General features: G+C 50.8%; 40 protein-coding genes (2 of these 40 running past the window's edge). 22 read left to right on the forward strand and 18 right to left on the reverse strand.

Translation table 11 applies throughout. The features are described 5' to 3' along the window. The 5 genes in view from tatC to ATL17_RS01120 are tightly spaced (at most 53 nt apart) and all read left to right on the forward strand, a layout consistent with a single transcriptional unit that may run on beyond the window. Nucleotides 1-202, forward strand: the 3' end of a protein-coding gene (gene tatC / locus ATL17_RS01100; protein ID WP_133570939.1) for a twin-arginine translocase subunit TatC. The gene continues 626 nt to the left of window position 1, outside the view; only the last 202 of its 828 coding nucleotides appear in the window; its start codon lies off the left edge, out of view; the stop codon is at nucleotides 200-202. A 38-nt stretch (nucleotides 203-240) separates the two neighbouring features. Then, a complete protein-coding gene (serS, locus tag ATL17_RS01105; RefSeq protein WP_133572156.1) occupies nucleotides 241-1,518 on the forward strand; it encodes a serine--tRNA ligase in 1,278 nt (425 codons plus the stop codon). After that, entirely contained in the window at nucleotides 1,519-2,313 is a 795-nt protein-coding gene (gene surE / locus ATL17_RS01110) for a 5'/3'-nucleotidase SurE (protein WP_133570940.1), read from the forward strand. It begins immediately after the preceding gene. Then, nucleotides 2,303-2,965, forward strand: a complete 663-nt coding sequence (locus ATL17_RS01115; protein WP_133570941.1) for a protein-L-isoaspartate(D-aspartate) O-methyltransferase — start codon at nucleotides 2,303-2,305, stop codon at nucleotides 2,963-2,965. The genes surE and ATL17_RS01115 overlap by 11 nt, the downstream gene beginning before the upstream one ends. A gap of 53 nt (nucleotides 2,966-3,018) precedes the next feature. Continuing rightward, a complete protein-coding gene (locus ATL17_RS01120) occupies nucleotides 3,019-4,407 on the forward strand; it encodes a M23 family metallopeptidase (protein ID WP_133570942.1) in 1,389 nt (462 codons plus the stop codon). 43 nt (nucleotides 4,408-4,450) lie between these two features. Here ATL17_RS01120 and ATL17_RS01125 read toward each other — a convergent pair whose 3' ends face one another. After that, entirely contained in the window at nucleotides 4,451-5,317 is an 867-nt protein-coding gene (locus ATL17_RS01125) for an ATP-binding protein (RefSeq protein ID WP_133570943.1), read from the reverse strand. A gap of 157 nt (nucleotides 5,318-5,474) precedes the next feature. Between ATL17_RS01125 and yajC the strand changes: the two genes are divergently transcribed. The 5 genes from yajC to ATL17_RS01150 are packed head-to-tail and all read left to right on the forward strand — an operon-like array spanning nucleotide 5,475 to nucleotide 11,396. Further along, nucleotides 5,475-5,813 (forward strand): preprotein translocase subunit YajC, encoded by a 339-nt coding sequence (gene yajC / locus ATL17_RS01130; protein WP_133570944.1) that lies wholly within the window; start codon nucleotides 5,475-5,477, stop codon nucleotides 5,811-5,813. Nucleotides 5,814-5,845: 32 nt separating this feature from the next. Continuing rightward, entirely contained in the window at nucleotides 5,846-8,389 is a 2,544-nt protein-coding gene (gene secD / locus ATL17_RS01135; RefSeq protein WP_133570945.1) for a protein translocase subunit SecD, read from the forward strand. Nucleotides 8,390-8,391: 2 nt separating this feature from the next. Beyond that, nucleotides 8,392-8,784, forward strand: a complete 393-nt coding sequence (locus tag ATL17_RS01140) for an Mth938-like domain-containing protein (protein ID WP_246028608.1) — start codon at nucleotides 8,392-8,394, stop codon at nucleotides 8,782-8,784. After that, a complete protein-coding gene (locus ATL17_RS01145) occupies nucleotides 8,781-9,641 on the forward strand; it encodes a phytoene/squalene synthase family protein (RefSeq protein ID WP_133570946.1) in 861 nt (286 codons plus the stop codon). Before ATL17_RS01140 ends, ATL17_RS01145 begins: the two co-directional genes overlap by 4 nt. Nucleotides 9,642-9,650: 9 nt before the next feature. Beyond that, complete coding sequence (locus ATL17_RS01150) at nucleotides 9,651-11,396, forward strand: DUF4153 domain-containing protein (RefSeq protein WP_133570947.1); 1,746 nt, start codon at nucleotides 9,651-9,653, stop codon at nucleotides 11,394-11,396. On the opposite strand, the gene trmFO is transcribed toward ATL17_RS01150, so the two are convergent. From trmFO to uvrA, 4 genes are all read right to left on the reverse strand, one after another. Next, nucleotides 11,393-12,778 (reverse strand): methylenetetrahydrofolate--tRNA-(uracil(54)-C(5))-methyltransferase (FADH(2)-oxidizing) TrmFO, encoded by a 1,386-nt coding sequence (gene trmFO, locus ATL17_RS01155; protein WP_133570948.1) that lies wholly within the window; start codon nucleotides 12,776-12,778, stop codon nucleotides 11,393-11,395. The two genes, ATL17_RS01150 and trmFO, sit on opposite strands and share 4 nt — an antisense overlap. A gap of 115 nt (nucleotides 12,779-12,893) precedes the next feature. Continuing rightward, nucleotides 12,894-13,043 carry a DUF1127 domain-containing protein gene (locus ATL17_RS01160; RefSeq protein ID WP_133570949.1) on the reverse strand — a complete coding sequence of 50 codons (150 nt, stop codon included), beginning with the start codon at nucleotides 13,041-13,043 and terminating at the stop codon, nucleotides 12,894-12,896. Between the two features lie 119 nt (nucleotides 13,044-13,162). Next, on the reverse strand, nucleotides 13,163-13,324 hold the full coding sequence (locus tag ATL17_RS16850) for a hypothetical protein (protein WP_166638849.1): 162 nt from the start codon (nucleotides 13,322-13,324) through the stop codon (nucleotides 13,163-13,165). Nucleotides 13,325-13,473: 149 nt separating this feature from the next. Continuing rightward, nucleotides 13,474-16,356: an excinuclease ABC subunit UvrA gene (gene uvrA / locus ATL17_RS01165; protein ID WP_133570950.1), complete on the reverse strand. Its 2,883-nt coding sequence runs from the start codon at nucleotides 16,354-16,356 to the stop codon at nucleotides 13,474-13,476. 296 nt (nucleotides 16,357-16,652) lie between these two features. Here uvrA and ATL17_RS01170 point away from each other — a divergent pair, with 296 nt between their 5' ends. After that, a complete protein-coding gene (locus ATL17_RS01170) occupies nucleotides 16,653-17,147 on the forward strand; it encodes a single-stranded DNA-binding protein (protein ID WP_133570951.1) in 495 nt (164 codons plus the stop codon). Between the two features lie 74 nt (nucleotides 17,148-17,221). Here ATL17_RS01170 and ATL17_RS01175 read toward each other — a convergent pair whose 3' ends face one another. Beyond that, nucleotides 17,222-17,758 (reverse strand): hypothetical protein, encoded by a 537-nt coding sequence (locus ATL17_RS01175; protein ID WP_133570952.1) that lies wholly within the window; start codon nucleotides 17,756-17,758, stop codon nucleotides 17,222-17,224. Beyond that, nucleotides 17,755-20,004: an efflux RND transporter permease subunit gene (locus tag ATL17_RS01180; protein WP_133570953.1), complete on the reverse strand. Its 2,250-nt coding sequence runs from the start codon at nucleotides 20,002-20,004 to the stop codon at nucleotides 17,755-17,757. Before ATL17_RS01180 ends, ATL17_RS01175 begins: the two co-directional genes overlap by 4 nt. A gap of 252 nt (nucleotides 20,005-20,256) precedes the next feature. On the opposite strand from ATL17_RS01180, the gene gyrA reads away from it, so the two are divergent. The 10 genes from gyrA (at nucleotide 20,257) to ATL17_RS01230 (ending at nucleotide 31,182) form a co-directional block, all read left to right on the forward strand. Next, on the forward strand, nucleotides 20,257-23,034 hold the full coding sequence (gyrA, locus tag ATL17_RS01185; RefSeq protein ID WP_281275844.1) for a DNA gyrase subunit A: 2,778 nt from the start codon (nucleotides 20,257-20,259) through the stop codon (nucleotides 23,032-23,034). A 47-nt stretch (nucleotides 23,035-23,081) separates the two neighbouring features. After that, entirely contained in the window at nucleotides 23,082-23,705 is a 624-nt protein-coding gene (locus ATL17_RS01190) for a LysE family translocator (RefSeq protein ID WP_133570954.1), read from the forward strand. Nucleotides 23,706-23,712: 7 nt separating this feature from the next. Next, the gene (coaD, locus tag ATL17_RS01195) at nucleotides 23,713-24,207 is read left to right on the forward strand and encodes a pantetheine-phosphate adenylyltransferase (RefSeq protein WP_133570955.1); all 495 of its coding nucleotides are present in this window, start codon (nucleotides 23,713-23,715) and stop codon (nucleotides 24,205-24,207) included. After that, nucleotides 24,204-24,845: a peptidylprolyl isomerase gene (locus ATL17_RS01200; protein ID WP_166638850.1), complete on the forward strand. Its 642-nt coding sequence runs from the start codon at nucleotides 24,204-24,206 to the stop codon at nucleotides 24,843-24,845. The genes coaD and ATL17_RS01200 overlap by 4 nt, the downstream gene beginning before the upstream one ends. 85 nt (nucleotides 24,846-24,930) lie before the next feature. Then, nucleotides 24,931-25,404, forward strand: a complete 474-nt coding sequence (locus ATL17_RS01205) for a peptidylprolyl isomerase (protein WP_133570956.1) — start codon at nucleotides 24,931-24,933, stop codon at nucleotides 25,402-25,404. A gap of 6 nt (nucleotides 25,405-25,410) precedes the next feature. Continuing rightward, nucleotides 25,411-26,484, forward strand: coding sequence for a tRNA preQ1(34) S-adenosylmethionine ribosyltransferase-isomerase QueA (gene queA, locus ATL17_RS01210; RefSeq protein ID WP_133570957.1), 1,074 nt, complete (start codon nucleotides 25,411-25,413; stop codon nucleotides 26,482-26,484). A gap of 2 nt (nucleotides 26,485-26,486) precedes the next feature. Next, entirely contained in the window at nucleotides 26,487-27,617 is a 1,131-nt protein-coding gene (tgt, locus tag ATL17_RS01215) for a tRNA guanosine(34) transglycosylase Tgt (RefSeq protein ID WP_133570958.1), read from the forward strand. A 14-nt stretch (nucleotides 27,618-27,631) separates the two neighbouring features. Beyond that, a complete protein-coding gene (pgi, locus tag ATL17_RS01220) occupies nucleotides 27,632-29,266 on the forward strand; it encodes a glucose-6-phosphate isomerase (RefSeq protein ID WP_133570959.1) in 1,635 nt (544 codons plus the stop codon). Between the two features lie 75 nt (nucleotides 29,267-29,341). Next, on the forward strand, nucleotides 29,342-30,232 hold the full coding sequence (locus ATL17_RS01225) for a DMT family transporter (protein ID WP_133570960.1): 891 nt from the start codon (nucleotides 29,342-29,344) through the stop codon (nucleotides 30,230-30,232). A gap of 68 nt (nucleotides 30,233-30,300) precedes the next feature. Beyond that, entirely contained in the window at nucleotides 30,301-31,182 is an 882-nt protein-coding gene (locus ATL17_RS01230) for a hypothetical protein (protein ID WP_133570961.1), read from the forward strand. On the opposite strand, the gene ATL17_RS01235 is transcribed toward ATL17_RS01230, so the two are convergent. After that, entirely contained in the window at nucleotides 31,179-32,429 is a 1,251-nt protein-coding gene (locus ATL17_RS01235) for an MFS transporter (RefSeq protein WP_133570962.1), read from the reverse strand. The genes ATL17_RS01230 and ATL17_RS01235 overlap by 4 nt on opposite strands. 143 nt (nucleotides 32,430-32,572) lie before the next feature. Here ATL17_RS01235 and ATL17_RS01240 point away from each other — a divergent pair, with 143 nt between their 5' ends. After that, a complete protein-coding gene (locus tag ATL17_RS01240) occupies nucleotides 32,573-33,190 on the forward strand; it encodes a 5'-methylthioadenosine/S-adenosylhomocysteine nucleosidase (protein WP_133570963.1) in 618 nt (205 codons plus the stop codon). Here ATL17_RS01240 and ATL17_RS01245 read toward each other — a convergent pair. The 10 genes from ATL17_RS01245 to ATL17_RS01290 all read right to left on the reverse strand — a co-directional run. Next, on the reverse strand, nucleotides 33,187-34,335 hold the full coding sequence (locus tag ATL17_RS01245; protein WP_133570964.1) for a patatin-like phospholipase family protein: 1,149 nt from the start codon (nucleotides 34,333-34,335) through the stop codon (nucleotides 33,187-33,189). The two genes, ATL17_RS01240 and ATL17_RS01245, sit on opposite strands and share 4 nt — an antisense overlap. 120 nt (nucleotides 34,336-34,455) lie before the next feature. Further along, nucleotides 34,456-35,364 (reverse strand): LysR family transcriptional regulator, encoded by a 909-nt coding sequence (locus ATL17_RS01250; RefSeq protein ID WP_133570965.1) that lies wholly within the window; start codon nucleotides 35,362-35,364, stop codon nucleotides 34,456-34,458. A gap of 32 nt (nucleotides 35,365-35,396) precedes the next feature. Next, nucleotides 35,397-36,413: an ABC transporter ATP-binding protein gene (locus ATL17_RS01255; protein WP_133570966.1), complete on the reverse strand. Its 1,017-nt coding sequence runs from the start codon at nucleotides 36,411-36,413 to the stop codon at nucleotides 35,397-35,399. A gap of 4 nt (nucleotides 36,414-36,417) precedes the next feature. Beyond that, nucleotides 36,418-37,401: an ABC transporter ATP-binding protein gene (locus ATL17_RS01260; RefSeq protein ID WP_133570967.1), complete on the reverse strand. Its 984-nt coding sequence runs from the start codon at nucleotides 37,399-37,401 to the stop codon at nucleotides 36,418-36,420. Then, entirely contained in the window at nucleotides 37,401-38,339 is a 939-nt protein-coding gene (locus ATL17_RS01265) for an ABC transporter permease (protein ID WP_133570968.1), read from the reverse strand. The genes ATL17_RS01260 and ATL17_RS01265 overlap by 1 nt, the downstream gene beginning before the upstream one ends. Beyond that, on the reverse strand, nucleotides 38,336-39,292 hold the full coding sequence (locus ATL17_RS01270) for an ABC transporter permease (RefSeq protein ID WP_133570969.1): 957 nt from the start codon (nucleotides 39,290-39,292) through the stop codon (nucleotides 38,336-38,338). Before ATL17_RS01270 ends, ATL17_RS01265 begins: the two co-directional genes overlap by 4 nt. A 57-nt stretch (nucleotides 39,293-39,349) precedes the next feature. Then, a complete protein-coding gene (locus tag ATL17_RS01275; RefSeq protein ID WP_133570970.1) occupies nucleotides 39,350-40,906 on the reverse strand; it encodes an ABC transporter substrate-binding protein in 1,557 nt (518 codons plus the stop codon). Nucleotides 40,907-40,980: 74 nt separating this feature from the next. Continuing rightward, the gene (locus tag ATL17_RS01280) at nucleotides 40,981-50,133 is read right to left on the reverse strand and encodes a non-ribosomal peptide synthetase (RefSeq protein ID WP_133570971.1); all 9,153 of its coding nucleotides are present in this window, start codon (nucleotides 50,131-50,133) and stop codon (nucleotides 40,981-40,983) included. Continuing rightward, complete coding sequence (locus ATL17_RS01285) at nucleotides 50,126-54,136, reverse strand: non-ribosomal peptide synthetase (RefSeq protein ID WP_133570972.1); 4,011 nt, start codon at nucleotides 54,134-54,136, stop codon at nucleotides 50,126-50,128. The genes ATL17_RS01280 and ATL17_RS01285 overlap by 8 nt, the downstream gene beginning before the upstream one ends. Further along, on the reverse strand, nucleotides 54,133-57,671 hold the end of the coding sequence (locus tag ATL17_RS01290; RefSeq protein WP_133570973.1) for a non-ribosomal peptide synthetase. The gene runs 6,688 nt beyond the window's last position; 3,539 of the gene's 10,227 nt are visible here — the last part of the coding sequence; its start codon lies beyond the right edge, outside the window — the gene reads right to left on this strand; the stop codon is at nucleotides 54,133-54,135. Before ATL17_RS01290 ends, ATL17_RS01285 begins: the two co-directional genes overlap by 4 nt.

Consider the following 57,671-nt stretch of genomic DNA (forward strand, 5'->3'; position numbering starts at 1 on the left):
CTCCGACAATCTGAAAGCATGGCGGAAATACGCGATTGTGGCGATTTTGACCGTGGCTGCGTTCTTAACCCCGCCAGAACCCATGACCCAGATTGGCCTCGCGGTTCCAGTGTTTTTGCTCTATGAATTGTCAATCTTGGCCGTTCGGATGGTAGAGCGATCGCGCAAGCCTGTTGAAGCCGACACCGACTCAAGCAAATAATCAAAAATACCTAAACGGCAAAATGCCGGAGAAAAATGATGTTCGATATTAAATGGATTCGCTCTAATCCAGACCTGTTTGACAATTCTTTGGCGCGTCGTGGCGTTGAGCCAATGGCAAATGCGCTGCTCGCATTGGATGATGAACGCAAGAAAACCGTTCAACAACTCAATGAATGGCAAGAAAAGCGCAACGCATCCTCCAAGCAAATCGGCCAGGCCAAAGCGCAAGGCGATGAAGAGAAGGCGCAAGCGCTTCTCGCTGAAGTCGCTGATTTGAAAGCAAAGGTTCAGGCAGGCGAAGAGCAAGAGCGGGAACAAACCGCAGAATTGAATCAAATTCTGGCTGGCGTGCCAAACCTGTTGCTCGATGATGTGCCTGATGGTGAAGATGAAGACGCCAATGTGGAGCGCCATAAAGTCGGCGAACCAAAGCGCTTTAACTTCGAACCGAAAGAACATTATGAGCTGGGCGAGGCCCTCGGCCATATGGACTTTGAAACAGCTGCCAAAATTGCCGGTTCGCGTTTTGTGGTGCTGAAAAGCGATATTGCACGGCTGGAGCGAGCATTGGGTCAATATATGCTCGATCTGCACACGCGTGAGCATGGCTTTACTGAAGTTGTTGCGCCACTTTTGGTGCGACCAGAAGCATTGTTCGGCACAGGCCAATTGCCGAAATTTGCCGAAGATGCCTTTCAAACCACAGATGATCGCTGGTTGATTCCAACCTCTGAAGTCTCGTTGACCAATTTGGTGCGTGAAAGCATGTTGAGCAAAGAAGAGTTGCCGCTGCGCTTCACCTCTTTGACCCCATGTTTCCGGTCAGAAGCCGGTTCTGCGGGGCGCGACACGCGCGGTATGCTGCGTCAGCACCAATTCTATAAAGTGGAAATGGTGGCAGTAACCACACCTGACACATCGCTTGACGAGCATGAGCGCATGCTGGGCTGTGCCGAAGCCGTGATGAAAGGCCTCGAAATTCCATATCGTGTGATGCGCCTTTGCGCAGGCGATATGGGCGCCACCATGCAGCGCACCTACGATATTGAAGCTTGGTTGCCTGGCCAGAACACTTATCGCGAAATCTCTTCTGTATCTGTTGCAGGGGATTATCAGGCGCGGCGTATGCAAGCGCGTTATCGCGATGAAGATGGCAAGCCTCAATATGTGCACACGCTGAACGGTTCAGGCGTGGCCACTGGCCGTGCCTTGATCGCGGTTATGGAAAACTATCAGCAAGAAGATGGTTCAATCGCCGTGCCAACAGTGTTGCAGCCTTATATGGGCGGCCAAACGGTGATTTCGGCGGACTAAATGAAACCTAACCCGCGCATTTTGATCACAAATGATGACGGTGTGGACGCACCGGGCATCAAAGTGCTGGAACAAATTGCGCGGGAAATCTCGGACGATGTGTGGGTTGTAGCTCCACAAACAAATCAATCCGGTGTCGGTCACAAATTCACGCTCGGCCAAGAGTTGGAAATCGAGCAACGCGATCAGCACATTTTCGCGGTCAATGGTTCCCCAGCTGATTGCATTGTCACTGGCATGACCCATTTGTTGAAAGACAATCCGGCAGAGATTGTTTTGTCTGGCGTCAATCGCGGTCAAAATATTGCTGATTTGGTCAATTGTTCCGGCACAGCTGCTGGCGCGCGAGAAGGGGCCTTGCAAGGGGCTTTGGGAATCGCTTTGAGCCAAAGCATGGATTTTTCCAACGAGCATTTGATCGAATGGGAATGTTCTGAGGCCTATGGCGCGCAAGTTGTGCAGCAGATCATCGAAACGGCCGAAGGCACCGAAACTTATTACAATGTCAATTTCCCTCGCTGCACTGCAGATGAGGTGAGTGGCATTGAGGTCGTGCCTCATCAGCGATTCTCAACATCGCCATTTGAATATTATCCATCCGACAATGCGGGCAAACATTTTGTGGCCATCTTGGAAACGCCAAAGCCACTCACACCAGAAGCAGATTGTGTTCGGTTGCTAGACCATAATGCGATCACGGTCACACCGCTCTTGCTTCAACAAACGGATATGACAGAATTGAAACGCATCTCAGGCGCTTTTCAATTTTCAAAGGTCAATCCAAATGCAGGATGATGAACCGCTAAATTTAGAATGGGCCAAAGCCTCGCTGGTGCTCAGCCTGCGCCAAAAGGGCATTACCCAGCGTGCCGTGGTGAACGCCCTTGAAAGCACACCGCATGAACTGTTCCTGCCTGCAGATTATGCCGAATATGCCTATAAGGATTGTGCATTGCCCATAGAGTGCGGGCAGTCGATGACATCGCCTGTCAAAGTCGCGCACATGCTCTCTAAATTGCAATTCGACGAGACTTTGCCAAAAATTTTGGAGGTGGGCACCGGTTCTGGCTATGCCACCGCTTTGCTTTCTCGATTCGCCAAACGTGTATTTACCATTGAAAAATATGGCACCTTGTTGCGCTTGGCGCAGGAGAGGTGGGAGCATTTAAAGCTTTCAAACATTGTCAGCCAACATGGCGATGGCCTAACGGGGTGGGAATTGCAAAGCCCGTTTGACCGGATCATCCTCACAGGCTCAGTGCAGCAAGTGCCGCGGCAATTGCTTGACCAGCTGGTGGATGGCGGGCTTTTGCTGGCGCCAGTCGGTGCGCCAAACGAATTGCAGCAGCTCACGCGATATGAGCGATTGGGCGATCAATTTGTTGAAGATGTGGTCGGCACAATCAGATTAGCACCATTGTTGAGCGGAAAATCTCAAACTCTTTAAACTCCCCTTTACCTTAATGAATTTATATTGGGTTGAGTAAAGTTGTATTGAGTATGAGTAAAACCATGATTGTGCGCCAAAAATCACGGCTGTTGAAAAACAGCGTTGCCCTTGTCACCACATTGGGCGTCGCCGGAATTCTGGCAGGTTGCACCACAGCCCGATCACCCTTCGTGGCACAAGGGCCGTTGGTTACCAATTCCGTGAATACGGCTCAAAATGCAGATTTAAATCAAGCCATGCCTTCCGCTATCGGTGCGTTGCCCAACAGCAACCCAACATCGCCAGCGCCAGTGCGTGTTGCGCAAAACACCAATGCGCCATTCACGCCTCCGGCTGATGTGGGCGGTTCTTATGGCAGCACATATCCAACAAATTCAGGGTCACAAGATCCACTTTTAGCGGGCAATTATCCGCAGACACAGGCGTCTAACTCTAATTTCGGCAATGTGGCCGCAGCACCGTCTCAGGTTTCGCAGCAACCTTTGCCTAGTTTGTCACCACTTCCAGTAAAGAGTACCACCACCATGACAGCGTCTACTTCGCCTGCCGAAATTCAGACACAGCCGCAAACTTTGCAGCCTCCCGCAACGCAAACCGCAGCCACACCGCGCTTGGTGCCGGAAAATGCGTTTATGCACAAAATCGAAGCTGGCGAATCGCTTTACGTGATTGCGCGCCGCTATGATGTGACACCGCAGGCGATTGTTACCGCCAACGGTTTGGCGTCAGCAGATCGTATCTTTGTTGGTCAGGAATTGATCATTCCAGGTCGCCCGGATCTGATTGCGCAAAAAGCGCCAGCACCACAAAAAGTGGCCGAAGCTGCGCCGCAAACCCAAGTGAGCCAAGTGCAAAGCGATGCACCGCAATCCAGCCCAACGCCAATCGCGCGTCCACAAGGGCTGAAAGTTGCTGCAGCACCAACACAAACTCAAGTGCAACAGCCAAAGCCGCAAGCCGCAGCGCCAAAGCAAGTTGAAACAAAGCCAGCGCCACAGCCTCAGCAAGAAGAGATTAAAACAGCGTCCGTGCCGCAAGCTCAAATTACAGCGACACCCCAAGCGCAGCCGCAATCTCAAGGCTTTCGCTGGCCTGTTTCTGGTCGCATGATCCAAGATTTTAAAGCGTCCAAAAACACTGGCATCAATATTGAAGCACCAGAAGGCACTTCAGTAAAAGCTGCTGATGCGGGCACTGTGATTTACACTGGCAACGCCGTTGAGGGATACGGCAACCTTGTGTTGATCAAACACCCGAATGGTTATGTGTCAGCTTATGCGCACCTGAAAGACATCAGCGTGAGCAAGGGCACAAATGTTGGCCGTGGCGATCAAATCGGCTCTGTGGGCCTAACCGGCTCCGTTGCCCGCCCACAATTGCACTTTGAATTGCGCAAAGGTGCAACGCCAGTTGATCCGGCACCACTGTTGGTCAGCTAACATCAGCAAAGTCTGATTGATCTAAAAGAAATTTGAGGGCGCGTCAGTTAATGGCGCGCCCTTTTTTACCTGCTAAATGCCGCACAAACTGAATGGCCACGCGGCCAGAGCGAGAACCACGTGTTTGCGCCCACTCTATGGCTTGCGCCCGAATGTTTTCCGGCGTTTCTTCAATGCCATAGTAAGCACAATAGCCATTGATCATTTCAAGGAATGTGTCTTGGTCGCAATTGTGGAATCCGATCCAAAGACCAAACCGATCAGATAGAGAAATCTTTTCATCATTGGCTTCATTTGAATGGATCGCCGCGCGCGCCTCATTGTCGATCATATCTCGTGCAATCAAGTGGCGACGGTTTGAAGTGGCATAAAACAACACATTCTTGGGTCGGCCTTCCAACCCGCCATCCAGCACCGTTTTCAGTGCCTTATAGTCAGTTTCTTCCCGGTCGAACGACAAATCGTCGCAATACACCAAAAATTGAGCGTCATGCACCGCCAGTTTGCGCATCAATTCGGGCAGGGTAGAGATGTCTTCCCGATGAATTTCCACCAGAATAAGACGCTTAATCTCAGCATCATTTTTGCCGCGTGCATTGATCTCGCCGTGGATGGCCTTGACGATGGAGCTTTTGCCCATGCCTTTGGCGCCCCAAAGCAATGCATTGTTGGCGCCCAAGCCCTTGGCGAACTGTAAGCTATTGTCCAGCAATGTCTTTTTCTGCGGCTCAATACCTTGCAACAAGTCCAGTTCAACGCGATTTACATTCACCACTGGCAGCAATTGACCGGCGCCGCCTTCCCATTGATAAGCATTGGCGTCTGTAATCTTCACTTTTTCGCTGCTGGGGCGGCTGGCCAACACGCGCAAGGACTGCGCAATATCTGCCAAGAACTCTTTTAATTTCATTTTTGCTCCAAACTGGTGAAAAAGGTGGGGTTTTCACTTTGCATTTCAAAAATCCCCCCTATATATTCCGGCAAAACCAAACCAACCCGTGGCTTGGGTTTTGGCGCAGATTATGTGAAATCTGTCTTCAACAAAAGCCACATCAAGGAGTATCCGTATGTTTGTTTCACCCGCATTTGCTCAGGCTGCAGGCGCACCAGGTGCCGCTGACTATTTGACCAGCTTGATGCCAATCTTGTTGATCATTCCAATTTTCTATTTTCTGATCATTCGCCCGCAGCAAAAGCGCGTGAAAGAACAGCAATCAATGTTGGAAGCCATTCGCCGTAACGATGTGATCGTGACCAATGGTGGCCTTGTGGGCAAAGTGACCCGCGTTAAAGACGACAATGAGCTTGAAGTTGAATTGGCTGAAAATGTACGGGTTAAAGTTGTCCGTTCAATGGTGGCAGACGTGCGCACCAAAGCTGAGCCTGTTAACGACAACAAAAAATAATTCTTGAAACGCGAACGCTAGGTTTTCTTGCGATGCTAAATTCATCTCCACTACGCGCTACCCTGATTGTTTTGGTGGCGCTTGCCGGCATTTTGTTCACATTGCCCAACTTTGTTGCGCCTTCAACGCTGAATAATCTGCCAGACTGGATGCCGAAAAAACAAATCGTGCTGGGGCTGGATTTGCAGGGCGGGTCTCACTTGCTGTTGGAAGTGAACCGCGAGGAAATTGTTAGCGAGCGCGTGAAAGAATTGCGGCGCGAGTCGCGTTCAATCTTGGCGAATGACAACGGTATTGGCCACTTGATCCGCACTGAGGGCGCTAAGCTCACCATCGAATTGACCGATGCTGAAAACATGCAGACTGCTCTCAATGCGTTGCAAGAGCTTGATGTGCCTTTGTCTCAGGCCCTTGGCGGCGTTGGTGGTGTTGATGAAATGATCATCGGCCAAGCTGGCGACAAGCAAATCACCATTGAGTTGACCGAAGAGGGCATCTCAGAGCGTTTGTCATCAGTTGTCGCGCAGTCAATTGAAGTTGTGCGTCGTCGGGTAGACGAACTGGGCACAACCGAACCGACCATTCAGCGCCAGGGCAATGACCGTATTTTGGTTCAAGTGCCAGGCTTTGACGATTCTGAGCGCCTGAAAGACGTTATATCAAAAACAGCGCGTTTGACCTTCCACATGGTGCACCCAAGCATGAGTGCAGCGCAGGCCAAAATCCAAGGCTTGCCAGATGGCACTATGATCTTGCCAAGCCAAGATGGTGGCGAAGAATTGCTGTTTGAAGAAGTGGCCATTGGCGGCGAGTCTTTGGTTGATTCTCAGCCCGGCTTTGATCCGCAAACCAGCGCACCAATCGTTTCTTTCCGCTTCGACACTCGTGGCGGCGTGAAATTTGCTGAAATTACTGCAGCCAATATCGGTAAACGTTTTGCCGTTGTGTTGGACAATCAGGTGATCACAGCACCTGTTATCAACTCAGCAATTCCTGGCGGTTCAGGCCAAATTTTTGGTAACTTCACTGCGGAAAGCGCGAATGATCTGGCCGTATTGCTGCGGGCAGGTGCGTTGCCAGCCACATTGGACATTATTGAAGAACGCTCTGTTGGCCCAAGCCTTGGTGCAGACAGTGTGGCTGCAGGTGAAACCGCAGGCCTTGTCGGCGGCATCATGGTCATCATCTTCATGATTTTGGCTTACGGCACATTTGGTATTTTCGCCAACGTCTCACTCCTGATCAACGTTACCTTGATCTTGGGTGCGCTGTCGCTCTTGGGTGCAACGCTTACGCTGCCGGGTATTGCAGGTATCGTTTTGACCATCGGTATGGCCGTTGATGCGAACGTTTTGATTTATGAGCGTATTCGCGAAGAAAAACGCGCAGGCCGTTCGCCAATTCAAGCAATTGAAGCAGGTTTCCAACGCGCCTTTACCACCATTTTGGATGCGAACGTCACCACATTGATCGCTGCGGCCATCTTGTTCTTCTTGGGTTCAGGCCCAATTCGCGGCTTCGCGGTCACTTTGGCGATTGGTATCATCACCACCTTGTTCACCGCTTATATTCTGACACAGTTCATGATTTCAAAGTGGTATGCACGTCGTCGTCCAAAAGAGTTGAAAATTGCTTTGTTCAACTTCTTCCCAGAAGATTTGACCTTGAAGTTCATGAAGGTGCGTAAGATCGCATTTGCCTTCTCACTTGTCTTGATCGTTGGTTCCATGGGCTTGTTCGCCACAAAAGGCTTGAATTTGGGTATCGACTTTAAAGGCGGCTCGTCTATCGAAGTCCAATCTACTGAAGGTCCGGCCGATATCGCGCAACTGCGCGAAATTGTAGGCGCGTTAGACCTTGGCGATGTGCAGGTTCAAGAATTCGGTACTGATGTGGATGTATTGATCCGCGTTGAAACCCAGCCAGGTGGCGATGTGGCGCAGCAAGAAGCGGTAACCAAGGTTATCGAAGCTGTGGAAGTTGAAGGCTATGAAAAGCGCCGCTCTGAGGTGGTTGGCCCAACCGTTTCTGGTGAACTGGCCACAACCGGCACACTTGCCGTTGTCGCCGCCATTGTTGCGGTTCTTGGCTATATCTGGATGCGGTTTGAGTGGCAGTTTGCCTTGGGTGCTGTTGCCGCCTTGGTGCACGACGTGCTGTTGACCATTGGTCTTTTTGCCATCACTGGTCTGGAGTTTAATCTGGCCTCAATCGCGGCCATTCTGACGATCGTGGGTTACTCGCTCAACGATACGGTGGTGATTTACGACCGTGTGCGGGAGAATCTGCGCAAATATCGTAAGATGAGCATTCCAGACTTGCTGGACATGTCCGTCAACCAGACATTGTCACGGACCATCCTGACATCGATCACCACATTGCTGGCTCTTGGCGCGCTTGTCGTGTTTGGCGGCGAAGTGATCCGCAGCTTTACCATTGCGATGGCTTGGGGCGTGCTCGTGGGCACATACTCCACCATCTTCGTGGCGTCACCATTGCTCATCAACTTCAATCTAACTGCCCGTAAAGAGCCAGTGAAGAAAGAAGAGCGCCGCGCAGATGGCGCATCGGTGTAGTCTTGACCTCGCAAGAAGGTAGCGGCTTTCTAAAATATCAAGTTCCCATTGACGCTTATGGCAATGGGGGCTTCCGCTTTGCGGATATGTCGCACAAAGGCTCGTTGCTGTGCTTGCCCTCCGGCATGCACAGTTGGGCCGTGTCTGACGCAAGTGAAATCACCCATGCCAGCTTGGAAAAAGTCTGGGCTGAAACCGACCAAATTGATGTTCTGTTTGTGGGCACTGGCGACCAATTGCTTGTGCTTGAAAAGCCGATCAAACAAGCCGGACGTGAGCTAAACATCATCACCGAACCTATGAGCACTGGCGCCGCTGCACGTACATATAATGTGCTGTTGGGGGAAAAACGAGCGGTAGCCGCTGCGTTGTTGGCAGTTGAGCGTGGGAAATGAGCGACAAAACTGACACGGCCAATCACGAATTAGTCGGCGCGCAATTACGCGAACTTGATCGTGATGCCTATTTGGCCAGTCTTGTTCTGCCACAACAAGCTCGCTTTGCCGTGCAAACGCTCTATACCTTTTCCGCTGAACTCGCCGCGATCCGCCGCCGCGTCAGCGAGCCAATGCCGGGGGAGATTCGCCTGCAATTCTGGCGTGATGCGTTGGAAGGTGAGGGACATGGCGATGTGGAAAGCAATCCGCTCGCCAAAGCGCTATTCGACACAATCAAAATTCATCAGCTATCCACTGTGCCGCTCATGCGCATGGTCGCAGCGCGTCGGTTCGATCTTTATCAAGACCCGATGCCTGATCAAAACCAGTTTGAAGGTTATGCAGGTGAGGTGGCGTCCATCAATCTGCAATATGCCGCACAAATTTGCGCAGGTGATGCAGCCGAACCTGAATCGTTCAACGATGCGGCTGGTCATTTGGGCGTCGCGCTGACCTATCTCCGCGCGCTTTATAGTTTCGAATATGACCGTCGACGGGCGCAAATCTTCCTGCCGCTCAGCATTTTCAACGCTTACGGTCTTAGCGATGCTGAGATTTTGGCAGCAACAAAAAAACAAGAACTTGTGGCTGCATTATCTGCTTGCGCGGAAGAGGCGCGAGGCCATTTCGAAAAGGCCAGCACCGCCATCGGCGCGTTGCCCAACATCGCAAAACCTGCTTTTGCCTTGCTGCCCATCGTGGATGCGGACCTCAAACGTGTGGAAGATGCGTTGAAATCTGGTGATTGGCATGCCGCAAAAATGTCGGATTGGCGAAAAATACTCAAAATCATATTTTGGGGATTGCGCAAATAGGAGAGAAAAATGGCCGAGCCGTTGCAATTAAGTGCTTTTGAAAAGTGGCGGCAACGCTTAGGGCCAGAGCTTAGCCGCACAGCCCAACGCTTTCCAATTCCCGTCGTGCTGATTGTCATCGCCACGATTCTCTTTTTGATCGAAGTGAATACATCGCCCGAGATCGAAGGCGACATTCTGGCAAAAAGCGTTGTGACCTTAGCATTTTCCACATTATTCGCTGTCGCATGTCAGCTGATGGTGGAAACAGGCGTCTTGTCCAAACTGCTTTCTTGGATTTTGGCGGGCATTGGTCTGCTGGTGTTTGGCGCCACACTTTTCTTTGACAGCATGGCAATAGGCGAACCCTTCATGTGGGCGCCTATTTTGGTGCTGTTCACATCCGTTGCTCCGGCTTTGAAGCCGCGTGCGAACAGCTCACACAGCCAGCAAGATTTTTTCTGGTGGATCAACCATCGCTCCATTGTGGCAGCTTGCATCGCGGGCCTAGCATTCCTGCTGATCTTGCTAGGCATGGTTATCATTGAACGTTCTGTCGCAGTTCTCTTTAATATCGGCGTGGACCGATTGATTTATGGCTATTTGCTCACGCTAGCTGGCGTGCTTTTTGCGCCGATTTATTGGCTGGCGATGATTCCGGAAGTTACGCAATTTGACAAAGGCGAGCTGGAACAACCAGACCCATTATCACGCGCGGTCGGCTTTCTGGGCCTTTACATCTTCACGCCATTCTTGTGTCTGTATTCGCTCATCCTCATGGCTTACGCCGCACAAATTTTGGTGCTGCAGACCTATCCGGAAGGCACCGTCGGCTGGATGGTGGTGGGCTTTATCTGCGTTGCCGGTCTAAACCATCTGCTGCTTTATCCGGGCTTTATGCGGGCAAAGCCTATGGTGGCACGCTATTTGCGCTACTGGCCATTTCTCGCCATCATCCCCTTGATCATGCTGGTCATCGCCATTCAAATCCGCGTCAGTCATTATGGCCTCACGCCAGAGCGGATTTTGTTGATTGCTGGCGCTGTATGGACAATTGCGATCATCGCGCTCGGAGTGTTTAACAAGCTCGATATCAGGCTGCTACCCGGCCTCGCAGCGCTCATTCTGTTGCCCATTTCTTTTGGCCCGTTCAATATCGAAATGTGGGCTATGCGCGACCAATTGAGTCGCTTTGAGCAGAATTATGCAACGTGGCAAGATCAACAATCAGATGAAGCTGCCCAAGGCTTGCGCAGCGCCTCCAATTATTTGTTGAACTCTGCGGAAGGTCGACAAGCGCTAACCCAAACATTGACCGTTAAGGGCATGGATGTGGAAGGCGAAATCACCCGTGAACAACTTACAGCGCTGTTGGGCGTGCCCGATATCGCGCCGACTTATCGCGATAATGAATTTGTGCTTTTGGCGCAAAAGGAGCCGGTTGATTTGAGCGGAGACTTCATTTTTTACGGCAGAGGCGAATTGCCGTGTTGTGAAAAGGAAGTCGGGCCGTACGAATTCAAATTGGATGATCGTGAATTGGTAATCACGCGCGACAATGAGCCCTTTGCCACTCATGATTTAACGCCGTGGGTGAACCAGCAAAATATGAGCGTCACCACGTTACGTGAACCGATGATTGAAATTCAGGCGGATGGCCGTACATTATTGCTTCTGGTCTACCACGCCACTTTCGAGCTAAAGCCCGACGAAGTGCGCAAACCGGCGCGTCTGGACTATTATGTGCTGGAGAAAAAAGGCAATGGCGCCAATTAGCGCCATTGTTCCAAATCAACCAATGCTCGTGCCGATGTAGCTTGCTTTTTCGCCTTGCCACGATCCGGCCCGCGCCAGCGTTTCACGCCTTCTGGCTTTGTCACCTCAATTGGTGGAAACAGGCCAAAATTCACATTCATCGGCTGGAAGCTTTTGATGCCATTGCTCTCATCTGCAAGGTGACCACCCGTAATGTGGTTCACCAATGCACCAAGCGCAGTGGTTTTTGGCGGGGCATCAATTTCATTGCCCAAAATCTCATGAGCAGCCAAACGACCAACAACAAGGCCAAGGCCCGCACTTTCCACATAGCCCTCAACCCCAGTCACTTGCCCGGCAAAGCGCAAACGCGGGTCTGCTTTCATGCGTAATTGACCATCCAGCAAAACGGGTGAGTTCAAAAATGTGTTGCGGTGCAAGCCACCAAGGCGGGCAAATTTCGCGTCTTCCAAACCAGGAATCATGCGGAAAATATCGGCCTGCGCGCCATATTTAAGTTTGGTCTGGAAACCAACCATGTTCCAAAGCGTGCCCAACGCATTATCTTGCCGCAATTGCACAATGGCATGTGGTTTCACATCAGGATTGTTTGGGTTGGTCAAGCCAACGGGCTTCATTGGCCCAAAGCGCAATGTTTCGCGCCCGCGTTCGGCCATCACTTCAATCGGCAAACATCCATCAAAATAGGGTACATTTTCCCATTCTTTGAATTCGGTTTTGTCGCCTTCAAGCAGCGCATCGATAAAGGCATTATATTGCTCTTCATCCATCGGGCAGTTCAAATAATCGGCGCCAGTGCCGCCCGGGCCTGCTTTGTCGTAGCGAGATTGCGCCCACACCACATCAAAATTGATGCTTTCCTTATGGATGATTGGGGCAATCGCATCGAAAAATGAAAGCGAATCTTCGCCTGTCAGCGATTGAATGCCCTGCGCCAACGCCTCAGAGGTGAGGGGGCCAGTAGCAATAATCACATGTTTCCACTCTTGAGGGGGCAACCCAGCCACTTCACCGCGTTCGATGGTGATGTTCGGGTGGGCTTCCAACTGCGCGGTCACAGCTTGTGAAAACACATCGCGGTCAACGGCCAAGGCACCGCCTGCTGGCAATTTGGCTTTTTCCGCAGCGCTCATCACGATTGAGTTGCAGCGGCGCATTTCTTCATGCAACAAGCCGACCGCATTATTTTCATAATCGTCAGAACGGAAGGAGTTGGAGCAAACAAGTTCAGCCAACCCATCTGTCTGGTGCGCATCGGTTTTGCGCACGGGGCGCATTTCATGCAGCACAACTTGAACGCCAAGTTCAGCGGCCTGCCAAGCAGCTTCAGAGCCAGCAAGGCCACCACCAATGATATGCAAAGTTTTTGAATGATCTGTCATGGGGGCAGTTAGCAAGGAAAGGAGGGAGAGTGCAACAAAATTCAGACACAAAAAAACACCCGCGAAAGTCGCGGGTGCTTAAAGATTTGGGAGGTCTTTGTGAGCGCTCAACGCATTAGATGCGTTCAGCATGCTCACGTGCCAATGGCTGGATGTCACCGCGTGTGATGCCCAAATCGTTCAATTCACGATCATCAAGAGCGCTCAGTTCACGAACTGTTTTGCGGTATGAAGCCCAGCGGCGAAAAGTTTTACCAAAATCCATCGCTCATCTCCTTGGTTTGCGTTGGTGTGTTCCGTTTGTTGTCCTGTATATAGTCCTGCCTCTTGCGCATGAGTAGACGGTTTTTTTGCAACGCGCCTATGCATTTTTTGCAGGGCTGGTTAAGAGGTGGTTGCTTTGGCCTTATGGCCTGTATCAATTTGAATTTCAGGCTTGAACAATCCAAGGTGATCATTTTCCTTGGTCACGCTGCAATCCAGTTCCAACAAGGTCTGGCGTATATGAAACAAGTCTTTAATGGAGGTCATTAACGTGCGATGCATGGCTTTGTCCTCGGGGCAATAGTGATAAATACACCGCCAGTGTAACCGCTATTGAAAAGGCCCCAAAACGCAAAACATGCGGCCCAGATATGTGTGAGCCGCATGCAAGTCTTGTATAAGTGTCATAAACTTTTGCTAGGGTGCAGTCTTTATTCTGCTGCATCCTGCGCTGTGGGGCGACGCTCCAGCAGCTCCTTCAGAAACCGTCCTGTGTGTGAGCGTGGCTCGTCGATGATCGCCTCTGGTGGGCCTTTGGCCACCAGCTCACCACCACCATCGCCGCCTTCGGGACCAAGATCGATCACCCAGTCAGCAGTTTTCACCACTTCTAGGTTGTGCTCAATCACAACAACTGTGTTGCCCTGGTCAACCAACTCATGCAGCACCTCAAGCAATTTGGCTACATCATGGAAGTGCAAGCCAGTGGTCGGCTCGTCCAACACATAAAGCGTGCGGCCTGTTGCCCGTTTAGAAAGCTCTTTAGAGAGTTTCACCCGCTGGGCTTCACCGCCAGATAGAGTCGTCGCCTGTTGGCCGATCTTGACATAGCCGAGACCAACCCGTTGCAGCGTGATCATCTTGTCGCGAATGGCTGGCACAGCAGAGAAGAACTCGACGCCTTCATCTACAGTCATTTCCAGCACGTCAGAGATGGACTTGCCTTTAAACTGAACTTCAAGCGTTTCACGATTGTAGCGTTTACCGTGGCAAACATCACAGGTCACATAAACGTCTGGCAAGAAGTGCATTTCAATCTTCAAAACGCCATCACCCTGACACGCCTCACAGCGCCCGCCTTTCACGTTGAACGAGAAGCGGCCTGGTGCATAGCCACGCGCCTTGGCTTCTGGAAGCCCAGCAAACCATTCGCGAATTGGCGTAAAGGCCCCGGTATAGGTGGCCGGGTTAGACCGTGGAGTTCTGCCAATTGGGCTTTGGTCAATATCAATTACCTTGTCCAAAAACTCCAAGCCGAGCAATTGATCATGTGGGGCAGGTGTCAAACGTGCGCCGTTCAATTTGCGCGCAATGCCCGCATACATTGTATCCAGGATCAATGTCGACTTGCCGCCGCCGGAAACACCCGTGATCGCAACAAAGCACCCCAAAGGAATGTCTACATCAACATTCTTCAAATTGTTGCCTGTCGCCCCGGTGACAGAGATTTTGCGTGTATCGGAAATAGGACGCCGCTCCGCAGGCACTTTCACGCCCATTTTGCCCGACAAATATTGTCCAGTTAGGCTGGTCTTGTGCTTGATGATGTCTTGTGGCTTGCCCGCAGCAACAATCTGGCCACCATGTACGCCAGCGCCCGGGCCAATATCCACCACATGATCCGCAGTCAGAATAGCATCTTCATCATGTTCAACCACAATCACGGTGTTGCCCAAATCGCGCAGGCGCCGCAATGTGTCGAGCAAACGCGCATTGTCGCGTTGGTGGAGGCCGATGGACGGCTCGTCCAGCACATAAAGTACACCTGTCAAGCCTGAACCAATTTGCGACGCCAACCGAATCCGTTGGCTTTCACCGCCGGAGAGCGTGCCGGAATTGCGCGATAGGCTAAGATAATCTAGGCCCACATCCACAAGGAAGGTAAGACGATCGCGAATTTCTTTCAAAATCCGTTCGCCAATTTCCTTTTGGGTAGCGGTGAGTTTCGCTGAAATCTGATCAAACCAAATATGCGCTTCGCGGATCGATTTTTGCGACACTTCGCCAATATGCTTGCCGTCAATTTTCACCGCCAAAGCTTCAGGCTTGAGGCGGTAGCCACCGCAGGAATCACACGGCGCAGAAGACATATATTTTTCGATCTCTTCACGCATCCCAGCGCTTTCCGTCTCGCGGTAACGACGGGAAAGATTGCCCACAACCCCTTCAAACGCCTTTTGCGTTTTGTAAGAGCGCAAGCCATCATCATAAACAAATTCGATTTTTTTGCCCCCGGTACCGAACAGCACAGCTTTGCGCACATCTTCAGGTAAGTCGCGCCACGCCGTTTCCATTGAGGCGCCATACGCTTTGCAAACAGCCTGCAATGTCTGTGCGTAATAAGGGGCAGAGGTGCGCGACCATGGCGCAATGGCACCCTTTTTCAGACTCAGAGAATCGTCCGGCACCACCAAATCTTCACTGACCTTGGATTCCGCACCCAAGCCATCACATTTAGGGCAAGCGCCAAATGGGTTGTTAAACGAGAAAAGCCGCGGTTCAATCTCTGCAATTGTAAAGCCGGAAACAGGGCAGGCGAACTTTTCAGAGAACACCAATTGTTCATTTTCGCCATCGCTGCCGACAATCTCAGCAATCGCAATGCCCTCGGCCAGTTGCAACGCGGTTTCAAAGCTCTCGGCCAACCGCGCCTGCATATCGCTGGACACAACGATCCGATCGACGACCACATCAATATTATGTTTGAATTTCTTGTCGAGGGCAGGCGCGTCTGGAATTTCGTAAAACTCGCCATCAATGCGCACACGCTGAAAGCCGCGCTTCATCAAAGCAGCAAGCTCTTTCTTATATTCACCTTTCCGGCCACGCACGATTGGCGCAAGCAGATAAAGCCGTGTGCCTTCTTCAAGTGCCAGCACCTTATCGACCATCTGGGTCACTGTCTGGCTTTCAATCGGCAATCCCGTTGCAGGAGAATAGGGAATGCCCACACGCGCAAACAGCAAGCGCAAATAATCGTAAATCTCGGTTACAGTACCCACTGTAGAACGTGGGTTCTTAGACGTTGTTTTCTGCTCAATCGAAATAGCAGGAGACAAGCCATCAATCTGTTCCACATCCGGCTTTTGCATCATTTCAAGGAACTGGCGCGCATAGGCCGAAAGGCTCTCTACATAGCGGCGCTGCCCCTCCGCATAAATCGTATCAAAGGCCAAAGAAGATTTGCCCGAGCCAGAAAGCCCGGTCATCACGATCAATTCATCACGCGGCAACGTGAGATCGACAGATTTAAGATTATGTTCTTTGGCGCCACGAATAATGATTTCGCGATTGTGATGTGCCGATTTCGACATGTAGACTTCCTGCTTGTTCCTGCGGCATGAGCCAGGCTGATTGATCTGCGACGCTCAACCTAGGGTGCTTAAAAATGAATCACAAGAGTTGACTTTGCTCGATTTTATGTAGAACATAAATAGAACAAATAAATGAACGTCAAGTGGATTGTGGATGAGTGAGAAACACTTCTTCATTCTCTTGGCGTGTTGTGCACATAAACTCTACGATTAAAACGTGAAATTGGATGCACATAATTTGGTTGCACATATTGGATTGATCTCAATTCAATATGACGCCTGAAAGGGAAGAAACGATGGCAGGCAGTGTTAATAAGGTAATTTTGGTTGGTAATCTTGGTGCTGACCCCGAGGTGCGCAACACCAATGATGGTCGCCCCATCGTGAATCTGCGTATTGCGACATCTGAGCGGTGGCGCGACAAAAACTCAGGCGAACAGCGTGAGCGTACAGAATGGCACCGCGTGGTGATCTTCAATGAAGGTCTGTGCCGCGTGGCGGAACAATATCTTCGCAAAGGCTCAACTGTTTATATTGAAGGCCAGTTGCAAACCCGCAAATGGCAGGATCAGGACGGTAATGACCGTTACTCAACTGAGATCGTGTTGCAGGGCTTCAACTCAACCCTGACCATGCTTGGTGGCCGCAGCGACAATGCGGGTGACAGCAACTATGGCGGTGGCGGCGGTTCCTCATATGGCGGGAACAACAATCAAGGCGGTGGTGGTCGTCCACAAGCGAATGCTCCAGCATTTGACGCTGGCGATATGGATGATGACATTCCATTCTAAGCCGCAAGCTAAAACCTGAACATAAAAAAGGCCGCTCAATTTGAGCGGCCTTTTTGCTTGGAATTTTAAGTGCTTTAGCTCTTGGAGAACGGAATGTTCGCCGTAGACTTGCCACCGCTTTCCTTATGCAAAATATCAAACTTCACAACAATCTGGCCGTTACGGAGCTGAAGACCAACTCCAATATCAAACGCATCGTCATTCTCTGCCTTCACATTCAGCAAGGAGAAATTGAGGTTTTTGCCTGAACGACGGCCGATGGCAACGCCTTGGAAGCTCGTGTTAGAAGACATTACAGCTTCAAACCGACGATTTTTCTCAACATAAGCGACGGTGCCGCGCATCGATAAAGTTGTGCCAGCCAAAGAACACCGACCGCGCAGACCAATGCGATCTGGTCCTGTATCTGTGAAATCCATTTTGCACAAAACGGTTTCGTCTTCACCAGTGGAGGCGAGTTTAGCTTCGCCACGGCCACGCCAATTGCCAACATAGCTTTTCAGCAATTCTATATCGGCTTTGCCCGCGAAACTGGGTGTTGAAAAGCCACTGGCCAAAACAGCGCCCAAAATCAGCGCTTTAAAAGCATTCGCGATATGCTTGAAATTCATTTCGGTTGTCCTCCAAAGGATCTAAACAATCGCCCCCCGGCGATCAGCAATGAAGGCAAAATAATCAAATCGCCCAACAAAGCCAAGAAAAGAGTAAGCACGCAAAGTGCCCCAAATAGGGCGACCTGCGGCAACACTGAGAATATAACTACGGTTGTGCCCGCACAAAGGATGAGTGTGGTGGCAATCAAAGCAGGGCCAACACGTTCCAATGTCCGCATAACCGCTTCCTTGTGACCATAATTTTGATTCCGTGCACGTACATAATGGTTCATGAAATGGATCGTGTCATCCACGGCAATACCAAATGCAATCGTCAACGAAATGACAGTGGTGAGTTGAAGGCCTGCGCCTGAAACCCACAGATAAAGCTCTGTGCCCAAAATAGGCGCAAAGTTTGGAATGGTGCAGATCAGCGCAACGCGCCAAGACCGAAAAGCAATACCGATGATGAAGATCGAAATCACCACGGCGATGGTCAAGCCATCTTGCAGCCGTTGGATCATATCGACACTTTCATAGGCGGAAAGCACTCTAAACCCGGAGATGGAGGCATCGCCCAATCCAGCTTCTTTCAAAGCGGCGTCGGTTTCTTCCACCAATTCACGCACTTCTTTAGAGCCAAGCTGAGTAGGCATAAAGGCCGTGGCCATAGCCAAATCGCCTTCATCGGTGATGAAACGGCGTTTCATGAACGGGCCAACCGCATCAAAAATTTGGTCACGACTAAACCCGGCTTCGCTATAATGGTTGAAGCTGGCACCGGAGATCACTTTGCCTTTGCCGAAGATATTTTCTAAAATACCGTGAACGGTCTCAACCCGCGCAAAATCATCATCTGTGATCTGCGGGTCATTGTCCAAAAGCGGGATGGAAACGTAAAGCGGCGCCACACCGCCAACACCTTGGTCAATCGCTTCAGACGTATCCAAAGCTTCCGAGCCTTTTGGCAAAAATTGCTGGAAAGAGAAAGTGGGCTGCAATTGGAAGTGCGGATAAAGCATCAGCACAAAGGCCAGCACACCCAAAATCGCAACAGGCTTGTGTCCACGCTCCGCTAGCTTGGAGAGCGGTGGAATGATGGCAGTAAGCGCCACGCTAGGGGCCTGCTTTGGCTTATAGCCCATGCGGGTAGCTGCACGCAGTGCCAAAGGCAAAAAGGTCACTAGGGCCAAAAATGCCATCGGGATGGCGAGGGCACCAGTGATAGCAAATTCGAAAATGCCTTGCCCTGGCGCAATGCTAAGCGACAAAAACGCCACAACGGTGGTGATCGAAGTCAGCGCACAAGCTGGGCTAACGCGCACAATCGTTTCGCGGATCGCTTCTTCATGGTCCATGCCTTCACGCGATAATCGCAGCCAATGGAAACAGAAGAACATACTCTCCGCAAAGGCAATCACCAGAACGAGCGCTGTCAAAATATTGGTGAGGAAGGTGAAGGAACCGAAAATCAGCACAACGCTGCCCACCACCCAAAGAACCGAAACAAACGGGGCCAAAGTTGCCAACACCGCGCCCCAGAACGTGCGGAAGGCCAAAAATGCGGTCAAGAAGCCAAGAATAATGCCCGCAGCCGTAAATTTGACTTGGTCAGATTTACTGGCGTTCAAAAGTTCAGATTTCCAGATCGGCGGGCCTGTCAGTTCAATTTGATAACGCGGATCATCATAAAAACTGATCATTTCTCGCAGCTCTGCGATCATACGTGCTTCGCCGTCACCTTTCAGCATGTCCGGGTTGGGGAACATCAGCATCACAAAGCCGGTGAGATCTTCGACGATAAGGTTGCGCATCATCGGGTCATTTTGGCGCAAATCATTCAGCGCAGCGGCTACTTCTTCGGCACTGGCCATATCTTCCGGCACAGCAGGGCGCGTGATCCCATCTTCTTCAGCAGGTTTGCGCAAAGAGAACGGAGAAAGCGTGCCGCTGGCAAAGCTGTTCAACTCGAGCTCCAGCGCCAGTTCGCGCATGGTTTCAATCACTTCTGGATCAGTAAGCTGATCAGATTTGACCAAAATGTAAGCATCATTCTCAAAAGTGCCGAACCGTTCGCCCAACTCCACATAGGTGTCGTAATATTCGCCTGAATTCTTATAAAGCCGCAGCAAATCGCCATCGATGGTGATGCGTGGCACTTGTGCCAGGCAAAGCAGAGTAAATGCGATGAGAACCGCAGTGACAATTTTAGGATATTTCAGGGTGATAAGGCCGATACGCTCGAGGCCAAAACCGATTGACAATGTACAACACTCCAATAGTGGCAGCAGCGACTTAGCTGCAGGCGGCAAGTCTTTGTTCTGGTTTTTTGCGGAGAATTAAGCAGATTCTGATTTAAATTGCCACGATATTGCCAAGTTTGCGTTAAATTCGGCGTAAAAAACGCCAAAATCCGGCCTTCTTATGTGTACAAGCGTGCAATCTGAATGGTGTTCTGTTGCGGAATCACTTAAGAACAGAGGGTTAACGCACACGCAACAGCAATAAGAACAGCCGTGACTGATACGCCCAACGATCAAACACCAGAAAATGAACCCAATTCAGATATCTCTTTGATCTCTGTCACTGATGAGATGCGCCGCTCTTATCTTGATTACGCGATGAGCGTGATCGTGAGCCGGGCGCTGCCAGATGTGCGCGATGGGTTGAAGCCTGTGCACCGTCGAATTCTCTATTCGATGCACGAAAATGGCTATGAGTGGAACAAGCAATATCGTAAGTCGGCCCGTGTGGTCGGTGACGTAATCGGTAAATATCACCCACACGGTGATACTGCCGTTTATCACGCACTTGTGCGGATGGCGCAGGAATTTTCCATGCGCTTGCCACTGATTGATGGCCAAGGCAACTTCGGCTCCATCGATGGGGACATGCCGGCCGCCATGCGTTACACCGAAGTGCGCATGGAACGCGTTTCCACCGCCATATTGGAAGATATTGATAAAGACACTGTCGATTTCCGCGACAACTACGATAATACAGAGAGCGAGCCGACCATCCTGCCGGCGCGCTTCCCGAACCTGTTGGTCAACGGTTCAGGTGGTATTGCCGTTGGTATGGCGACAAACATTCCAAGCCACAATTTGAGTGAAGTGATCAACGCTGCAATCGCTTTGATGGACAATTCAGAGATCACAACTGAAGAATTGATGGAAATTATGCCAGGGCCGGATTTCCCGACCGCGGGCATTATTCTTGGTCGTTCCGGCATTCGCTCTGCTTATGAAACGGGCCGTGGCTCTGTTTTGATGCGCGGCAAAGTGGGCGTTGAAGAAATCCGTAAAGACCGCGAAGCGCTGATCATCACCGAAATTCCATATCAGGTGAACAAGGCCTCCATGATCGAAAAGATCGCGGAATTGGTGCGCGACAAGCGCATCGAAGGCATTTCTGATATTCGCGACGAGTCAGACCGTGAAGGTATGCGCGTTGTGATCGAGCTGAAGCGCGACGCAGTGCCAGACATTGTGTTGAACCAGCTTTATAAATATTCGCCGCTGCAAACCTCGTTTGGCTGTAACTTTGTTGCCTTGAATGGTGGCAAGCCAGAACAAATGAGCCTGCGTGACATTTTGAGCGCCTTTATCGACTTCCGTGAGGAAGTGGTGACGCGCCGCGCCAAGTTCTTGCTGAACAAAGCACGTGACCGTGCGCACGTTTTGGTGGGCTTGGTGATCGCTGTTGCCAACGTTGACGAAGTGATCCAGCTTATCCGCACAGCGCCCGATCCTGCCACTGCGCGTGCGCGTTTGTTGGAGCGCGCATGGCCTGCGCGTGATGTGGAAGCTTTGATCAAGTTGATCGATGACCCACGCCACACCGTCAATGAAGATGGCACATATTATCTGTCAGAAGAGCAGGTGAAAGCCATTCTCGATTTGCGCTTGCAACGTTTGACAGCGCTTGGTCGTGACGAAATTGGCGACGAATTGAACAAATTGGGCACCGAGATCGAAGATTATCTCGACATTTTACGGTCTAAAGAGCGCGTTGTTGAGATTATCCGCGAAGAGATGCTCGAAGTGCGTGATCGTTACGGCACTGAACGCCGGACTGAGATTGTGGACGCCGTTGGCGATGTTGATGATGAAGATTTGATCGCACGCGAAGATATGGTGGTCACCGTTTCTCACGGTGGTTACATCAAGCGCGTGCCGCTTTCGACCTATCGTGCCCAACGCCGTGGCGGCAAAGGCCGTTCCGGCATGGCCACACGTGATGAAGACTTTGTGGCGCGTCTGTTTGTGGCAAACACCCACACGCCGGTTCTGTTCTTCACCAGCCGTGGCATTGTGTACAAGCTGAAAGTGTGGCGCTTGCCCGTTGGCGCAGCCAACTCACGCGGCAAGGCATTGGTGAATATTTTGCCGCTACAAGAAGGCGAACACATCACCTCCATCATGCCGTTGCCGGAAGATGAAGGCACTTGGCAGGATTTGGACATCATGTTCTCCACCAAGCGCGGCACAGTGCGTCGTAACTCATTGGCTGATTTTATCAATGTGAATCGCAACGGTAAGATTGCCATGAAGCTGGAAGATGGTGATGGCATTGTTGACGTGGAAACCTGTTCTGCTGACGACAATGTGTTGCTCACCACCGCATTGGGCCAGGCTATGCGCTTCTCAGTGGATGATGTGCGCGTCTTCACCAGCCGGAACTCAGTCGGCGTGCGTGGCATTCGCCTTGCAGATGGCGACGAAGTGATCGCTATGTCCATCATTCGCCACCTCGACGCTTCACCAGAAGAACGCGCAGCTTATCTAAAGCTGCGTCGTTTGATGGATGGTGATGCAGAAGAGGGCGCTGAGCTTGATGAAGAGTTGAGTGTGGGCGATGTGGAAATGTCGTCCGAACGCTATGCAGAAATGAGCGCAGCTGAGCAATTCATTCTCGCCATCTCTGAAAATGGTTACGGCAAGCGGACCTCTGCTTACGAATATCGTAAAACAGGCCGTGGCGGTAAAGGCATCACCGCAATGGCTATGAGCGAGCGTAACGGCAAGATTGTCGCTTCCTTCCCAGTGGAAAATGACGATCAGATTATGCTCGTCACCAATGGCGGCAAGCTGATCCGCGTGCCTGTCGATGGCATCCGCATTGCTGGTCGGGCAACGCAAGGGGTAACCGTGCTGTCCACCGCCAAAGATGAGCATGTCGTGTCCGTTGAGCGAATTTCCGAACCCGAAGCCGATGAAGGCGAGGAGGGGGATGAGATCGCAGGTGATGGCGCCCCACCAACTTCCGGTGGCGATCAGCCAGAAAATGAATAATAATAAAAGGCCGAGATTTTCTCGGCCTTTTTCTTTGGGAGGATTTCATGCTTGATAGCACCATGCTTTTGGCTTTTGTCACGGCCTGTTTCTTTCTGGCCATTGTGCCGGGCCCAACCATCACCATCATTGTCGCAAACGCACTTTCTCGCGGGTTGCGCGGCGGCTTTGGCACCATCTTGGGCGCACAGATCGCGGTGCTTTTGATGGTCAGCATCGTTGCACTTGGCTTAGAGGCGGTCATCGCCATCATGGGCAATGCTTTTGTATGGTTGAAAATGCTTGGTGCAGCCTATTTGATCTATTTGGGCATCAAGATGGTGCGCAACAAATCAGGCTTGAAATTTGAATCTGACCGAGTGGATGGACGCGGATTTATCGAATATGTGGTGCAGGGCTTTCTGGTCACCATGGCCAACCCCAAAGCCTTGCTGTTTTTGGGGGCATTTCTGCCACAATTTATCAATACTGCTCAGCCCGTGGCGCCACAAATTATGGTCTTAGGACTCATCACTGTGTCCTTTTTTGCCACCATTGATAGTTGTTATGCCCTTGCGGCCAGCAAGGCGCGTAACCTATTGTCAAAACAGCGTGTCGCTTTGCTGAATAAAATGAGCGGCGGCTTTCTTATCGTTGGCGGTGCCTGGTTGGCGCTGCAGCAAAAAGGTTGAGGCACTTATGGCGGAAAAAAGAACAGGCTTTTACCCCGGATCATTTGATCCCATCACCAACGGACATATCGATGTCATTGAGCGGGCATGTCGCTTGGTGGATCGGCTCATTGTTGGCGTGGGTGTGCATCACGGCAAATCGCCGATCCTCACAGGGGACGAACGGCTAACATTGCTGCAACAAGCCATCACGCCGATTGCCAAACGTAACGATGTGACCATTGAAATTGCTCAATTTGATGGCTTGATGATCCATGCTGCACGTAATTTGCACGCAAATATCATCATTCGCGGCTTGCGTGACACCACCGATTATAATTATGAGATGCAAATGGTAGGTATGAACGCGCAAATGGCACCAGACCTGCAAACAGTGTTTGTGCCATCAAGCCCACATGTTCGGCATATTTCTGCAACATTGGTGCGTCAAATCTCTCAGATGGGCGGTGACATCACGGCCTTTGTTCCCAACGCAGTTCTAAATGTATTGAAGAGTAAATGACTGAAAATAATAACAAAACCAAAGCCTTTGCGATGCTGGGCGTTGCCTTTGTGGGCGTATTTGCCTTTGCAGCCTATAGTGAGTTGACTAAAGCGCCGGCCCAGGCGGCTTCTTCCGCACAAGCGCAATCCTATCCAGCGTGCGAAACACCTGCCGCGCCAGAAGGCGTTGAAACAGTGGCCATGGAAATGGAACTGAAAACCGGTACAGTTGCGTTTGAATTGCGCCCAGATTTGGCACCAAAGCATGTCGAACGCATAACAACATTGGCCAAAGAAGGCTTTTACGACAATGTGGTGTTCCACCGCGTGATCGAAGGCTTTATGGCCCAAACGGGCGACCCAACCGGCACTGGCATGGGCGGCTCAAGCTATGATGATTTGCCCGCCGAATTCACCGACACAAATTATCAGTGCGGCACATTGGGCATGGCGCGCAGCCAAAACCCAAACTCTGCCAACTCACAATTCTTCATCACCTTTGAAGATGCTGAGTTCTTGAATGGCCAATACACCGTATTTGGCTATGTCACAGACGGCATGGAACATATTCACCAAATTAAAAAAGGTGACCCAAATCGCAATGGGATGGTCGTAGAGCCAGATAAAATTGTTTCATTTCGCGTGAAAGACCAGTAAAACCCATCTCGAATAGCGGCGGATATCTTGTCCGCCGCATATGAAAATGACCGAACAACGCCTTCTGTGCGTTGAGGAGAACAAAATGGTTGATATTAAAGATCCTGAAAACACATTGCTTTTGGAAACAACTAAAGGCAGCGTGACCATCGAGTTGTTGCCACAAGTTGCGCCAAAGCATGTTGAGCGCATCAAAGAATTGGCACGCGAAAAATTCTATGACGGGATCGTATTTCACCGTGTGATTGAAGGCTTTATGGCTCAGGCTGGCTGCCCAAATGGCACCGGTACTGGCGGTTCAGACAAGCCAGATTTGCCACAAGAGTTCAACGACACACCACACAAGCGCGGCACATGTTCAATGGCCCGCACAATGGACCCGAACTCAGCCAACTCACAATTCTTCATCTGCTTTGACGATCAGTCATTCCTTGACGGCCAATACACTGTTTGGGGTCAAGTGATTGACGGCATGGATGCAGTTGATCAGTTGAAGCGCGGTGAGCCTGTGGCCAACCCAGATAGCATCGTTTCCATGCGCGTGGCTGCAGATCAGTAAGCCTTTATGCGCGTAGACGAGTTCGACTTTACATTGCCGGACGATCTTGTGGCACTGCATCCTGCGGTGCCACGTGATTCTGCACGTATGCTTGTGGTCAATCCAGCTACAGACCTGCAGGACCGTTCGGTCTCCGAACTAACTGATTTTCTAACCGAAAATGATGTTTTGGTGGTCAACAACACTAAAGTGTTGCCCGCTGAACTTGTCGGCACCCGCACACGCGGCGAGGCGGTAGCGAAAATCTCCGTCAATCTGCATAAACGTGTCGACCCGCAACAATGGCGGGCCTTTGCGCGTCCAGCCAAAAAATTAGCAATCGGCGACCAAGTCGAGTTTTTGCGCGAAAGCGTAGACCCGTTGCGCGCCGAAGTGGTGGAAAAAGCCGATGCGGGCGAAGTGCAGCTTAAATTCGCCGAAAAAGGTGCTGAACTGGACGAGGCGATCAAAGCCCGCGGAGCCATGCCACTGCCGCCCTATATCGGCGCAAAGCGTGATCATGAAGATCAAGACGATACGGACTATCAAACCATCTATGCCAAGCATGATGGTGCGGTCGCAGCACCCACTGCTGGCTTGCACTTCACGGATCGTTTGCTGGACGCTATCCGCGCCAAAGGCGTGAAGATTGAAGAGGTCACATTGCATGTTGGGGCAGGGACATTTCTGCCCGTTAAAGTGGACGACACAGAAGACCACAAAATGCACGCAGAATGGGGTGAAATCACCTCATCGACCATCGAGACCATCAATGAGGCAAAAGCCAAGGGCGGACGCGTGATTGCTGTGGGCACCACCAGTCTGCGCCTGTTGGAAAGCGCTTCAATGGATGGCGAGCTAAAGCCATTCTGTGGTGAAACAGATATTTTCATCACACCGGGCTATCAATTTAATGCAGTGGATGTGTTGATGACCAACTTCCACTTGCCAAAATCTACACTTTTTATGCTGGTTTCGGCCTTTTCTGGCTTTGAGACCATGCAAAAGGCCTATAAACACGCCATCGACAGCAAATATCGCTTCTATTCATTCGGCGATGCCTCTTTGTTGTTTCGTGCTGATTTGGCGGCCAAGGATTAAGAATGACCCAAGACTTTGCTTTTGAACTGAAATCGAAAAGCAATGGCGCGCGCCTCGGCGAAATTTCAACGCCACGCGGCGAAATCCGCACGCCTGCCTTTATGCCTGTCGGCACCGCCGCCACGGTGAAGGGCATGTATCCTGATCAAGTGCGTGAACTTGGCGCAGACATTATTCTGGGCAACACCTATCACTTGATGTTGCGCCCCGGCGCAGAGCGCGTGGCGCACTTGGGTGGCCTGCACAAATTTGCCAATTGGTCTCGCCCCATCCTCACGGATTCTGGCGGCTTTCAGGTGATGAGCCTCGCCAAATTGCGCAAGCTGGACGAACACGGCGTGTCGTTCAAATCGCATATTGATGGCTCCAAACACATGCTCACACCTGAACGTTCAATTGAAATCCAAACCCTGTTGGGTGCGGATATTCAAATGCAGCTCGACGAGTGTGTCGCCTTGCCATCGACGCGCGAAGATATTCAACGCGCCATGGAATTGTCTGTCCGTTGGGCCGAGCGGTCCAAAAATGCATTCGGCACCCAGCCGGGCCGGGCGCTGTTTGGCATTGTCCAAGGTGGCGACCAAGAAGATTTACGCCTGCGCTCTGCGCAAGCGCTTACCGAAATTGGTTTCAAAGGCTACGCTGTCGGTGGCCTTGCTGTGGGTGAACCGCAAGAAACCATGTTTGAGGTGTTGGACTACACAACACCTGCTTTGCCTCAAGATCGACCACGCTATTTGATGGGCGTGGGCAAGCCGGACGATTTGCTCGGCGCGGTCAAACGCGGCATTGATATGTTCGATTGCGTGCACCCTACACGCGCCGGACGCCACGGTCATGCCTATACCAAATATGGTGTGATCAACCTCAAAAATGCGCGTCATAAAGACGATGCACGTCCCTTGGATGAAACCTCGTCCAATCCCAACTGTCAGATTTATCAGCGGGCCTATTTGCACCATCTTATTCGTGCCAACGAGATGTTGGGCGCGATGATTTTGTCGCAGATCAATTTGGCTTATTATCAAACTTTGATGCAAGGTATGCGCGATGCAATTGCCGAGGATCGGTTTGATGATTTCGCAGCCGAAACCCGCGAAGGTTGGGCGAAAGGTGATATTCCACCTCTATAATTAAAGGAAAGATCATGTCCCAGATCGATTCAGCTTTTACTGCGCTTTCCCATCATCACACCCGCTTGGCAGATGCCAAAATGCGGGAGATGTTTAAATCTGATCCGGACCGGTTCGGCAAATTTAGCCTCAAGTTGGATGATCTCGCCCTTGATTATTCCAAAAACCTTATCGATGAGAGTGCGTTTAACGCGCTGATCGATCTCGCCAAAGCCGCCAATGTTGAAGCGCGGCGTGACGCCATGTGGGCAGGCGAGCATATCAATTCCACAGAAGACCGTGCCGTCATGCATATGGCGCTGCGTTATCAGGGCGACCAGCCTGTCATGGTCGACAGCAAAGACGTCATGCCTGATGTGCGCGAGGTATTGGCCAATATGCGCACTTTTGCCAACGCCGTCCGCTCTGGCGACATCAAGGGCGCAACAGGCAAAAAAATCACCGATGTAGTCAATATCGGCATTGGCGGGTCAGACCTTGGCCCCGCCATGGTGTGCAACGCACTGCGTCCATATATCGACGCAGGCATCACGCCGCACTTTGTCTCAAACGTGGATGGCGCGGATATTGCTGACACGCTGGCGCAAATTCAGCCCGAAACCACGCTGGTTCTGGTCGCCTCAAAAACCTTCACCACCGATGAAACCATGACCAACGCCAACACCGCCCGCAAATGGCTCGTGGACGCGCTGGGTGATGCAGCGGTGAAAGATCATTTCGCGGCGCTTTCTACGAACTTAGATGCTTGTGCTGATTTCGGCATCGCCCAAGATCGCATCTTTGGCTTCTGGGATTGGGTCGGCGGTCGCTATTCCGTCTGGTCCGCTATCGGCTTGCCCGTCATGCTGGCCATCGGTCCAGACCAGTTTGATGAATTTTTGGCTGGCGCCTATGAAATGGACCAACATTTTCTCACTGCGCCACTCGCGGAAAATATGCCCGCGATCATGGCCGTATTGGGCGTGTGGTACCGCAATGTATGGGGCCATGCCACCCACGCCGTTCTGCCTTATGATCAGCGTATGAACCGCTTCGCCGCCTATTTGCAGCAGCAAGATATGGAATCCAACGGCAAATCCGTGCAGCTAAATGGTGAAAAAGTTACCCGAAAGACTGGCCCAATTGTTTGGGGCGAACCGGGCACCAACGGTCAGCACGCCTTTTATCAATTGATCCACCAGGGCACCGACATCATTCCCGTCGATTTCCTTGTGGCCGCGCAGGCACACGACAATCTGCCCGAACATCACCAAAAGCTGGTCGCAAACTGTTTCGCCCAGTCTGAAGCCTTGATGCTCGGCAAAAGCGCCGATCAAGTAGTGGCAGAGTTGAAAGAGCAGGGCTTGTCAGCCGCTGAAATCGAAGCGCTCACGCCGCATAAAGTGTTCGAAGGCAACCGCCCGTCCAACACTTTGATCTACACCAAGATGACACCAAAGATGCTCGGCAAACTGATCGCACTTTATGAGCACAAAGTGTTCGTGCAAGGCGCGATTTGGAACATCAATAGCTTCGATCAATGGGGCGTAGAGCTGGGCAAACAACTGGCCAGAGCCATCCTGCCCAAAGTGAAGGACGCCAACGCGCCGAGCCAGCACGATGGCTCCACCGAGGGCTTGCTTGCACAATTTCACGCTTGGAAGGGTTAGCCCCAACCATCTAAAAGAATCATTGCGCAATTTGAAGGCTAGGCTATCGTAAAGGTCCAACCAATCCGGTGGATCATGTCACAAGATAGCCTAGCCATTATTTTGCGCGTCGGATCAGGCATTTTATTTGCGCTGATGGTCGCTTGCGTAAAAGCCATGTCCGATGCTGCCCCAACGGGGCAAATCGTCTTTTACCGCAGCGCTTATGCACTCATCCCGCTGGTTGGCTATTTGTGGATTCGCGGCGAGTTTCCCAAGGGCCTGAAAACAAAATATCCGATCAAACATGTGTTCCGGTGTTTAACTGGCTGCTGCGCCATGTTCGCGTCATTCGCCACGTTGGCCTATCTCACCATCGCTGAATCAACCATGTTGACCTATCTGTCGCCCATCTTCGTGGTGATCTTCGCACAAATCTTCTTGAAAGAAGTGGTGCCAGCCGTGCGTTGGGTTGCAGTTATTCTCGGTGTTTTCGGTACAGGTGTGCTTGTTGTGCCCGAATTGATGAACAGCCGTACCGACAATGAATCCTACTTGATTGGCGTGAGCCTTGGCGTTTTAGCCGCAATTCTCACTGCGGCCTCAATCATCCAGATTCGTAATCTTGCCAGAACCGAACATCCCGCCGCGATCGCATTTTATTTCGCGCTCACTTGCGCAATCTTCGGCTTATGCACCTTGCCATTCGGCTGGGCTGAAACAGATTTCAAACAAGAAATCTTGCTGCTCGGCGCAGGATTGTTCGGCGGTTTTGCCCATATTCTGGTCACCACCAGCTTCCAACTGGGCGAAGCATCCAAGCTTGCGCCTTACGAATATCTATCGCTGATTTGGGCGGTGATCATCGGTGTCACAATCTTCGGCAACATCCCCAGTCTCAGCTTTTATGCCGCATTGCCGTTCATCGTTGGCAGCGCTGCCATCGTAGCGTTTAAGGAAGGCTTCCGCCGCAACATGCCGCGCTAATAGTTTGATTTGCCAAATCTGGCTTTGTGAAGCTATCCTTTCTAACGGGAGGAGAAGTTCAAAAGCCGATGAACTTTGCACATATCTTGTTATTTCTGGCTGGCGCTATTGCAGCTTTATTGCTCGCATCCGCTAAAATCGTCGGAGAAGTGGTGCCACCAGGCCAAATCATTTTTTCCCTTGGCATATATTCATTTTTGCCAAGCCTGATTTATTTCGGGTTGAAGGGCGATATTCCGTTTCGCCTATATTTGAATGCGCCATTGCTGCAATCCGCCATGGGCTTAGGTGTCGTTGCTGCCTTCTGGCTGTTGTTGATGGTTCTCAATACTCACTCACTGCTGTTCGCCGCCTTGCTGGTGTTCATGCTAAGCGCCATGCAACTCGCCAGTCGCTATTGGCGCCGTAAGGAAAGTCGGCAGGCGGAGGGCCGTTTTGGTATCGATATGATCATCTGCGGCGTGGCCATGTTTGCCTTGCCGCTTCTCATTAAACTGCCTGTTGCGACGGCAAATCTGATGGCCATTTTGGTCGTGGCATGGTGTGGCGCGCTCTTGGCATTGCGGCAATCCAAGGTCTGGCGAAGCCAGTGGAAGTTGGTATGGCCGTCTGCTTTGGGTTTCTATTCATCCATACTGGCTGTCATCGTCGGCGCATTCAGCACGAGCCAGGGGTGGGTTGATCCCAACACAGCAGAGTCATTTCATTTGATTTGGATCGGTGTCTTGTTCGGCCTAATGCAGATTGCAATCATTCATGCCAAACGTCTTGAAGGCCTAAAGCGGCCAAATTTCAACTTTGAAACCGGCTTTTTGCTCATGGTCACATTTTTGGAAATTGCATATTTCAGAGAACGGCCCGCAAACAATATTCTGTTTGCGTTGCCATTTTTCCTCTCCGCACTAATTTTTATGGCAGGGCAAAAAAGGGCGCCGAAAGGCGAGCGCTAGCTCGCCTTTGTTGCAGGCATGTCGTCCACATGCATTTGTGTTGCTTCCGGCGTGATTGTTGGCGTAATCGGCACAATCGCGTCCTTGTCGTCCACTTCGCCTTTGTCGCTGGCCACAAGCCGCTGAATGCCCGTTCCCGCCAACACAAGCGCCACAAGCGCATAAAACACATACATGCCGGTGCCGCCAAACCGATCCAACGCAAACGCGCCACCAATCGGTCCAATCACCATGCCGGTTGAGAACACCAAAACCAACGTGCTTGAGGCCGCAACCATTTGTTGTGGCTTCAAATAATCATTCATGTGCGCCATGCAGATCGAATAAACGGGCAGGGTGAATCCCCCCATAATCAGGAAGCCGCCAAATAAGAATAACGGATAAAGATGCGGCGTGCCGATATAGACCATCACAAAGCACACAAGGCCATTCACCAGCGAGGCACCAACAATAATGATCCGTCGATCAAACAGGTCTGAAAGCTTGCCCAGCGGGAACTGAAGCAACAGTCCGCCCAACGTACTCGCCGCCAGCAAATAACCGGTTTCTGAAACGCTTAAGCCAACTTTCCGGGCATAGATCGCCGTAACAAACGCCAAGCCGCCATTGGCGATACCGATGAAGAAACCGCCAATCACGGCCATGGGCGAAATATTGAACAGTTCCACTAGCGTCACACGTTGTGGCTCTTCCAAGCTGGGCTGTGTGGTCGCCGCAATCAAAATCGGCACCAATGAGACGGAAAGCAAAACAGAGATAAAGATAAACAGCGTGATATCGCCTGGCGCTGAAAGGCCGATCATCAATTGGCCAGCCATATAGCCTGCCGTTTGCACTACGAAATAAGATGAGAGCAAGGAGCCGCGATTCTTATTATCTGCCAATGAGTTCAACCAGCTTTCTGCCACGATATAAATGCCAGAAAAACAGAAGCCAGATAGAATCCGCATTGCGCCCCAGCTTACAGGATCATTGGTGATCAGGTGGATAAGCGCGGAGGTGCTGGCAATGGAAACCAATGCTGCAAACACCCGCACATGACCGGAATGGTTGATCATGATCGGGGTGATGAAGCAGCTTAAGATAAACCCGATGGGATAGCCGGATTGCACCAAACCGATTGTGGTTTCATTAAACCCGATCTCTTGCGCACGAATGGTCAAAATTGTCGACAACAAGCCATTGCTGACCATCAGCAACACCATGCCCACAAATAACGGCCATGCCGCACGGATAGCTATCCACATTAAGGGAACCCCATTAGGTTTGATTTGCAAATCATTGCTAGCCTAAACATGCTAGCTTAATGATCTCAAGACGAATTATTGTTTTATTTTGCGCATATGGACGGAACAATCGGGGCGCCATCGCATTTAAAAACGGGGCAATTATGGCCGAAATTAAGAAACTCAAAAATGGCATGAAAATCCTGCCGCTAATGGCCACAACCATTGAATATGGCGAACATCTCAATCAGCAGATCGCTCCGTACATTATTGGAGTAGGGCCTGTTGAAGCTGCAATGAACAGCATGCAGATTCTGAACCAATTGCCAGAGAAGCCCGATTATGCAGTGCTTCTTGGCTCATCAGGCTCGTCACGACTTGCCCAAGGCGAAATCTATCAAGCCTCAAGCGTCAGCTATCGCGATATGGACGCTTCGGCCATCGGATTTGAAAAAGGCAGAACGCCATTTCTCGACTTGCCAGCAACATTACCGCTGGGCCCAATGTTTGACTTTCTGCCCGCCGCAACCTTGTCCACAGGTGGCAAGGTCATTGTGGGTCCTGAATTTGATCAGCTAGCAGAAGACATGGTGGATATGGAGAGCTTCGCGGTAAAACGCGCCTGCCAATCCCACAATGTGCCCCTCATTGTCCTACGTGGCATTAGCGACGGCAAAAAAGAGCTGCAAAAGTTTGATGATTGGACAGAACTATTGCCCATGCTTGATCAAAAACTGGCAGAGGCCTTGGCAAATATTTGCAACGAGCTTTCCCAGCCTTAGAGGCCGTTTTGCCAACGATCATTCGACGCACCCGCACGCACACCTTCATTAAACAACTGTGTTAGTTCGGTTTCATCTAAGCGAACTTCGTTCACAGGTAAATCATAATCCATGCGCAATGCCGCCATGCGCATTTTCCAGCCATGGCGTTTTGCAAATTGTTGCGCAGCGATAATGCTTTGCCGTGAGTTGGCTTTAATGGAAGAGCCAAAAGAACGTTCCAAGATGCTAACCGTATGCGGTTTTACCAGCTTATATTCATGCCCAATCTTTCCATTGACCAATAGATATAAGGTTGGCGTCGAAGAGAAGTTTCTCAATTGCCCTGCCTGTACAATCGCTTCAGGCAGCAACATGATATTTGCGGTGACGCCGCCATCCACATGCATTTCTTTGAATGTCTGTCCCTGATGCGTCACCTCAATATATTGTGGGGGCAAAACGCCCGGCACGCTGGCAGACGCCACCAAAACCTGTCGGAATAAATTAAGGGCGGACTCATTTTGAGCACTGGCAATCGCGCCCATATCCCAAATGGCGGTACGCTGGGTGTCAATATTGGTGGTGATCACATAAAGCCGGCGGCCCTTTTTGTGCTCCGCTGCAATTTGCTGCAGCAATGTTGGCGTCACATAACGCGCAACCATCTTTTCTAAGGGCTGTGCGCTCAACACGCTTGAACCAAAAATTGCCGACAGGCCGGCAACACGAACCAAATCGCTTGTTTTTTCTTCGGTGAATAGCCTCGCCAAAATGGGATCATATCCGCGGCCCAAGAAGGCAAATGGAGCCAATAGTGCACCTGTGCTGGTGCCACTCACCACTGTGAATTGTGGCCGGGTGCCTGCTTTGCTCCATCCGGTCAAAAAGCCTGCTCCAAACGCACCCTCGGCACCGCCGCCAGAAAGCGACAGCATGGTGAGTGGGCTGGATTGGTTTTGGAAACTCGATGGAGACCATAATTTCGCATTCACGATTCTCGGGTCGTCTGCCCAAATGCGCACGCCTTTAAGATTGGGCACAGTGGCGGCACTGCTGGCACTCATCGTATAATCGGTGCGATCAGTCGCGCAAGCAGCCAAAAACAAAGTCAGCAGCAATGCCATGACCGAAAGTAGCGCGCGAAATGATGTGTGAGCCGACATAAAAATTCCTTTGCCCACCTGCGAAAAATTCGGGCAGGGCTGCGCACAGAATACTGAAATTTAAAGAAGAATAAAACGTAATTTTAGTGGCGCATTTGCGCCGCTTCGTCGCATCGCAAGCTACGCGTGGCTTTCCACTTCACGCCACAGCCGCTGCAATGTCGGCTTGTCATTGTCTTTTTTCTTATAAAGCCGGATCTGCAAATTCTCAGTCAGTCGTTCGTCGCCCATCTGCAAAATATTACCATTCTCCAGCTCTTCTTTGCAGAGATCAAAGGGCAACCATCCAAAGCCAAATCCTTTCAGAATCATAGCCTTAATGGAAACAGCCAAGGCATTTTTGCTGACCACAAAAATGCTTTTGGGGTGTATTTCACGCGAAAGAATGCCATCCACCACAGGGCGAAGTGATGACGTGTTGCCATAACTCAAAAGCGGTACAGAACTATTTTGTCCAGTGTCGAAACTAAATAGCGGCGCGCCATTTTCCGCACCCGTCACTGGCAACAATCTATCTGTAGAAAGCGTGATGTAATCGCATTGCGCCACTTCCAACGGCGCCAGAAAATCCATGTCCGGATGCCAATAAGTCAGGATAATGTCGCAATAATTTTGCTGCAACGCCGTAACAAATTTGCTCGCTTCCCATGCCGACGAATTGAGGTCCACATCTAAGCCGACCTGGTCCACAAGCGGTGCGATATGAGACTTATAGTGGGTAAGATATAGGGATTGAGTGGTGGCAAATCGAATTTGATTTTCATTTGCCGCATCAATGGTTTGGCAGCGCTCGACCGTTTCCGAAAATGTATCCAAGATGATTTTCGCTTGCGACAGAAACACTTGCCCCGCAGGCGTAAGTGATAAGGGTAGCGTTTGCCGATCAATCAGCTTAACACCAACCTCATCTTCAAGCGCGCGAATGCGTCTAGAAAAGGCAGGTTGGCTCACATTGCGCACCTCTGCCGCCCGCGAGAAACTCTTCTGCACGGTAAGCGCCTCAAAATCTCTGAGCCAAATGAGGTCCAAAGCCTTATTCCATCCCTAAACTTGGTGGGTGATCAATCATCCAAACGATCTTCTTCAACTGCGTGGCACGCTACTGTGCTTCCATCGGGTTGGCGCATGGGACGAGGGCGCTCATGACGGCAGCGATTGGTGGCGAAATGACATCTGCTTTCAAACGGACAGCCAGTTGGCGGCGCAAGCGGCGTTGGCCGCTCACCACGCAGGCGAATATATTTTGGCTTGTCGTCTTTAAGTTGCGGAATGGCAGACAAAAGTGCCCTTGTGTAAGGATGTTTCGGGCGTTCAAACAGAGTACGAGTACTGGATATCTCACAAATAGACCCCAAATATAAAACCGCGACACGCGTGGCAAAATGCTGCACCACATTCAAATCATGCGCAATAAATAAATATGTTATGCCGCGTTCTGCCCGTGCTTCAAGCATAAGGTTCAAAATTTGCGCCTGTATCGAAGCATCAAGTGCAGAAATCGGTTCATCAGCAATCATAAATTCGGGATCAACCGTCAGCGCGCGCGCAATCGCTATGCGTTGGCGTTGCCCGCCTGAAAAAGCATCGGGGTAACGATCACTCCAGGTCTGATCAATCCCCACCGAACGCATAATGTCCGTCTTGCGCTGTTGAATGTCCTGCGGCGAATAATCGGGAAAGTGGTGCTTTAGAGGTTCAACCAAAGCCTCATCCACCGTCATGCGTGGATTAAGCGATGCGTAGGGGTTCTGGAAAATCATTTGCATGCGCTTGCGCAAGGGGCGCTGTTCACCACGTGAAAGTTGATCAACTCGTTGACCATCAAAGTGAATTTCGCCCGAAGTTGGCCGCTCCAACCCGGTGATCAGTCGTGCAATCGTTGACTTCCCGCAGCCAGATTCCCCAACCAAACAAAAAGCCTCGCCCTGATCGATGGAGAAAGAAACATCGTTCACCGCATGCACATAGTTTTTTCGGCTACGCAGACCCAGCGAACCAGGGCCACGATGGTGCAACTCAAACTGCATATGTAAATTTTTGACGTCCACCAAGGGGCGGTTTTGTACCACATCATTCATAGAGCTATTCCACCAATGTCTCTTGATGCAAGCGGTTCACTTCGTGGCAGGCCACTGAGGCGTCGCGATATTGCACAAGGCTCGGCCGCTCGCGCGTACATTCTGGTGAGGCATACGCGCACCGCGGATGAAAGGGACAACCCTCAGGGAGTGACAGCAAAGAAGGCATATAGCCCGCGATAGACTTAAGTGGCGTGCCGGGCAAAGTCTGTTGCGGCAATGCGGAAATTAGGCCCTGCGTATAAGGATGCTGCGGGTCGTTGATCACTTCACGGGTTTTTCCCGTTTCCACCACTTCGCCCGCATACATCACCATTACGCGCTCTGTGAGTTGGCACACAACACCCAAATCATGCGTGATGAGAATAAGGCCGACATTGTTGGCCATGCATAAATGGAGCAGCAACTCCAAAATATCGGCTTGTGTGGTGACATCTAACGCAGTTGTTGGTTCATCAGCGATAATAAGATCAGGATCAAGCAGCAAAGCGATTGCGATAATGACGCGTTGCCGCATACCGCCGGAAAGCTCATGCGGATATTGGCCCAGTCGGCTTTCAGGCGCAGAAATATAAACTTCGCGCAATTTTTGAATGGCAATAAACTCGGCCTCATCCTGCCGCAATCGTCGATGCGCCATCAATGTTTCAACCATTTGTTGGCCGATGGTGAGTACCGGATTGAGCGTTACCAGAGGATCTTGAAAGATCATCGCCATCCGATTGCCACGAATTTTCCGCAACTGCCGCTCATTTAGGCGAACCATATCTTGTCCGTCAAATAGCACCTTGCCGCGATCAATAAACCCGGGAGCGTTCAGCAAATTCATCATGGCAAATCCAGTTATGGACTTGCCCGCGCCAGACTCGCCAACAATGCCTAGGCGCTCGCCCTTTTGCAGCTCAAATGAAACATTGTTCACCGCAGTGATCGCGCCAAAAGGCCCGCCAAACTTTACATTTAGATTTTGCACGGACAACAAAGCCATTATCCAGCCTCCGGCACATGTTGCGGTGCAATGCTGTCGCGCAGCCAATCACCAAGCAAATTGACCACTAAAATCAGCACCACGAGCAACAGTGCAGGCAATGTGGTGATCCACCAACTACCGGAAAACAAATAGTCAAATCCACTGGCAATCAGCGAACCAAGTGATGGGTAGGCGATCGGCATGCCAAGTCCCAAAAAGCTGAGGGATGCTTCCGCGATAATGGCGTTAGCGATTTGAATGGTTGAAATCACAAAGATCGATGCCAAAGAGTTGGGCAATATATGGCGCACCATAATGCGAACAGGGCCAAAGCCCATAATGCGCGCCGCATCCACATATTCCTTCTGCTTTTCCGCCAAAACTGTCGCCCGCACCGTGCGGGCATATTGCGGCCACTCGGCCAAGCCGATGATCACGATCAAAAGGAAGGGGGCATATTGCGCAAAAAACGCACGGCCACCCACCACTTGGGTTAGCGCGAGGAACACAATAGCAATCATAAGTGTCGAAAAGGAGAGTTGAATATCAGCAAGGCGCATCAACAAACTATCCACACGGCCGCCCACATATCCGCTAATCAGGCCAATGCTGACGCCGATAAGTGTTTGCACCAGCACCGCACCCAGTCCAATGATCAGCGAAAGCCGAAGCCCATAAAGCATGATCGACCACATATCGCGGCCTTGATCATCTGTGCCAAACAGAAATGCGGGCTCAGCGCCTTCTGCCCAGAATGGCGGCCGCTCGCTGTTGAGAATGTCAATTTGGGTGGTGTCAAACGGATCAAATGGCGCAAGCAGCGGTGCAAACGCTGCCAGCAGGCACAATATTGCAAAGATCACCAGCGAAACAAAAGCCACAGGATGATGGCGCAATCCAATGGTGAGGTCGCTTTGAAAGAATCGTGAATAGGGCGAAAGATATGAATTGCTCATGCGGCCATCCTCGCCAAATTAACAGTCGGATTGATCGCACTGTAAAGCACATCAACAATGGTGTTCAGCACCACGAAAATCGCCCCGACCACCATCAGATAGGCAACGATCAACGGCGCGTCGCCACGGTTCACCGCTTCCAAAAACATAAAGCCCATGCCCGGCCACTGAAACACGGTTTCTGCCAAAATTGTATAGGCCACCAATGTGCCGATTTGCACACCACCAACGGTTACAACTGGCAGTAATGTGTTTTTCAATGCGTGGACAAAATAGATGCGCCAGGGCGATAGGCCACGCGCACGGGCATATTTCACATACTCGCTTTTCAACACTTGCCGCATCTCGGCGCGGATCAACCGCACAAAAAGTGGCAGCATGACTGAGGCCAAAGCAAATGCGGGCAAAACAATATGTTTCAGCCCATCCCAAGATGCGAAATTTGTTTCCCAATAGCCGACAATTGGCACAACATCGCCGCGACCAAATGAGGGTAAAATGTTCCAAGTCACCGAAAACAGATAGATCAACAAAATGGATGTAACGAATACGGGAACAGACAGCCCCAAAACAGAAACACTCAAAATCAGCCGGCTAATCGTATGATGGGGATAAAGTGCTGTGAAGATGCCTAGCGGCACGGAGAAAATGCCCACAAGCACTGCCGCCGCAAAAATCAGTTCCAAAGTCGCAGGCATCTTTTTCAGGATAACCGTCAGCGCAGGCTCTTTGAAAAATGAGCTGGTGCCCAAATCACCCTGAATTGCACCGGACACAAACTGGAAATATTTGGTCAAAAACCCGGCATCAGTTTCAACATTATACGCCGCAGCCGAGCCTGCATTGAGTCCTTGTTGGAAAGCAAGATTATCCTGCACGGTAAACCCAATCAGCGAGATTACCGCGAGCACAAGAAGTGCCTGAATAAATCTTTTTGCCAAATAAATAATCATCTTATCTCAAATAAAACTCGCGGTTGCAGCTCAAGTGAAAATGGTTGTGGGGTTGCATTATTGAGCCTCCATCACAAGGTCGCCGAAATAGGGCGCATTTTGCGCATTCACAATGTCTTCAGCCAAAATGCCGTTACGCACGCCCCAAGCTAAATTTTGCCAGTGCAGTGGAATAAAAGCGGCATCATCGAACAAAATCTGTTCAAGATCACGCAATAGCTCCGCTCGCAAGGTCGCGTCCATTTCGCTATTCGCGCGTTGCATCAACTCGTCCGCATCGGGGTTACAATACCCTGATGAGTTGTAACGGCCTTGCCCGGTTTCTTCATTCGGACACGCCGTCAAAAACTGATGGAAATTAGCGCTGTCTTCGGTGTCTGAATGCCAGCCGATCATCATAATATCAGCAGCCCGCGCGTCATACTGGGTCCAATATTGCGCCTTTGGAATGGTTTGCAAATCAACTTCAATATTGATCTTGCTCAGCATCAGCGCTACCGCCTGCGCGATACGTTCATCATTCACATAACGATTGTGCGGTGCCAACATGCTGACTTGAAAACCATCCGCATATCCGGCCTCCGCCATCAATGCCTTTGCTTTGTCTAAGTCATAGCGCGGCGCTAGCACCTCAATATGTCCCACATATCCTTCGGGGCTCATTTGCGCGCTAACCGTTGCAAATCCATGCATGATGCGCTCAACAATTCCGGCGTTGTTAATCGCATAATCGACAGCTTGCCGCACACGGATATCTTTGAACGCAGGCACACGATCCATGTTCAGCTGAAAGGTGATCGCGCGTGTGCCGGGCATGGTGATGAGTTTGGTTTGCGGATGGTCTGAAACATTTTTGAGGTTCGATGGGGCAACGGGGGCAATAAAATCAACCGCTCCCGAAAGCAGAGCCGCCAGCCGGGTTGAATCTTCTTTAATCGGCGTCAGCACAATTTCTTCAACATTGCCTTTGGATTGTTGATCCCAATAGCGGTCAAAGCGTTTGAACACGCTTTTCACGCCTTGTTCGCGCTCTGCCACGATAAATGGCCCGGTACCCGAGGCATTGCGAGAAGAGAAGCTATTGCCGTGTTTAACGATCTCGGCTTTGTCACGTCCATCATCCGTCAAACCGGAGTAAAAAGCTCGATCCATAGGGAAAAGATAGGTCAGAGAGTTTAAAACAAGCGGGTAGGGTTGGCTCATTTTGACATCGAATGTGTGATCATCAATCACTGAAACAGACGTGAAGGGCTCAAAAATCGCCTTGAAGTCACCACTGGTTTTTAAGCGGTTGAATGTCCATTCAACATCGTATGCCGTCAGCAAATTACCACTGTGAAACTGAACATTCTCCCGCAAATGGAAGCGCATCGTTTGCGGGGCGACATATTCCCATCGCTCGGCCAACCGCGCTTCAATTTCGTGATCTTGCGTCCAACGCACCAGCGGATCAAAAATCAAATGCGACAATTGCAACGTGCCGCCGGAAAGCTGCTCATAAGGATCCAATGAAACCGGATCTGCATCATAGGCTACGCGCAAACTGTTCTGCGCCGCCGTTGGCCCACTGAACATCACAGTGAGCATGATTGCTGCAAAAACTCTCCTCAACATGTGGCTTTGTCCTCCCCAGAACCAAACGCACCAATTTCAAACAGAAGTTTGAAATATTTTGGCTGCGTTCCCCATCACAAGCTTGGCACTCTAATGGGCTGTTTGTGATCTGAAAAGAACTGTTCCGCAATCCGCTCAATATTCGGCGATTGCATGATTGAATAATGATCGGCCTCCAATATCTCCCCATAAATAAGTTCAGGTAAGCGTTGGCCCCATTTTGCCATATGGCCCTGCGGCTTGATCGGGTCGACCAGCAGCCCATCGGCAACCTGTCCTGCAACAAAAAGATGAACTTTCGTATGGCGTAGTTCGCCCGGCACATGGGCGCGCATCGCCGCCATGTTGAGCTGACAGCATCGCACAAGGTTTTCCAAATGTTGCTGCAACTCAGGGGCAATTTGGCTCTGTAACGAGGCATGAGATTTATTTAGACGCGGTGCCAAATCGTGCAAGAACGCCTCTTGTACTTCCTCTTTGGAATGTTCAGCGATCTCCGCGCCGCAATCAGGTTCTGGCGGATCAATCATGGTCAGATAGCCAAACGAATTATCCTGATGCTCTGCTAGACGACACATTTCTGCCGCCACCCATGCGCCAAACGACCAACCAACCAATTCCAAAATCTGCCGTTCTTGGTCAGTTTTCTGATCCAATGCCTGCAAATATGCTTTTGCCCGTGCTTGGATGGTCAGCGGCTCACCAGGTTCCAATCTAAGATTTGGATCGGAAATCGCATAGACCGTGGTGGCTTTGTCTAGATGCTGAAATAACGATTTGTATGAAGCCACTTCGCCGCCCACCGGGTGGATAAAGCAAATGACCTTCTCGCCATCGCCTTGTTGCCAGCAATCTACAGAGACAGGTAGGCTTTCGCCACCCTGCCGAACCTCACCGTCTTCCAGCCCTTCTTCAACATATTGCACCACATCGTTCAACGTCGCGTCCTCATGAAAGGCCGAAACGGGAAGGCTTACACCAAATGCAGCTTTGATTTCATCGATCAAATCCAAGGCCATCAAAGAGTCGAGGCCCAACTCACCAAATGAATTGGATGGCGCAAATGTATCCAAGCCAAGCACGCTTTGAAGCATTGCCGATAAACGTGCGGCAATATCCGATGAACTGTCTTTACCAGCGATCAATTCAACCAGTCCGCCAACAGTCAATACAGGCGGCAATTCTGAAAGCGCGAACTCGGTGCCTAAAGCCGCCTTGATCTCATCAATCAAATCCAATGTCGCCAGCGAGTCGATGCCCAATTCATCCAAACTATGTTGGGTCGAAACTTCGGTTTCACCAGAAATGCTCTGAATCAAATCGATGATGATCTCATCTTTAGATTGATTAATCCCGCTCGGTGTCGCTACCGGTTTTTCTGAAGCACGATAAAATTGAACCGCGTCCTTCAACGCGACTGTCGATACACAAATTTGAGGATGCGAACTCGCCAAGCAACGTCGGAAAACGGAACGGCCTTCATGATCTGACAAACCATAAGTCAAATGCAATTGGTGCAGATCATCACGCTCAAGCGCATCAACCGCCATGCCGCTTTCCCGCCAAATATCCCAATTGATAACCGTACGCACCGTGTCGGGCGCGTTTGGGTTTATCCAGTGCGAAAAACTATCCAGCAACCCATTGGTCGCCGCATAATCCAGCTGCCCGCGACCTCCAAATTCCGAGGCCATAGATGAGCAATAAATGACGCGCTTGGGTTGTTGGATCTCAACCCAGCTCTCCAGTTTTAACAGGCCTTGCGTTTTTACTTTGTTGTTTTGACGCATAGCGTCATTGTCACGATGTGCAATAAGCGCACCATGTGCCGCACCAGCGGCAAAAACGACATTTTCAACCGGGCGGTCCAGTTTCGGCAGTGTCGCATCTTCTTGTGCAAGATCGAGAGCATGCACGGTAATCCGATCCGCATAGTTCGCAAGTGCTTCAGGCAATTGTCCGCTACGTGTCGTGATGTCCAACTCAGCATTTGGATCGGATAGAATCTCAAGGCATATATTTCGTCCAATGCCACCGCTGGCGCCGATCACCAAGTGCCGACCACCATATCCCTCAATTTGCAAGCTTGACGAAACCATAGGCGCCAATTGGCGCTGCCATAAACATCCATTTCGAACTGCATAACGACCAGCTTCAACGGGCCTAAGCGTCAGGAAATCATTTAAGTCTTCAAGGCAGCCATTCGCGAAATCAATCCAGCTGGCTGCCAAATCACACTCGCTGGTCAATACAGATTGTGCACCCGCCAAAAGCCCAGCGAGTGGCGCTTCATTTGCGCCATAAACATCCGCTGCCTCGCATGAGGCGAGGACAATGCGCAATTTTGATGCTTTGAAATGCTGTGCCAATTCAAGCACCGCCGGAATTGCGTCCAAACAATAAATCTGTGCGTGATCCAGCTGTGCACTTGAGACACCAAGTCTGAGCTGCGCAGGCGCGAAGTTGATCACATCTACCGCCGCGATAGGATCGCTCTGATCAATCTCCCTGATGATTTCAGCTACGTCATCACCAATTTTCAGAAAGTGAACTTGCTCATAATTGCTCGCCAACGCGGCTTTCGCTTCGGCATCCAATCCATCGGCGTGCAATATGATCGCCAAATCTCGTTTTACACTCGGCCCATTCAAACGGCCCAAATTCTGCCAAGCAGGTGCATAAAGCCAGTCCTGCGCATCCAAGCGACGAATGTCGTTCAAATTTGCTGGGGCTTGCGCTTTGCCTTTCTTGGCAAATTCAAAATTCTCCAACATGAACGAATAAAGTGGAAAACCTTGTGGACGAGGGGCTATTTGCGTAATTTCGGGTGAAAGGTGCGCACCAGACAACCAGCGCTCCAAACGTTCTTCCAAATCATCACGTGCCGCCAAGTCGATCTGTTCATTGGATGCTGACTTTCGTCCATCATCCAGTTTTCGCAAGGCAGCTACTGCTTGTTTCGCATCTGCACACACAAAGCCTGCACGGTAGGATAGGTGCGGCGTGCCGTACTGCAAAAATGACAAGACGTTATTGAGCTGGTCAGGTTGCTGTTCCAGATAATCAGCAATTTGTTTCGCCCAAATCACCAATGCATCATGACTGTGCGCAGAAAGCAAAAATAGCGGTACCGTTTGTTTTGATTTAGACGCAAGCGTTTCAAATTCGCCAACAATCGCATGGGCATTGGTGCCACCGATGCCAAAACTGCTGACGCCAGCGCGACGTTGCGTTTGGCACGCCCATGTCTTGCTTTTCGCCGGGAAGTGAATGGGTGTGTCGCCCAACGCAATTTCCGGGTTCAACGCTTTAAAATTCAAGTTCGGCGGCAAAGTTTTCGTTTTCAACGCCACAATCGCGCGGATAAGACCAACTAGACCAGCCGCCGCGCCCATATGGCCAATTTGGCTCTTAAGTGAGCTAACTGCAAGCGTGGTATCTCGTTCGCCATAAGCACGGCGTAGCGCTTCAATTTCAATTGGATCGCCTAACGCGGTTCCTGTGCCATGCGCTTCGATAAAGGTGATGTCGTCAGCGCTTAAACCAGCATTGCCCAACGCGGCTTGCAAAACCTCTGTTTGCCCTTGAACAGATGGCGCGGTGTAGCTCATCTTGTCGTGGCCATCATTATTGATCGCCGATCCCTCAAAAACAGCATAAACCTTATGCCCAGCATCAAGTGCCTTAGACAATGGCATCAACAGCACAAAGCCATAGCCGCTGGCCCCGATAGTGCCAGACGCATCCCGATCAAATGGCCGACACAGCCCATCCTTGGAAAAAATATGTTGAGGCCGATAGGTGTAACCATCTTGCAAAGTGGCGTCGATCAAACACCCGCCCACCAACATCATGTCCGCGTCACCATTGCGCAACATGCCGGCAGCCATATGTAGCCCGATCAATGAACTGCCACACGCAGCCTGAACCGCAATCGCCGGTCCTTTCAATCCCAACCGATAGGCAATCTTTGAGCCCAAAAAGTCCTTATCGTGGTGCAATGCCACCTGAAAGCTGTCAGGCAAGTCAGCGTCATATTCGCCGTTCAATGTCTGCTGAAAATAAGTGTTCTCACCAGCGCTCGCCATCACGCCAATTCGGGCTTGTGAATGTTGCGGGTTCACACCTGCATCTTGCAAGCAATGCACAGCACCCATCAGCAAATGACGTTGCTGCGGGTCCATCAATTTGGCTTCGGGTTTGGAAATGCCGAAATATGTAGGGTCAAAACCCATCATATTTTTCAATTGGCTACGAGCGCCAATTTTTCCATGTTCAGCATCAAACCGCTCAATGCCCGTACGATTGTTGAGGACTAAATCTGTAAACGCCTCATAATTCTCGGCGCCAGCAACATTAATCGAAACACCAACAATCGCCATCTTTTCTTGGCTGTTATGGCGATCCGATTTCGGCGCACTTTTGGTTTCTTCTTGAGGGCCCAAATGCTGCGCAAGCTTCTCAATGCTGCTAAATTGAAAGAGCAGGGCGACAGGTAGCTGAATGCTAAACGCTGACTGGCAAGAATCGCGATAGCGAATAAGGTCTAGGCTCGTTGCACCTGCTTCGAAGAAAGTCTGCTCTGGTCGAATTTCACGATGGATGATGTCCTTAAACAGATCAGCTAGCTGACGTTCCGTTTGGTTACCCCAATCTATTTCCGCGAAATCTGAGTGCAGTTCTTGTTCTATTTTCTGAAGCTGCAGCTTCTTGCGATCAATCTTACCGCTTGGCGTTTTTGGCCAATTTTCCATCGCCACAAAACTATTCAGCCGCACATAATCCGGCAGGTGCTTTGCCAGATGGGCATTGACTTTGCTCAGGGTAGGGGCTGCGCCATTCGCTTCATAAAAACAGGCCAGCTCACTGTCTGACTTTTGCACAACAATGGCCAGCGCAATGCCGGACATGCGATTAAGCACCGCTTCGATTTGCTGCAACTCGACGCGATGTCCAGACAATTTGATTTGATTGTCCAGTCTGCTGCGATAGGCAAAATGATAGTTCCGTACAATCGCCGCACGATCGCCAGTCTTATACCAAACACGCCCTTCTGCGTCAGTTTCAAACGCTTTGTCATTATCCTTGTCATCAGCATAGCAAGGGCGCACAAAATCACCTGAAACCAACAATTCGCCGGATCCATCCTCACTGTTTTGTGCATCCTTTATCCGGAAGGAAACATTAGAAATAGGGCGTCCTATTGGTGCACTGTCTGGCCACTGGTCTACATCTTCCGGCAGATTATAGGCACTCACCACATGGGTTTCGCTCGGCCCATAATGGTTGATCAGCCGCGCCTGCGGCAATTGCTTGAACCAGGCTTTAAGCGTCTGCGTGCTCACAAGCTCTTCACCCGCTGAAACAACTTCTTTTAGATATGGCAAAATAATGCCGGAGCGGAGCGCTGTTTCAGCCAAAAGCTTCAGGGCAACAAACGGTAAGAATATACGCTCAATTCGTTTGTCACGCATCTCTTCCAGCAGGATGGCCGGATCTTGCCTTAGCTCGGGCTCGATAATATGGAACGTGCCGCCCGTTGTGAGCGTGGTAAAGATCTCTTGAAAACTTACATCGAATGATAGTTTAGAAAATTGTTGCGTGATGGCAGCTTTGGCCAATGTGCCTTCCTGTTTTTGCCATTGAAGCAAATTGCACAAGGCGTCATCGGGCACATAAACCCCCTTTGGTTCGCCAGTCGAACCAGAGGTGAAAAGCAGATAAAGCGGGTTTTCACCATCATGCGACGCAGGTTTGTTTTGCGAAGGCTGATTCAGGTTGACTTCATAAACATCAACATCTGCAAAACTGCGAGGTTCAGCCTTAGGATGGGTAAGAATGAGTGAGGGCTTGGCTTTCTCAACAATGCGTTGCAGCATCTCGTCGGGATAGCTGGGATCAAGCGGCAGGATGGTAATGTTCATCTGTGCCAGCGCGATCAATGCAACAATATGCTCACGCGACGGTTGAATATATACACCGATCACATCGCCGGACTTGCGGTCACCGAGCTGAACTTTCAACTCATCAATCAATTTCCACGAATGTTGAATGAGCGCGCGATAGCTAAGCCAGTGATACCCATCCACAACCGCAATTGTTGAAGGCGTCAGCGCCGCTTGCTGTTGGAACATCTCAGCAATAGTTTTGGGTGCTACAATTGTGCTTTGTGCAGACAATTCATCAATCAGCGGCAAGGTGAACTGCCCAATCGACGTATCTAAGTCCGCCAAGCCATCAATAGCTTTCCCAAAGCTTTCACAAAGCCGATCAACATCTTCCTGCGTGAAAAAACGAGACTGAGCTTCAACAATCAGCTCCGGCCCATCAGCTGTTTCCAAAACAAAGGCAGTGATAGGCGCTTTTCCATCCACATGAGACGGGATTTCAAATTTCGTTCTGCATTGAGCCAGCTGCAATTGATCATAGTCTGTGTTTTCCAACACAAACATAGCATCAAATCGACCAGCACTTGCGTGACCTGCCTGTGTCAAATCTTCGATGAAGTGCTCAAAAGCCACCTCATCAAATTGCAGAAATTCAGCCCAAATTGAACAGTTTGTGGCAAGCGCTTCATTCAAAGATTGTTTGGCAGGCAGACGAACGGGCAGCAGCATGGTGTTGGCCATCATGCCAATCGTCTCGGCGAAGGCGGGATTAGTTCGGTTACTTACAGGCGTCGCCAGTTTGAAATTCTGAAGCCCGGTTATATGGGCATAACCCAATGAGAAGGCAGTCAAATATAGATTAAACGGTGTCACATTCTGAACAGATGCGCACCGCCGCACAATCTGTGCTGCCTCAGCGCCGAAAGTCTTTCGCGTAACAAATGCATCCATTTCATCGCACGCACATTGAACCGTCAGCGGAGCATAGATGCTGTCATCATTGGTCCAAAGGTCATGCAGTGCTTTACGCTTGGCCGCGTATTCGTCAGTGGAAAATTGTTCACGCTGCCAAAGCGCAAATTGCCCCATCTCAGGTCCGGCATCATCAGGCAGCAAATCTCCGCCATAGAGGCTAGAAAGCTGCTGCAACATCAAATTGAGCGACCAGCCATCCAACAGAATGTGATGCGCATTGATCAGCAAAACGCCTTCATGCCCATTAAACGGCAGCCAATAAGCCCAGCAAAGCGCAGGTTCGCTTAAATCGAATGGCTGAGCAAATGCGTCTTTGGCAAAACCCTCCCAATCCTTCGCTTTATATTTCCCGGCACGAAAGGCCTCAAATGTGCAAGCGCTCTCCTCAAGCACCACTTGCATCAATTCACCGTCAACCTCCCGGAACGCCGTGCGAAATGAAGCATAATGTTTGAAAAGCGAACTAAAGGCATGTTCCAGCTTTTCTGCATCAACAGGACCCGCAATCTTAAAAACCAACGGCACAGAATATGCCCGTGACTCCGGATAACGCTGAGCGTCCAACCAAAGCCGCTTTTGCTCGCTTGTTGCCGGGCTTATGCCGCTTGGAGACTGTTTGAATGCCTGAGCTGCTTCTTCAATGGCAGTCGCTTTGCTCCGCAAATCTTTCAGTGGCAGCGATAAAATGTCTCCAGCTGAAAGTGAAAGGCTTAGCTCGCGCGCAACTTGATGCTTAAACCGCAATGCCGATAAGCTATCGCCACCCGCGCTCAAAAAAGTACTACTCGCATCCAAATCAGGCTGTTCTAAAACCGCTGCAGCAATGTCCCGCAGAGCTTTAACCTCGGGGGAAAGCTCCGTTGCAAAATTCGTGGGTTGCCATCTTGGGTGGTCAGCCTCAATCAACGCTTCTCGATCAATCTTGCCATTTGCATTGGTTGGAAGATGTGTCAGACGATAAAAATGATGCGGCATCATATATGTCGGCAAATGCATCTGCAGATAGGCGTGAACATCATCAATGCTCACTTTACCGTCCGGCACCACAAATGCATGCAGCTCAAGCACACCTGTCGCAGATTTTGCGGCCATCACATGCGCATTTTCAATCTCAGGATGACGATTCAAAATCGTTTCAATTTCGCCTGGCTCCACCCGGAAACCGCGAACTTTCACCTGTCGTCCAATGCGCCCAACATAGTTGATCGTGCCGTCTGCATTGCGTTGCACCAGATCGCCAGTGCGATAATGCACCTTGCCATTCAGCTTCACAAAGGCCTGATCATTCAGCTCTTGCCGTTCATGATAGCCAAGCGCCACTGCGTCACCTGAAATGAGCAATTCGCCTTTCTGGCCATCATTCACCTTCTGCAAATCAGCGTCGACGACCGTAAGCTTTGTGCCCGGCAATGGCCGTCCAATCGGCGCATTCGCAGCCTTTTCATCGCGTGGAATAGGATAGTTAAGCGAGAACGTTGCGCATTCGGTGGGGCCATACACATTGTAAATTGTGCAATTACTTTTCGGGTTGTTTTTATACCATTTCAGCACCGTTTGCGTGTTGATTTGCTCCCCGCCAATCAACAATGTCGACAGGTTCGCAAAGCACTGTTCCTGCTCAGCAACGATCGCGTTAAACAAGGCGACGGTCATAAACAGCGTGTTGATGTTATGGTCTACAAGTTGCTCAGAAAAGGCGCTGAAATCATCAAACGCACCATCGGGGAAAACAATGCAAGTTCCACCATTCAACAATGGCGCCCATATATCAAAATTGATGGCATCAAAAGACGGATTGGAGATATGTCCAACGCGCACATGTTCATCCAGCGGAATGTAGCCTTGCATACCCAGCCGCAAAACGCCGCGCTCCGGCACCAAAACCGCTTTCGGCTTGCCGGTTGAACCCGACGTGAAAAACACAAAGCTAAGCGCTTCTTTCGAACGTTCATGCGGCTTGAATTTACTCTTTTTGCCTGAATCTAAAATGCTGGCAAAAACAGAGCAGCGCTGCCCGCCAATCTTTATTGATTTTGCATCGACCAAAATAAGGGCACAGCCAATATCTTCAGCCATCTCTTTGATACGGCTTTTGGGACTTTGACGGTCCAGCGGCGCGGCCACAGCACCAGCTTTCACAATGCCCAAAATAGCAACAATTTGCTGCCAAGAGCGCGGCAACATCAGCCCGACAATACTGCCAACTTCGATCTTCTTTGCCGTTAGTCCGTGTGCGAACTGATCACTTAAACTGTCGAGCTCGCGATAAGTGAGTTTGGTTGAGCCATCTTCCACAGCGATGTGGTGCGGAAATTCATTCGCAACATCATGGAAACGCTTTGCGAGAGAAGTAAACTTATCCATGGGTCACCTCCAGCTCAGAAGCCGTCGCGATAGCGTCCAGTTCCTGCAAAATTACCTTTTTAACAATCTTGAGTTCGTCGGTTTCCAACATCTCCCAATGATCGCCACGCACGAGCTTGACTGAGAAATCACCTTCGGTACGGCTACGCCAATAGGCACGGGTTTCATGCAAGAAGGGCCGGGGTAGGTCGCTGCGCGCTTGGATAAACGCCATGCGCGCGCCGCTCACAGGCACTTCATAGTCGCGCACAGCCAGGCGGTTTTGGTTATAAACATTGAAGTACCGTTCGATCTGAGCATCATCAATGCCCGGATAGGTGCCGTTAAACCGCACCAACTTGTCGCGAAACTCGGGCAAATCCACCACATCAATCATCCGGCGGGCTTCAACATCATGGGTGCCTTGGGTATCAAGCAACACCACGGAAACATCTTTCTTGCCACGGGCATTCAGCAAACGGCCCATCTCATGCGCCACCAAACCGCCGAAGGATAGCCCCGTGATCACCATCGGTTGATCCATCAAGGGCTCAATTAGGGGGAGATAATGCGCCGCCATGTCCTCAACGGACGTACAGGTCACCTCATTGGCGTTCAATCCCATAGATTGCAGTCCATAAACGCCGATATTCTCGTCTAAAGTTTTGGCCAGAGATAGATAGCAAAACGCGGTGCCGCCCGCAGGATGAACACACACCACATTGGTCGAGCCATCGCCTTGTTGCAGGGTGATTAAATGATCTTCATCCTGCCGTTCCGCCGCATCGCCACGCAGCATTGCCCCCAGTTCCTCGATGGTTGGGCTGGTGATGATGCTTTTTAGAGCCAACTGCACGCCAAAACTTTCCTTGATTTGGTGCACCAATTTGATCGCGGAAATAGAACTGCCGCCAATGGCAAAGAAATTATCACGGATGCCAATGGTCGGATGCAGCAAAATAGTCTTCCAAATGCGATAAAGCTTCATCTCAGTGTCATCGCGCGGGCTGGCTTGGTTCACCGCGTTGCTCGCCATAAAGTCCGCCGGATCGGGCAGGGCCTTGCGGTCTATTTTCCCGCTGGCATTTAGGGGCAATTGGTCAAGGTGAATAATCATGGACGGCACCATATAGGTGGGTAGAAACTGCTTTAATGCCGCTCGTAAATTGTCGGGCTCATCACCCCCTTGCACAAATGCCACCAGCTGATCTCGCCAGCCAATAACGGCTGCAAGGGCACAGCCACAACGGCGCAATCCCGCTTCAATCTCACCCGGCTCAATGCGGAAGCCATTAATTTTAAGCTGAAAATCCTTGCGGCCAATAAAGCGAAGTTCGCCGTTTGTGTTCTCAACGCCCAAATCGCCAGTGCGATATAGTTTGGTCTGCGGCAGATAAGGATGATCAATAAAAGTCTTAGACGTCAGATCATCCCGCTGATGATAGCCATTGCCGACCCCGACGCCCGCAATGCAGATCTCGCCAATTGCGCCACGAGGCACAGGCAAGCCTTTTTCATCCAGTAAGCAAATCTTGGTGTGCGAAATCGCTTTGCCAATTGGCACATGCAAATGGTCATCTCGATCCGGATCAAAGATGTGAAAAGCAGAATCCACCGCGCATTCGCTCACGCCGTAAACATTGATCAACTGAACCTCGGGTAGCTTCTCAGTCACCGAACGCGCCAAATCTGTTGTAAGCGCACCACCGCCACAAAAAACATATTTCAAGCTCGTGCAGCCGTTTTCTGGCAGTGCATCCAAAAACAATTGCAGTGTTGCTGGCACAAACTGGATGGCCGCAATCTGGTGCGCATTCACAAGTGCGGGCAAGTCAGCTGGATTCTTCCGCGCATCCCCCTGTGCCAACACCAACTCATGACCTGAAAGTAGGGGCCAAAAAAATTCCCACAAACTGGCGTCAAACCCAATGGCACTCTTTTGCAAAACACTTTCCTGCTCACTGAGCGGAAATTCACTCTCTGTCCAAGTCGCCAGATTAACCAACCCCTTATGGGTGACATATGTACCCTTTGGCGTGCCGGTAGACCCAGAGGTGAAAATCAAAATTGCATTGTCAGATGGTTTAATTTCAACATCAGGGGACGTTGCCCCAAATGCATCTAAGTTGGTGTGCAGCTGATCCAAATCGACAATCTCTGGCGCGTCAAAAGCAGTTTCACCCGAAGCAAACACCAGTTTCGCCTGTGCATCCGCCAATATTTGCTGCTTTCGTTCGCTTGGCAAACGCGGATCAAGCGGCAGCGCAACCGCGCCAGCTTTCAGGATACCCAGTAGCGCGGCAACATAATTACAGTCAGGCTCTGCACTGAGCGCAACAACGTTGCCCTTTTGGATAGATTTCGACAAAAGCAACTGCGCGACTTGGTTCGCTTTCCCATCTAATTCAGCAAACTCAAGGTGCTGATTTGCATCCGTAACCGCACGCGATTGCGGAAATTGGGTCACAATATCGGCAAAACGGGCAGGGATGCGGGTAAGTTCATGGTCATGCGCAGATGTGTCATGTAGGTGCGCGCGATAAGCATCAAGATCAACCAACGCAATATCGCCAACTGAGATGTCGGGCTTCGAACTCACAGCCTTAAAAGCATGGGTGAACGCACCCGCCATGCTTTCAATCGTGCTCAGGTCAAACAGGTCGCTATTATATTCAAAGCCAAGCTGGAAATTATCCTGATTTTCAAACAGCTCTATGGTGATGTCATATTTTGCCGTGGCGCTGTCGGTCTCCATTGGCGCAATGTCCAACGCGCCATTGGTTTGCTCACCCACAGGCATATTTTGAAAAATCAGCATGGTTTGAAACAGCGGTGAATAGCTGGCCGAGCGTTTGGGATTGACGGCCTCAACAACTTTTTCAAACGCAATATCCTGATGGTCCATCGCGCCCAACACCTTGTCGTTCATTTGGGCAACTAGTTCAGCAAATTGCATCTGATCCTCAAATTGCGCGCGAATAACGACAGTATTGATAAAATGACCAATCAGGCCTTCCAGCTCTTGCTGGTCGCGTCCAGCCAGTGGCGTGCCAGTGCAAATATCATTTTGCCCACTAAAACGCCCCATCACCAAAGCATGCACCGCCAGGAAAATGGCAAACGGTGTTACACGCAGCTTTTGGCAAAGATTGTGAATTTCTTGGAATAATGGACCGTCGATCAGATAGCGAAAATGGGCACCATTCATTGATTGTTCGGCTGGGCGAGGTCGGTCCGTCGGCAAGTCCAACAAATCAGGCGCATCGCTGAGTTCTGCCCGCCAATAATCAACTTGCCGCTGCATTTCGTCGGATGACAATTTATTGCGTTGCATTTCTGCAAACTCTGCATATTGCAGTGGAAGCGGTGCGAACGCGGGCATGTCTCCGGAGGTAAATCCCTCATAAGCTTTGAAAATTTCATCCACCAAAATGCCAATAGACCAGCCATCAGCACAAATATGATGCACATTTAACAGCAAAACATGTTCGTCACCGCCCAGTGTTATAAGCTGTGCGCGAATGGCCGTTTCCTGTTCCAGATCAAAACCAGTTTGCGCTTCTATGCGTACGATTTGATCCAGCTTTGTTGGTTCCGATTGCAGGTCAATGAGGGTGAGTGCACGGTCACTTTCCGGCAAAACCCGCTGGCGCGGTTCGCCCTGATGATCAAAAAACACCGTACGCAAAATGCTGTGCCGTTGAACGACAAGATCAAAAGCCTTGCCCATAGCTTCCTGATCCAATGCGCCCTTTATCCTAAAGGCGAGTGGATTGTTGTAACGCGGGTTTTTCGGCTCCAGCCGATCCAGAAACCACAATTGTGCCTGATTGAAAGATTGCGGATAATCCCGGCCTTGCCGCAACCGCAAAAGAGACAATAATGCGGGCTTGTGCTGCTTCATTTGCTGCAAAAGTTCAGGTGAAATCGCCCCCTTTGCCGCCTTCACTTTCAAATTTCCATCTTGCACATGAAGGGTCACGCCCAAGCTTTCGAGTTCATTGAGAAGGCGAATAGCACTCATATTTCAAACTCCTCCATCTCTTCAGATGGATCATCTTGCGCAGGCGTGGTGGCGGGGACGCCGCCGATCATGGAATAAATAAGTTGATGGTTTGGCCCAAGATCGAACAGCTCGCACAAGGCTTCATTGATCATCTCGCCGATGCCACATAAGCCAAGGCCGATTTCGCCCGCGCGGTGCGTTAAATGTTGGGCAACCAAACCAGCTTCAATCAGTGACATATCGCGGCCCTGATCGCCATAAAGCGGGCGAATAGCGGCATCATCCGCCACAAAGAACAGAGCGAAAGCGCCACCTTCAAAAGTCGGTCGGTTGACAAAATAGTCATAGGCGTCCGCTGAAAGCGATTTGCCGGTCCCCGTGGCCACCAAAGTCCGATCCTTCGGATCAACATAGTAACAGCCGCCAGGCACACCCATCACGCGATCAGGTTTCACATAAATATAGGTTTGCACCGGATAGAGCCCACCCGCAGAGGCATATTGAAAGCGCGGACGCCCCTCAGCAGGGTTTTGCATAATGGCCGCAAGCAGCTTCGAGAATGTGCGCTTGTCCACCGACGCATCGGAAAACTCGCGCACTGAGCGGTTTGCCTCAAACACATCTCGCTCTTCAGGCTCAATATCCAACGGCACGCGCTTTGCATCTGGCCCAAATTTGCGACGCCCTTTTTCTGCAACCTTAAAGGCTTCACGCTCCGCTTTATCTTCGATGACGCGTGGTGCAGCCTCTGTTTGCTCAGGCTCTGGTTCCACTACGGGGCACGTTTCCTGCCAAATATCAAAAAGTGTGCTCACCGTCGGCGCGCGCATAAATCGAGCAAGCTTGGGCCGGAAACCCATCTCCGCCGCCAGCGCATTGCTGATCCGTACAATATCAAGCGAAGTAGCACCCAGAGCCAACAAATTTGCATCTATGGCGATTGCGCTTTGCTTCAACACCTTTTCAACAATAGCCACAATTCTTTGCTCGTCCGGCGCCAATTCTCTAGCAACGCTGGCCTGCGCCTTCAGTTCAGGTTTAGGCAATTTCTTCCGATCAACTTTGCCATTGGCCGAAAGCGGCATTTGATCAATAAAACTGATGCTTGATGGAATTTCATAGGCAGGCAGCAATTGCGCCAAATGCTCCCGCAGCGCATCCTCAGTCAATCCGCGGTCTGACGTCACCACATAGGCGGCGAGGCGCTTCTCCTCCATGGTGTCGCCCCAAATCCGCACCGCGGCTGCATCCACCGCCGCGTGCTTATCGAGCGCCGCTTCGATTTCACCAAGCTCAATGCGATAGCCTTGCACTTTCACTTGTGTATCGGCACGTCCCATAAATTCGATATTGCCGTCAGGCAATATGCGCCCCAAATCACCCGTGCGATAGAGTCGCTCGCCTGTTTTCGGATGTTTGATAAAGGCTGCGTCCGTCCGTTCCTGATCGCCATAATAGCCGAGGGCAACTCCGCGGCCGCCAATATACAATTCGCCAACCACCCAAGTGGGACGGGCATTCAACTGCTCATCAAGCACATGGAAGCTTTGGCCCTTTAGTGCCTTGCCATAGGGGATGCTTTTCCAGCTTGGATCAACGGACTCGATCGGATAGCAAATCGACCAGATCGACGCTTCAGTGGCACCACCCAAACTCCAAATCTGCGTTTCCGGGCTTTGCGCGCGCACCTTGCTCGGCAGATCAAGTGGTATCCAATCGCCAGACATCATGGCAACGCGCAAAGAATAGGGCGCAGACATTGCGTTCGCGTGATCCGCTAGAAGGCCGAGCAGGGCAGGCACCGAGTTCCACACGCTCACATCATGTGCATTGATCAACTCGAGCCAATGTTGCGGATCGCGGCTCTTTTCAGCCTCCGGCACAACAAGGGCAGCACCTTTGCTCAAAGTCCCGAAAATATCATAAACGGAAAGGTCGAAATTAAGCGCTGAAACGCCCAAAATACGATCCTCTTGGTGCAAGCCAATCCGCTCATTTATATCGTAAATGGTGGTGCACGCCCCACCATGATCAATCATCACGCCTTTTGGTTCGCCAGTCGAACCAGAAGTAAAGATGATATAGGCCAAATCATCAATGTTGCGTTCAACTGGTGCAGGCTTACTTCCGTCCGCGCCTTTGTCCACATTGACAGCCTCAACATGAGGCGGCAAAAGATCTGGCTCCGCAAAACCGTCTTCCACCAGCACAATTCGACTGTTGGTTTTGTCCAAAATCTTCCCTAACCGTGCCGCAGGTAAATTCCGATCCAGCGGTAAATAAACACCACCCGCCATTAAAATGCCCAGTACGGCAACAGTTTGCTGCCAGCTCGGCTCCAGAAAAATGCCGACAATATCACCTGGCGCGCAGCCATGATCTTGCAACCGCGCCGCTAGCGCCTGCGCTTCCCGCAGCACCTCGGCATAAGTCAGCGTCCGATCATGTGCAATCACGGCCACATTATCCGGCGTTAGGGCGGCTTGCCGCTCAAACAACCCATTCAAAGTGGTGAGATCAGCGAGGGGTGTAGGTTGATCAAGCAGCTTCTGGTCAAACAATTCTTCGGTTCTTGCCTGCCATTGCGCATCATCGCGAAGCACGTCCAAAAGCTGGCAATAGTCAGCAAACATGGCATCCATCAACCCATCAGGAAACAGCGCGTCAATGCTGTCCCAATTGAAGATCAGCTCGCCCTGTTCTTCCATAATGGTATGGTCCAGCCAAACCTGCGGCGTCTGCGTAATGGTATGCACATTCTCCGCATCAAACGCCTTCACTTCTGCCTCTGCATTCGCGCCTTCAACCATTTCGGTGAGTGTTGAGTTGAACACAATCGGCAAACCGCTCGGTTGCACCCCAAACTTGCGCCCCAACTCACGCATAATTTCAATGCCAGAAATTTTGGCATGGTCCATATCCCGCCATAAATCCTGCTGAATATTTTGCGCGAACGCCGCAAATTTCTGATCTTTTTCTGCACGCTGACGATAAAGTAGCACAGACGTGAAGTCGCCGATCACACGGTCAATCTCTGGATGCACGGGCAGCCGATTAAACAGCGGCAGTGACAGGCTGAATTCTCCACTTTGCGCATAGCGATTAAGGGTCAGGCAGAAGGCAGCGAGCAGTAAGCCTGACGGCGTGACCTGTTGTTCATTGGCCACCTGTTTGAGCGCCGCCCATTCGTCCCGCGACATTACCTTTTCACGCCGCACAAATTCCGGCGCTTTCAAGCTTTCAGGCGTACGTACCAACGGCAATTGTGGTCCTGCTGGCATATCGTCATAGTGCGACAGCCAATAGTCCAAATCCGCGCGATAGCTTTCGCTCTTTCGAAACTCCTGCTCTGCCAACACATAATCCCGGAAGCTAACGCCAATTTCAGGCAGCTCCAATGATGGTTCAGCATAAAAGCGGTTCAGCTCATAAAGGAAAATCGACGTGCTGGCCGCATCAAGAATAAGCGCATCAAGGCTCATATGGAGATGACAAAGCGTGTCATTAAGCAGCGTCACTTCAAACCCGAATAACGGCCATTGCCCCGCATCGA

Source organism: Maritalea mobilis (assembly GCF_004363175.1).
GTDB lineage: Bacteria > Pseudomonadota > Alphaproteobacteria > Rhizobiales > Devosiaceae > Maritalea > Maritalea mobilis.

Excerpts from the sequence above, each read along its gene's own strand:
- serS (WP_133572156.1), top strand. The coding sequence starts at position 241 with ATGTTCGATATTAAATGGATTCGCTCTAATCCAGACCTGTTTGACAAT.
- surE (WP_133570940.1), top strand. The coding sequence starts at position 1,519 with ATGAAACCTAACCCGCGCATTTTGATCACAAATGATGACGGTGTGGAC.
- ATL17_RS01115 (WP_133570941.1), top strand. The coding sequence starts at position 2,303 with ATGCAGGATGATGAACCGCTAAATTTAGAATGGGCCAAAGCCTCGCTG.
- ATL17_RS01120 (WP_133570942.1), top strand. The coding sequence starts at position 3,019 with ATGAGTAAAACCATGATTGTGCGCCAAAAATCACGGCTGTTGAAAAAC.
- ATL17_RS01125 (WP_133570943.1), bottom strand. The coding sequence starts at position 5,317 with ATGAAATTAAAAGAGTTCTTGGCAGATATTGCGCAGTCCTTGCGCGTG.
- yajC (WP_133570944.1), top strand. The coding sequence starts at position 5,475 with ATGTTTGTTTCACCCGCATTTGCTCAGGCTGCAGGCGCACCAGGTGCC.
- secD (WP_133570945.1), top strand. The coding sequence starts at position 5,846 with ATGCTAAATTCATCTCCACTACGCGCTACCCTGATTGTTTTGGTGGCG.
- ATL17_RS01145 (WP_133570946.1), top strand. The coding sequence starts at position 8,781 with ATGAGCGACAAAACTGACACGGCCAATCACGAATTAGTCGGCGCGCAA.
- ATL17_RS01150 (WP_133570947.1), top strand. The coding sequence starts at position 9,651 with ATGGCCGAGCCGTTGCAATTAAGTGCTTTTGAAAAGTGGCGGCAACGC.
- trmFO (WP_133570948.1), bottom strand. The coding sequence starts at position 12,778 with ATGACAGATCATTCAAAAACTTTGCATATCATTGGTGGTGGCCTTGCT.
- ATL17_RS01160 (WP_133570949.1), bottom strand. The coding sequence starts at position 13,043 with ATGGATTTTGGTAAAACTTTTCGCCGCTGGGCTTCATACCGCAAAACA.
- ATL17_RS16850 (WP_166638849.1), bottom strand. The coding sequence starts at position 13,324 with ATGCATCGCACGTTAATGACCTCCATTAAAGACTTGTTTCATATACGC.
- uvrA (WP_133570950.1), bottom strand. The coding sequence starts at position 16,356 with ATGTCGAAATCGGCACATCACAATCGCGAAATCATTATTCGTGGCGCC.
- ATL17_RS01170 (WP_133570951.1), top strand. The coding sequence starts at position 16,653 with ATGGCAGGCAGTGTTAATAAGGTAATTTTGGTTGGTAATCTTGGTGCT.
- ATL17_RS01175 (WP_133570952.1), bottom strand. The coding sequence starts at position 17,758 with ATGAATTTCAAGCATATCGCGAATGCTTTTAAAGCGCTGATTTTGGGC.
- ATL17_RS01190 (WP_133570954.1), top strand. The coding sequence starts at position 23,082 with ATGCTTGATAGCACCATGCTTTTGGCTTTTGTCACGGCCTGTTTCTTT.
- coaD (WP_133570955.1), top strand. The coding sequence starts at position 23,713 with ATGGCGGAAAAAAGAACAGGCTTTTACCCCGGATCATTTGATCCCATC.
- ATL17_RS01200 (WP_166638850.1), top strand. The coding sequence starts at position 24,204 with ATGACTGAAAATAATAACAAAACCAAAGCCTTTGCGATGCTGGGCGTT.
- ATL17_RS01205 (WP_133570956.1), top strand. The coding sequence starts at position 24,931 with ATGGTTGATATTAAAGATCCTGAAAACACATTGCTTTTGGAAACAACT.
- queA (WP_133570957.1), top strand. The coding sequence starts at position 25,411 with ATGCGCGTAGACGAGTTCGACTTTACATTGCCGGACGATCTTGTGGCA.
- tgt (WP_133570958.1), top strand. The coding sequence starts at position 26,487 with ATGACCCAAGACTTTGCTTTTGAACTGAAATCGAAAAGCAATGGCGCG.
- pgi (WP_133570959.1), top strand. The coding sequence starts at position 27,632 with ATGTCCCAGATCGATTCAGCTTTTACTGCGCTTTCCCATCATCACACC.
- ATL17_RS01225 (WP_133570960.1), top strand. The coding sequence starts at position 29,342 with ATGTCACAAGATAGCCTAGCCATTATTTTGCGCGTCGGATCAGGCATT.
- ATL17_RS01230 (WP_133570961.1), top strand. The coding sequence starts at position 30,301 with ATGAACTTTGCACATATCTTGTTATTTCTGGCTGGCGCTATTGCAGCT.
- ATL17_RS01235 (WP_133570962.1), bottom strand. The coding sequence starts at position 32,429 with ATGTGGATAGCTATCCGTGCGGCATGGCCGTTATTTGTGGGCATGGTG.
- ATL17_RS01240 (WP_133570963.1), top strand. The coding sequence starts at position 32,573 with ATGGCCGAAATTAAGAAACTCAAAAATGGCATGAAAATCCTGCCGCTA.
- ATL17_RS01245 (WP_133570964.1), bottom strand. The coding sequence starts at position 34,335 with ATGTCGGCTCACACATCATTTCGCGCGCTACTTTCGGTCATGGCATTG.
- ATL17_RS01255 (WP_133570966.1), bottom strand. The coding sequence starts at position 36,413 with ATGAATGATGTGGTACAAAACCGCCCCTTGGTGGACGTCAAAAATTTA.
- ATL17_RS01260 (WP_133570967.1), bottom strand. The coding sequence starts at position 37,401 with ATGGCTTTGTTGTCCGTGCAAAATCTAAATGTAAAGTTTGGCGGGCCT.
- ATL17_RS01265 (WP_133570968.1), bottom strand. The coding sequence starts at position 38,339 with ATGAGCAATTCATATCTTTCGCCCTATTCACGATTCTTTCAAAGCGAC.
- ATL17_RS01270 (WP_133570969.1), bottom strand. The coding sequence starts at position 39,292 with ATGATTATTTATTTGGCAAAAAGATTTATTCAGGCACTTCTTGTGCTC.
- ATL17_RS01275 (WP_133570970.1), bottom strand. The coding sequence starts at position 40,906 with ATGTTGAGGAGAGTTTTTGCAGCAATCATGCTCACTGTGATGTTCAGT.
- ATL17_RS01280 (WP_133570971.1), bottom strand. The coding sequence starts at position 50,133 with ATGGATAAGTTTACTTCTCTCGCAAAGCGTTTCCATGATGTTGCGAAT.
- ATL17_RS01285 (WP_133570972.1), bottom strand. The coding sequence starts at position 54,136 with ATGAGTGCTATTCGCCTTCTCAATGAACTCGAAAGCTTGGGCGTGACC.